Below are 57,671 nucleotides of genomic sequence, written 5' to 3'. Positions count from 1 at the left end.
TTGTAAATATTGACGGTAAATAAAGTAACAGAGGAGTTCAGGCCACCACTGAATGTAGAGAATACCGCCCCAACAACTACCGCAGCAAAAAAGCCAACCAGAATTTTAGGCAAAACTAATTGTACTAATGCGGGGTAGGCATTATCCGGGTTATCTATTTGTCCATTGAAAATATGGAATGCAATAACACCCGGTAAAATAATGATAGAAGGAATAAGCAGTTTTAATACAGCGCATAACATTACCCCTTTTTGCCCTTCCGCCAGATTCTTTGCACCCAATGATTTTTGTACAATGGATTGGTTGGTGCACCAGAAGAACATGTTGGAAATGATCAATCCGGTAAATAGAGTTGAAAATGGAACAAGTGAATCTTCACTGCCAATGGAGTTAAATTTATCAGGGTGGGCCTGATAAACATCGGTCAGGCCTTGCCAGGCATTGCCATCCCCGACATACAGTAAGGCAAAAATCGTAACAATGCCTCCACCGATAATTAACCCGATACCGTTGATAGTGTCAGCCACTGCAATCGCTTTAATGCCACCAAAAATAGCGTAAATTGCGCCCAGACCGCCGACACCCCAAACCATAATCCATAATGCAGTGGTTTTATCGACATTGAATACCTGAGAAACCTGAAATAAACTTTCCAGCGCAATAGCTCCGGTATATAACACGATAGGCAATAACGAAATAACATACATGGCCAGAAATAAAACAGAGGTAATTAGTAAAGTATTTTTGTCAAATCTCCGTTCTAAATATTCTGGAATTGTTGATATTCCCAATTTTAAATATTTGGGCAGGAAGTAAATGGCAAACAGTACAATAGTTAAGGCTGCTATAACTTCCCATGCCATAACAATAAATCCCGTTCTGAATGCTAGCCCATTTAAACCAACTAGATGTTCTGTAGACAAATTCATTAATAGCATGGAGCTGCCGATATAAACTCCAGTCAGAGAGCGCCCACCAAGAAAATAACCTTCAGTGGAATCAATTAAATGTTTATTCCTTGTTTTATAATAAGCAATCCCTGCCACCAGCAGGGTAAAACCAATAAAAGAAAGAAAAGCTGACATGTAATGTTCCCCTGTTTTTCTGTGGTCTATACACTTCGTCTTTCAAGTTGTCTCTTTGTTGGCTGTGCTCGCTCACCCCGGTCACCGTTTTTATAAACATACGGTTATCTATGCTCTAGGGGATGAGCTCCCTTGCCGCCGCGATGTAGCTTGAAATTCATTGTGTATATAATTTGATTTCTTTACCGGACAAAAGGGATTCAAGCGCCTTATCAGCAAGATATAATGCCTGTTCGCCATCAAAACCGGTTGTTTCTGGAATGGCTCTGCCAGCCATAACATCGACAAAATGATCCCATTCCGCGATATATGCCTCACGATAACGTTGCAGGAAAAAATGTTCTGGTTTAGCGGAAAGACACCCGTTGTCTCCCCATAACTCCACACTGTTTTCCTTAATATTACCGGCTGTCAGTAAGCCTTTTTGACCATGCAGTTCAAGGCGCTGGTCATAGCCATACCCCGAACGGCGGCTGTTAGCGATGCTCACCATAGCACCTGAAGGAAATTTCATCACAATAAACGCAGTATCAATATCACCGGCTGAGCCAATGGCAGGATCAACCAGATTACTACCTTGTGCATAAATAGCACACGGCTCTTCTCCTATAATAAAACGGGCCATGTCAAAATCATGAATTGTCATATCCCGAAACATACCACCGGAAACCCGGATATATTCAGCGGGTGGCGGGGCAGGATCACGGGATGTGATCATCAGGGATTCTGCCTTACCGATTTTTCCTGCATGAAACAGATTTTTCATCTGACGAAACTGAGGGTCATAGCGACGATTAAAGCCGACAAACAGAGGAACCTGGCACGCTTTTACCACAGCAAGGCATTGCCGCACCCGTTCAAGCTCAAGGTGAACCGGCTTCTCACAGAAAATCATTTTCTTATTGCGGGCAGCCTGTTCGATTAAATCAGCATGCGTATCTGTTGCTGAAGCAATCAGTACACCATGAACCTCCGGATCAGACATGGCTTCTTCGGTTGTTTGTATTTTAACCTGATATTTCTGTGCCAGTGTTTCAGCATTTACCTGATAAGGATCAACGACAGAGTAGAGACAGGTTTCTTTATGGCTGGCAATGCTAACCGCATGCACCAGACCAATTCTGCCAGCACCAAATAATGCAATATTAAACATGAATGCTCCTTGATACCTCTGTATCCCCGTCGTCTTTCAGATTGCTGCGTTAGGAGCCACCTTCTGAAATCCATCGGGTATATCTGCTTTGGGTTTGAATAAAAATATATCAACCAAAATATTTATTTCAATTTAACAAACATTGGAAATTTTATTTTTTAGAGGCGGTTAGCATTTTGAGATGAAAATGATGTAATTAGTGTTATACCTATCACGAAAAACAAGCTATCAGATCTGAATAAATCAATAAAAACACATTAAAATCATACGGTAATAGTAATAAAGCACTCAACTACAGAAAAGTTGAACGCATTGAAATTACAATTGTGGCGAAGAGATAAAGAAGGTGTTTGGAATGAAATAAACATTCCATTCCTTATATAAAAAGAGCTATTTCACGGCCAGATGAAAGGCATGAAGCAATATATAAGAATACTAGTACTGCCGAGTATATTTCTCCACATACCGCCTGATATTTTCAGCCGCAGTGGTAACCGCCGGGTTATCTGCAACCTGCGCTGTTCCTGTTCTCCACCATGATTCATAATCGTGGGTCATGGTTTTCGGCAACACTTTAATATCAATCAGAGTGGTACATAGTTGTTTACGGGCGTCCTGCAAAGCAGTAATCAATTGTTGTTCGTTATGCACCCGATAACTTTTGCAGCCGTAACTTTCTGCATTTTTGGCAAAATCCACCGGAACCAGTGCGCCATCCAGCCGACCACTTTGTTGATTACGATAACGATTTTCTGTCACAAAGCTGCCCATGCCCTGACTCATCTGTAAGTTATTGATGCAGCCAAACCCCGCATTATCAAATAACAGCACAGTAATTTTGATGTTTTCTTGAATCGCCGTTTGTAGCTCACTGTGTAACATCATATAAGACCCATCCCCTACCATTGCGTAAACTGGCTGGTTAGGGCAGGCAATTTTTGCCCCCAGTGCTGCGGCAATTTCATATCCCATACAGGAATAGCCATATTCAAGGTGATAGGTATCCGGCTCTTTGGGTTGCCATAGGCGTTGCAAATCCCCCGGCAAAGAACCGGCTGCACCAACAATAATGGCGTTATCTTCCAGATACTGATCCATCAGCCCAAGTACGCGCGTCTGTGCCAGAGTAGTCTGCAATGTGTCACTGTATTCATGTAATTTCTCATCCAGATGATCTGCAATTTCTGGCCTGTCTCCGGCCTGATACTGGATAGAAAACAGCCGTGACAGTTCCTCCTGCCAGACTGATTTAGCCTGAGCAACCTCCTGTTGCCAACCGGAACGCCATCCCGTTTTTGCTAATTCCTGAGTCATCGCAGATAACCCTTCTCTTGCATCAGAAATCACTGCGACAGCATCCAGTTTGTAGGCATCAAACTCTGCCACATTAATGGTAAGAAATTCAGCTTGCGGATTTTGGAACAGAGATTTAGATGCTGTCGTAAAATCAGTAAAACGTGTGCCGACACCAATGATTAAGTCCGCATCCTTAGCCAGCAAATTAGCCGCCAGACAGCCCGTTGTACCGATTCCACCGCAATTCAACGGGTTTGCTGCAACAATGGCACTTTTTCCTGCCTGTGTTTCTGCAAATGGGATATTAAAAGTTTCTGCAAACTGGCGGAAAGCTTCATGTGCGCCGGAGTAACGTACTCCTCCTCCGCAAATCAGTAATGGCTTTTTCTTACGTTTTATCAGCTCTACGGCATCCTGAATACGGGATAAGGAGGCAGGCCGGCGTTCAAGATGATGTACCCGTTTCTGGAAGAAGTAATCAGGGTAATCCCAAACTTCTCCCTGTACATCCTGTGGCAAGCAGACAGTCACTGCACCGGTATCCGCCGGATCAGTCAATACCCGCATGGCCTGAATCATCGCTGCCATTAATTGTTCAGGTCTGGATATGCGATCCCAGTAGCGAGAAACAGGCCGGAAACAATCGTTGGTACTGATAGTGCCATCCCAATACTGTTCAACCTGCTGTAAAACAGGATCCGGCTGGCGACATGCAAAGGTATCTCCCGGTAATAACAGTAGTGGGATACGGTTAGCCGTCGCTGTAGCTGCGGCTGTAACCATATTGGCAGCACCCGGCCCGACAGAGGAAGTGACAGCAAAAATCTGTTGCCGTTTTTTCTGCCGGGAAAAGCCGGTGGCTATGTGTGCCATTCCCTGTTCATTGCACCCCTGATAGATTCGAAGATGCCCCGGATCCTGTTCCAGAGCTTGCCCCAACCCCACAACATTACCGTGACCAAATATGGTGAAAACACCACAGACAAAGGGTAATTCCTCTCCATCAACGTTGATATACTGCTGATTGAGAAACCTGACCAAAGCCTGAGCCATAGTCATTTTTTGAGTGTGTCTTGTCTGGGAAGATGTTGCCGATGCTTTTATGGAGCTGATATTTACAGAGCCAGTATTTATGGGCTTGGTATTCATAGGATTACTCCATCGTTGGCATGACAAAACTGCTGCTATGGTGTTCCAGACGAACGCTGGCAGGCCAACGGCTAGTGACTGTTTTCATGCGGGTATAAAAACGTACACCATCATTGCCATGTACATTCAGCGGACCGAAAATAGAACGTTTCCAGCCCCCAAAACTATGGAATGCCATAGGAACAGGGATAGGAATATTGATGCCAACCATACCAGTCTGTACATCTTCACTGAACTGACGGGCAGTTTCACCATCACGGGTAAAAATAGCAGCACCATTACCGTACTCATGATGGTTAATCAATTTCAGTGCGGTGTGATAATCAGGTACACGCACAATGGATAGTACAGGCCCAAAGATCTCTTCTTTATAAATTTTCATCTCTGGGGTGACATAATCAAACAAAGTTGGCCCCACGAAATAACCATTCTCATGACCCGTAACCTGATACCCCCGCCCATCCACCAGTAGCTTTGCTCCCTGCTCCACACCACTGTTAATGTAATCACAGATTTTTGACCGGTGTTGTTCAGAAATGACCGGCCCCATATCGTTTTCCCGCCCCTCGCTGATCCCTGCACCAACAACCATTCTGTCAATTTGCTGCCGAAGTTTTGTTACCAGCTCATCCGCTATTTCATCCCCTACGGCCAGAACAACAGACAGTGCCATACAGCGTTCTCCTGCGGCACCAAAGGCGGCCCCTATAATGGCATTTGCCGCCATTTCCAAATCAGCATCCGGCATAAGAATACTGTGGTTCTTCGCGCCACCCAGCGCCTGACAACGCTTACCATATGCTGATGCCGTTGCATAAACATACTCGGCAACCGGTGTTGAGCCCACAAAACTTACAGCCTGAACATGCGGATCAGTCAGCAAGACATCAACGGCTTCCTTATCCCCTTGTACGACGTTGAATACACCATCCGGCAACCCCGCCTGTTGTAACAATTTAGCCAGTTCAATAGAGAGAGAAGGATCTTTTTCGGAGGGTTTGAGAACAAACGTGTTTCCTGTTGCTAACGCTATCGGGAACATCCACATTGCAACCATAGCAGGAAAATTAAATGGGGTGATCCCTGCGCATACGCCCAGTGGCTGCATCAGGGAGTGGCTATCCACTCCTGCCCCTACATTGGCAGAGTGCTCGCCTTTTTGTAAGTGAGGAATACCACAGGCGAACTCAACCACTTCAAGGCCACGTGTCAGTTCCCCCACGGCATCAGAATAAATTTTCCCATGTTCTTCGGAAATCAGACGAGCCAGATGCGACTGATTTTCCTCAAGGAGGGACTTAAATTTGAACAAGATTCTGGCTCTTTTCAATGGCGAGGTTTTAGACCATTCCTGAAAAGCCTGATGGGCAGATTCGATAGCGAATTTTGTTTCATGAGCTGTGCTCAATGCAACCTGCCGAATGGATTGCCCCGTCGCAGGGTTAAAAACAGGTAAGGTTCGAACACTTTGACTACTGATAAGTTTCCCGCCAATAAAATTTTTAATCTGTTCCATTTTGAGCCTCTCTCAATACAATTATATGCACTTCGTCTTTCAAGTTGCCTCTTTGTTAGCTGCGCTCATTCACCCCGGTCACCGTTTTTATAAACATACGGCTATCTATGCTCCCGGGGATGAACTCCCTTGCCGCCGTGATGCAGCTTGAAATCCATTGTGTATAGGCCTAACCACATACAGGCTGAACCACGTAAGATGAGTTGAATCATTATGAATTGAATCACGATGCTAAAGATATATGAAATATACATTTCATTTTCAATGGGAATTGAAATACTATTTTATTAATGTGATCAACACGCTATTTTTTGTGCAATTACAATTTATTAGGGATACATTATGTCTGCTGCATCAAATCTGCCCGAACTACAAGAACAAATTCGCTCGCGTTATGACGAGTTAAGTAAGCGGTTACAGCAAGTTGCAAGGTATGTTCTGGATAATACCAATAGCGTGGCATTTGATACGGTTGCGGTTATTGCAAAAGAAGCCGATGTTCCACCTTCTACTCTTATCCGATTTGCCAATGCCTTTGACTTCAACGGATTCAATGAGATGAAACAGTTATTTCGCATAAATCTGGTAGAGGAAACCGCCAGTTATACCGACCGTGCCCGTCTGTTCAGAGCACTGGACGGTGATAACCAGCAAGTGGAAGACCCACTACATATTTTGCAGGAGTTTGCCCATTCCAATGCGCAGGCTATGCAGCAACTTGCCGCCCGAACCCCGGCAGAAGACTTAAATAAGGCAGTAGATTTACTGGCAACCGCTCAAAATATCTACATTATCGGGCTTCGCCGTTCGTTCAGTGTCGCATCATACTTAGCCTATGCCCTGAGCCATCTGGAATGTCGCCCGTTATTGGTAGATGGTCTGGGAGGTATGTTCCGCGAACAAATGAATATGATTGGGGCAAATGATGTAGTTGTTTCCATCAGCTTTACCCCCTATGCCGAAGAAACCGTGATGGTCAGTGAAAGAGCGGCACAGGCTGGAGCAAAACAGATTGTGATTACTGACAGCCAAATCAGCCCATTAGCAAGTTTCAACGATGTCTGTTTTGTGGTGAAGGAAGCAAAAGTTGATGCATTCCGCTCCCAGTCTGCCACGTTGTGTCTGGTGCAATCACTGGCTGTCGCTTTGGCTTACCGGCAGGAAAATGCCGGATAATTATCCTATATCCTATGGATTTCGAGTTGCATCGCGGCGGCAAGGGAGTTCATCCCCGGGAGCATAGATAGCCGTATGTTTATAAAAACGGTGACCGGGGTGAATGAGCGCAGCCAACAAAGAGGCAACTTGAAAGACGACGGGGATATTAATTTCAGGTTGTTGGCTGACGGGTTGCAACCTGAAATATATTGCTTAATGAAACAGAAAATAATCCCTCATCAAAAATTAATTATTTCCATCAAATTATAAACTGTGATTATTTTTTCATTCCAATAATCACCAATCACGTTCTATTCATTCTTTAAGTCAATAATCAATATTTATTATGAGTTATTTCATACAGAGGTGTTTTAACATAAACATATTTTATGAAAATACGGCATCATAAATAAAATCTATAATACGATCAGGCTGCAAAATTTTTCTTAAATCAAAGAAAACACCGCAATAAACTGTTCAAAAAAATAACAGCCAGTTTATTCCGGTGCTCTTTCTCTTATTATGGAGAGATTTGATTAATTAATATATTAATACAAATATGTGTTTACTATTCTTCGTTTTCATCTATATCGGTTTGGGATTGGTTGCCGATAGAAATAAGATCATCCAACAATTCTAACAACTGAGTTAATTTTTCTGGGGAAAAAGCAGCTTCAATTGCTTTATAGCCTTCATCGACTTCTCCTTTTGCCTGTTCATACAGCTCCTGACCTGCCGGAGTCAGAGAAACGTACAGCTTCCGCTGGTCATTCATTGGTTTTAAGCGAAAGATAAGACCGTCACGTTCCATGCGGGTCAGAATGCCCGTCAAACTTGGGCGTAAGATACAGGTAAGGTTAGCCAAATCATGAAAATCAATCGAGCGGCTGCTTGCGAGTACGCGAACAATACGCCATTGCTGTTCAGTCAAATTATAACTCTTCAATATCGGGCGGAAAAAACCCATCGAGGTTTCCCGAGCTTGAAGCAATGCTAATGTCAGGGATTCATGCATAAGTAAAGGTGACTCTTAAGTTAACCACGGGCAATTCTCTATAAGTTGAACGCATGCGCTACCGATTATAGACAACATTAAAGTCGAAAAGACTAACATGCTCATAACTATCCACAAAGGAAAAAGAATTCAATATTAACAAATAAATAAAATTATTTTGCCATAAAAAGTTAACAGAAAGTTAAACACAATACCAAATGACCCTGTTAGATAATATAACGGTTTGATCTTTATGTACTAAAAATAATCACGAACAGAATGTTGTTACAGAGATCACAATTAAAATTAACAATTAACTTAACATATTGAACATCATCGCTTCTTGATTTATTAATATATTAATAATTTATCTTGCGATACATCGCTCAGCTTGCAAGGAGTTGTTAATGAAAGGCACCGTCTTTGCCGTCGCTCTCAACCACAACAGTCAGCTCGATTTTTGGCGTAAGGCATTTCACGAAGCGCCATATAACGCGCCTCCTCAAACTCCAGTTTGGTTTATCAAACCCCGTAATACAGTGATTACGTCCGGTGATGTTATTCCCCACCCTATTGGGGAAACTGTGCAAAGCGGCGCGACGCTGGCACTGTTTATCAGCACAAATAAAGTCGGCAAAGCTGCCCGCAAAGTTTCTGCCAAAGATGCCGAACAATACATAGCCGGTTATGCACTGGCGAACGAAGTCAGCTTACCGGAAACTTCATTTTATCGCCCTGCCATAAAAGCAAAATGCCGCGATGGTTTTTGCCCAATTGGTCAAATGTCGGATGTAAAGACTATAAACTCACTGGATATCATCACCGAGATAAATGGGCAGGAAGTTGATCGCTGGTCAACTCATGATCTGGTGCGTTCCGCATCAGAGCTTTTATCCGCATTAAGCGATTTTACCACCCTGAATGAAGGGGATGTGATTCTGCTGGGAACGCCTCACCAGCGTGCCATTCTGCACCCCAATGATACTGTTACAATCAGGGCTGATGGTTTTCCCATTTTACAAAACACCGTTGTATTGGCCGGAGGTCAGGCATGAAACACGCCAGAATTCACTATCAGGGGCAGGATCTACATGTCACTGTTGATGAACAGGAGAATGTACTACTGCCTGATGGCAGCCGGATCAGCGGGCTTGATGTCGTATGGCTTCCGCCAGCCACCGGAACACTGTTCGCATTAGGTCTGAATTATGCCGACCATGCCACCGAACTGGAATTTAAGCCACCGGAGGAGCCTCTGGTATTTATCAAGGCAGCCAACAGCTTCACTGGCCACCGTCAGGTTTCCGTCCGTCCTGACCATGTGGAATATATGCATTATGAAGCAGAATTAGTTGTTGTCATTGGTAAGCCAGCCCACAAAGTTTCCAGAGCTAATGCCATGGATTACGTTGCAGGCTATACCCTCTGTAACGATTACGCCATTCGTGATTATCTGGAGAATTATTATCGCCCTAATCTGCGTGTAAAAAGCCGTGACACGTTAACGCCTATCGGGCCGTGGATTGTTGATAAGCAGGAGGTTACTGATCCGCATAATCTGATCTTGAGTACTTGGGTTAATGGTGAATTACGCCAGCGTGGCACCACCGCAGATTTGATTTTTGATATCCCCTTCCTGATTACCTATCTGAGCGATTTCATGACATTACAGCCAGGAGACATGATCGCCACGGGCACACCCAAAGGTTTATCCGATGTAGTTCCCGGAGATGAAGTGATTGTGGAAATCGAAGGTATCGGACGTCTGGTAAATCATATTGTCAGCCAGCAAGCATATGAGGAAAGCCTGTCATGACCACAATTAATCATTGGATCAACGGTAAAAACGTTGGCAGCAGTACCTATTTTGAAACAGTCAATCCCGCAACCGGTGAGGTATTGGCAGAAGTCGCTTCTGGCGGAAAAAAAGAAATTGATCAGGCGGTGGCTGCCGCAAAAGACGCTTTTCCTGAATGGGCAAATACCCCGATGAAAGAACGGGCGCGTCTGATGCGGCGTTTAGGCGAATTAATCGACCAGAATGTACCTGAAATTGCTGCGATGGAAACCAGTGATACGGGTTTGCCAATCCATCAGACAAAAAATGTCCTTATCCCACGTGCTTCCCACAATTTCGATTTTTTTGCGGAAACTTGTCAGCAGATGAACGGGCGCACTTATCCCGTCGATGACAAAATGCTGAATTATACCCTTATCCAGCCTGTAGGCGTCTGCGCACTGATTTCCCCGTGGAATGTGCCGTTCATGACTGCCACATGGAAAGTTGCCCCCTGCCTGGCTCTGGGAAACACCGCTGTTCTGAAAATGTCCGAGCTTTCCCCCCTGACCGCTAACCGTCTGGGAGAACTGGCTCTGGAAGCCGGTATCCCCGCAGGAGTACTGAATGTGGTACAGGGATATGGCAATACTGCCGGTGATGCGCTGGTAAAACATCATGATGTCCGTGCCGTTTCTTTCACCGGTGGGACAGCTACCGGTCGCCTGATTATGCAGAACTCAGGGCTGAAAAAATACTCCATGGAACTGGGCGGCAAATCGCCGGTACTGATTTTTGAAGATGCCGATATTGAACGTGCGTTAGATGCTGCCCTGTTCACCATTTTTTCCCTTAATGGCGAACGCTGCACAGCGGGCTCCCGTATTTTCATTCAGGAAAGCATCTATCCTGAATTTGTGAAGCGTTTCGCAGAACGCGCCAGCCGCCTGCGCGTCGGTGATCCGCAGGATCTGAATACCCAGGTCGGCAGCCTGATCAGCCACCAGCATTGGGAAAAAGTTTCCGGTTATATCCGATTGGGTATTGAAGAAGGCGCAACGCTGTTAACCGGAGGCCCGGACAAACCGGCAGACCTGCCTGATCATCTGAAAAATGGTCACTTCCTGCGGCCAACCGTCCTAGCCGATGTTGATAACCGGATGCGCGTGGCACAAGAAGAAATTTTCGGCCCGGTCGCTTGTCTGTTGCCATTCAAAAGTGAAGAAGACGGTCTTCGCATGGCTAACGATGTGGAATATGGGCTGGCATCTTATATCTGGACACAGGATGTGAGCAAAGTCCTGCGTCTGGCACAAGGAATTGAAGCCGGCATGGTCTTCGTCAATTCCCAGAACGTACGCGATCTGCGCCAGCCATTCGGTGGTATCAAAGCCTCTGGTGTCGGACGGGAAGGCGGAGAATATAGCTTTGAAGTTTTTGCTGAAGTGAAAAATGTTTGTATTTCAATGGGAAATCATCCCATTCCTCGCTGGGGACTTTGATCTTAAGAAAAGAGATATATCCGGAGGATTTCAGACTATAGCCTGAAAAAGTACGGGTATACCTCTTCCAGCGTTAACCGCTTTTCATCATCCTGATACTGAGTGAGGATTTATGGGCAAGTTAGCGTTAGCAGCAAAAATTACACATGTACCTTCTATGTATCTGTCCGAATTACCGGGTAAACACTACGGTTGTCGGCAAAGTGCAATTGACGGGCATAAGGAAATCAGCCGTCGCTGCCGGGAGTTGGGTGTCGATACCATTATCGTGTTTGATACTCACTGGCTGGTCAATAGTGCCTATCATATTAACTGTGCGGAACATTTCTCCGGTATTTATACCAGTAATGAATTACCGCATTTTATCCGCGATATGAGTTATGAGTATGACGGAAACCCCGAGCTGGGGCACATGATCGCAGAAGAAGCGCGCCAGATGGGGGTTCGTGCAAAATCACATGAGATTGCCAGCCTGACGCTGGAATATGGCACATTAGTGCCAATGCGCTATATGAATAGTGACCGTCATTTTAAAGTTATTTCGATTTCTGCCTTTTGTACTGTTCATGCTTTCGAAGATAGCCGTAAGTTGGGAGAAGCCATTTTACGGGCTATTGAGAAATATGATGGCACCGTTGCCGTGCTGGCCAGCGGTTCACTCTCCCACAGCTTTATCGATGATCAACGTGCCGAAGAAGGCATGAACAGCTATACCCGCGAGTTTGATGAGCAGATGGATAACCGGGTTGTCAAACTTTGGAAAGAAGGTCGCTTCAGGGAATTTTGCGACATGCTGCCTGAATATGCCCTCTACTGTCGGGGGGAAGGCAATATGCACGATACCGTCATGTTACTCGGGTTGCTTGGCTGGGATAAATATGACGGCAAAGTCGAGTTTCTCACGGAATTATTTGCCAGTTCAGGGACTGGACAGGTGAATGCTGTGTTCCCATTACCACATTCTGTTAACCAGACAACTTCCGTCTGACAGGAGTTAGCTATGCCACATTTTTATGCTGAATGTACCGAAAACATCCGCAAAGAAGCCAATTTACCGGAACTGTTTGCGAAAGTGAATCAGGCGCTTGCTGATACCGGCATTTTCCCTCAGGGCGGGATCCGCAGTCGAGCTATTTGGCTGGATACGTGGCAAATGGCAGATGGAAAACAAGATTACGCTTTTGTCCATATGACGCTGAAAATCGGTGCAGGACGCAGCACTGAAGATTGCCAGAAAGTCGGGGAAATGCTGTTTTCGCTCATCAAAGCTCATTTTGCCGATTTAATGGCACAGCGTTACCTTGGTCTCTCTTTTACAATGGAAGAACTTGATCCAATACTGAATTATAAATCCAATAATGTTCATAAGCTGTTTAAATCAAAAAATAAGACATTATGAGTGCCATAATTCAATATGACTGAAATTCAAAGTGACTGAAATTCAAAGTCATTGAAGTACAAAAACGTTAAGTTCACCTTTTTGTTAAATGAAGAGAAAACCATGACAAACCATCTTGATGCTGTATTACACGATTCCTTGTTATTACGTCAGCAGGGTTACATTGACGGAAAATGGCTTGATGCTGACAATAAAGCCACCTTTGCTGTGACAAATCCTGCCACTGGTGACATCATCGCCAATGTCAGTGATATGGGGGCAGCAGAAACTCATCGTGCGATTAAAGCTGCCGAAAAAGCGCTTCCTGCATGGCGTGCCCTGACAGCCAAAAAGCGTAGCCAGATACTCAGGCAGTGGTTCAATTTGGTCATCGATAACCAGAAAACATTGGCAGAACTGCTGAGTATTGAGCAAGGGAAGTCCCATGCTGAGGCGATGGGGGAAATTGCTTATGGTGCCAGTTTTATCGAATGGTTTGCAGAAGAAGGCAAACGCGTTTACGGCGAAACTATCCCTTCCCACATACCCAGTTGCCGTACATCCACCATCAAGCAACCCATCGGCGTGGTTGCAGCCATTACTCCGTGGAATTTTCCTAATGCCATGATTACCCGCAAAGTCAGCCCGGCACTGGCCGCAGGTTGTACTGTCGTCCTGAAACCTGCCGCAGAAACCCCGCTTTCAGCACTGGCTTTGGTTGTTCTGGCTGAGCAGGCAGGAGTCCCGGCAGGGGTCTTTAATATTGTCACCGGAATGGACGCCAAAGCGATTGGGGAAGCCCTGACTTCAAGCCCTATCGTACGCAAACTCTCTTTTACCGGATCGACGCGTGTTGGGAAATTGCTCATGGCACAAAGCGCCGATACGGTGAAAAAACTCTCTCTTGAGTTAGGTGGCAATGCACCTTTTATTGTTTTTGATGATGCCGACTTAGATGCCGCAGTTAAAGGTGCAATGGCAGCGAAATTCCGTAACAGCGGTCAGACTTGTGTCTGCGCAAACCGGATCCTGGTTCAGGAAAACATTTACGAGGAATTTGCTGAACGTCTGGCTCAGGCGGCCAAGCAATTGCATGTCGGGCCAGCCAGTGATAGCTCATCACAGCAGGGCCCTCTGATTAATCAGGCTGCGATAGATAAAGTTCAGGCGCATGTCAGTGATGCCGTTTCCCGTGGTGCAAGGCTTCTGGTCGGAGGAAAATCCCACAAACTGGGTGGCCTGTTCTTTGAGCCAACCGTACTGGCTGATATTGATGAAACAATGCAAGTTGCCCATGAAGAAACATTCGGCCCTCTGGCTGCCCTGTTCAAATTCCGGGATGAAGAAGAGGCCATTCGCATTGCTAACAGCACAGAGTACGGGCTGGCCGCTTATTTTTATTCCCGCGATATCGGCAGAATTTACCGTGTAGCAGAAGCTCTGGAAAGCGGCATGGTCGGCATTAACGAAGGGCTGATTTCCAACGAAGCTGTTCCGTTCGGGGGCATAAAACAGTCTGGTCTGGGGCGTGAGGGTTCGCGCTACGGCATAGAAGATTATCTGGAAGTGAAATACCTCTGTTTCGGAGGATTATAAACCAAAGGAGTTTGACACATATGCTACAGCAAGAAGTCGTATCACAGGTTGCTCATCGTTTATATCTGGCAGAGAAAGACCGTAAACAGATCCGTCAAATCTCACTGGATTATCCGGAAATAACCATTGAGGATGCATACGCCATTCAGCGTGAATGGGTCAGTATGAAAATGGCGGAAGGCCGGGTATTGAAAGGGCATAAAATTGGCCTGACATCCAGAGCCATGCAGCTCAGTTCACAAATTGAAGAACCGGATTATGGCGCACTGCTGGATGATATGTTTTTTCAGAGCGGTAGCCATATCCCCTGCGAACGTTTTATTGTTCCGCGCATTGAGGTGGAATTGGCATTCGTACTGGCAAAACCGCTGCAAGGCCCGAACTGTACACTGTTTGATGTTTACAATGCGACAGATTACGTTATTCCGGCGCTGGAACTGATCGATGCCCGCTGTCATAACATCGATCCGGAAACCCAGCGCCCGCGTAAAGTCGTAGATACGATTTCTGATAATGCAGCAAATGGGGGCGTCATTATGGGAGGACGCCCCATCAAACCCCATGAGCTGGACTTAAGATGGGTCAGCGCTCTGCTCTATCGCAATGGTGTCGTTGAGGAATCCGGCGTAGCCGCAGCAGTGCTTGACCATCCCGCCAGTGGTGTTGCATGGCTTGCTAATAAACTGGCCCCACACGGTGTCCAGCTTGAAGCGGGCCAGATCATACTGAGTGGCTCTTTCACCCGGCCGGTTGCAGCCCGCAAAGGTGATACATTCCATGTGGATTACGGCGCATTAGGTTCAGTGAGTTGTTATTTTTCTTAAAAATCAGTCTGGTATAAAACATGAATTAAACATTTAATTAAAAATCAGGAGCATAAGGTGCACTCATGGATCAACTGACAAATAGATTCAAACAGGCCCTGCACTCGGGGCAGCCACAAATCGGTTTATGGCTTGGGCTTTGTAGTTCATATAGTGCTGAAATTCTGGCGGGAACCGGTTTTGACTGGTTATTAATTGATGGCGAACATGCCCCTAATGATATTACTTCTGTCCTGAATCAGTTACAGGCTATTGCTGCTTACCCAAGCCAGCCGGTTGTGCGTCCGCCGTGGAACGATCCGGTAATTATCAAGCAACTGCTGGATATCGGTGCTCAGACACTGCTCATCCCGATGATTCAGAATGCTGAGCAGGCGCGTGAAGCTGTACGGGCTACCCGTTATCCACCGGAAGGCATTCGGGGTGTAGGCAGTGCGCTGGCAAGAGCTTCGCGCTGGAATCGTATCCCTAATTATCTGGCGCGTGCCAATGAAGAAATGTGTGTGCTGATTCAGGTGGAAACCCGTGAGGCTCTGAATAATTTGTCAGAGATGCTGACAGTTGAGGGTGTTGATGGTGTATTTATCGGCCCGGCAGATCTCAGTGCTGATATGGGGCACCACGGCAACCCCCAACATCCTGAGGTTAAGGCGGCGATCGAACAAGCTATCAGACAAATCAACACAGCAGGCAAAGCTGCCGGAATATTGATGACCAATACTGAAGCGGCAGAGCACTATCTGGATCTCGGTGTGAAGTTTATTGCTGTTGGTGTTGATACCACACTGCTCACCAACGCAGCCAATTCATTGGCGGCACATTTCGGTAAGGGACAGGAAAACACCGTATCGTCTGTATCCAACGCTGCATATTAATCAATAAAAAGGTCACAACCATGAGCAGCTCACCTGAAGCCATACAGAAGCATGATGCACCAGACTATTCACATAAAAACCTCACGGCACAGCAGCAAAGTGTTATCAAAAAATTATTTCGCCGCCTGATCCTGTTTCTGTTTGTCCTGTTCATCTTTTCTTTTCTGGATCGTATCAATATTGGTTTTGCCGGTTTAACGATGGGAAAAGATCTAGGTCTTACATCGACCATGTTCGGGTTAGCTGCAACACTGTTTTATGTGACTTATGTGGCTTTTGGTATTCCCAGTAATATCATGTTGGGTATTGTGGGAGCCAGACGCTGGATTGCCACGATTATGGTGCTGTGGGGGATTGCTTCCACCGCGACAATGTTTGCGACCGGCCCCACCAGCCTGTATATCCTGCGTATGCTGGTCGGAATTGCAGAAGCTGGCTTCCTGCCCGGTATTCTGGTCTATCTGACATATTGGTTTCCGGCTTATTACCGTGCCCGTGCTAATGCCCTGTTTATGATCGCTATGCCTGTCACGATGGCATTTGGCTCGCTCGCATCCGGTTATATTCTGGAAATGGACGGCATCTGGGATCTGCGTGGCTGGCAGTGGCTGTTTTTTCTGGAAGGATTCCCTTCTGTTCTGCTGGGTATTGTCGTCTGGTTTTATCTGGATGATTCACCAGAGAAAGCAAAGTGGCTGACAAAGGAAGATAAAAAATGCCTACAGGAAATGATAGAGAACGATAAAGTTTCTTTAACGCCCCCTGAACCTTCACACGCCAAAACCAGCCTGTGGCGTGAAATTTTTACCCCGATTGTCCTGATGTACACCTTCGCTTATTTCTGCCTGACCAATACGCTGAGTGCCATTAATATCTGGACGCCACAAATTATGCAGAGTTTCAATCAGGGAAGCAGTCACACTGTTATTGGCCTGCTAACAGCCATACCTCAGTTCTGTACCATTTTGGGGATGATCTACTGGAGCCGTCGGTCAGACCGTCTGCAAGAACGAAAAATGCACACAGCGCTGCCTTTCCTGTTTGCTGCTGTAGGCTGGATCCTGACATCACTGACAGACAACAGCATGATACAGCTTTTAGGCATCATCATGGCATCAACCGGCTCGTTTACTGCAATGGCAGTATTCTGGACCACACCCGATCAATCCATCAGCCTGCGGGCACGGGCTATTGGGATCGCGGTGATCAATGCCACGGGGAATGTGGGTTCGGCTGTCAGCCCTTTATTGATCGGATGGCTGAAAGATCAGACCGGCAGTTTTAACTCTGGTCTCTATTTTGTCGCCGGGCTGCTGGTGATCGGGGCACTGATAGTTCTGCTGATCCCGATGAAACACGCTAGATCATAAAAATCGGCCAAGTTCCGACGTCTCAACAAAATATCCTGATTACCGGCTTAAAAGAGAATAAATTGATGTCAGACAGCCAGATAAACAACGAAGTTATTAGCAATATTGATATCAGTAAAGATTATGATGAAACTCAGGGATCAGATGATGTCCATTATCAGACTTTTGGCCGAATGGCCGCGTTTTTTGGTCGTGATATGCAGGCCCATCGCCATGATGGTTTTTTCCAGCTGCACTATCTGGTCACCGGTCGGATTGAATTACAATTGGACGATCTCCGTTACTCGGTACAGGCTCCGCTGTTTATCCTGACCCCTCCCTCCGTACCTCATGCATTTTTTACGCAGGAAGGCACAGATGGTTATGTACTGACTGTGCGTCAGGAGTTAATTACCCCGCTACTTAACTCGCTCTATCCTGCACATCGGGAACTGATTGATATTCCGGCTTTCTGCCTTTCCATTGCCGATAAACCAGACGAATTGGAAACATTCAGCCACTATTGGGCATTAATTAGACGTGAATCAGCCAATCAATTTGCCGGTCGCGAACAGTCACTGGCTTTCTTGGCACAATCCCTGTTTACTTTTCTTTTACGCAGTATTCCCCTTGAAGATCATCGTGCTGGTGGTGTCAGAGGAGAACTGAAACTCTTCCAGCGCTTTAACCAACTGGTCGATCAGCATTACAGCCAACATCTTACTGTACCGGAGTATGCTCAGATTCTGGGAATTACAGAATCACGTCTGAAAGATATGTGTCGCCGGTTTGCAAATCGTCCACCTAAGAGATTGATCTTTGACCGTCAATTAAGGGAAGCAAAACGGTTACTGTTGTTCAGTGATAGCCCGGTATTTGAAGTGGCATACCAGTTAGGATTCAAAGATCCGGCTTATTTCGCCCGGTTTTTTAATCGTCTGGAAGGGTGTTCACCGAGTATCTGGCGAGAAAATAACGTCAAATAACCATAAAATACCATTATCATAAAATACAATCACATTCAGATATAACTTCTGATCGGGCACGCTTATATCAAAACACAAAGCTGATCACATTTACGTAACAAATTACCCATTTTACCGAAAAGTACCTGCGGTTCTTCTGAAAGTCTCTTCAGATATTCTCCCTCAGTCGCTTCAATTAAATATATAAATCAACATTTATTTAACACTCAACCTCCCATTAAGATAACAAATCAGAATGGAAGGCTTCGGATGATGAGGTAGCTATGAAACCAGAAGATTTTCGTGCCGATAAAACACGTCCGTTAACCAGTAAAGAATATATGCAGTCACTACAGGATGGGCGGGAAATTTATATCTATGGTAAACGGGTCAAGGATGTGACGACGCATCCCGCTTTTCGCAATGCTGCTGCCTCTATCAGCCAATTATATGACGCTCTGCATGATCCAAAGACTCATGACATTCTCTGTTGGAATACTGATACCGGTAGCGGCGGATATACTCACAAATTCTTTCGTTTCGCAACCAGCCCAGATGACATCCGCCAGCAACGTGATGCCATTGCTGAATGGTCACGCCAGAGCTATGGCTGGATGGGTCGTACACCGGATTATAAAGCGGCATTTTGCTGTGCTTTAGGGGCTTATCCGGAGTTTTATGGGCAATTTTCCGATAATGCCCGCAGTTGGTATAAACGCATTCAGGAAAATGCGCTTTATTTTAACCATGCCATCGTCAACCCCCCGATTGATCGTCATAAACCCGCCGATCAGGTTAAAGATGTTTTTATCCAGATAGAAAAAGAAACGGATGCAGGAATTATTGTCAGCGGTGCCAAAGTCGTGGCAACCAATTCCGCCTTAACTCATTATAATTTTATCGGTTTCGGCTCAGCGCAGGTTATGGGTGATAACCCTGATTTTGCCCTGATGTTTGTCGCCCCAATGGATTCTGACGGCGTCAAATTAATCTCCCGAGCCTCCTATGAACTGACAGCAGGTGCGACCGGATCACCTTTTGATTACCCACTTTCCAGCCGGTTTGATGAAAATGATGCCATTCTGGTGATGGATAAAGTGTTAATTCCGTGGGAAAACGTGTTAATTTATCGTGACTTTGATCGCGCACGTAATTGGGCGGTTCAAAGTGGTTTTGCCCGTCTGTTTCCTATGCAGGCCTGTGTGCGTCTGGCCGTTAAACTGGACTTTATCACCGGATTACTGCAAAAGAGCCTGGAATGTACTGGCGTGGTGGATTTTAGGGGCGTTCAGGCTGATTTGGGTGAAGTCGTGGCGTGGCGCAATCTGTTCTGGTCGCTGACAGATGCAATGTGGGCAGAAGCAAAACCGTGGGAAGGTGGAGCCTACCTGCCAGACACTCAGGCAATACAGACTTATCGGGTCATGGCACCAATGGCTTATACAAAAATTAAAAATATCATTGAACGTAATGTCACCAGTGGATTAATTTATTTGCCATCCAGTGTACGAGATATGAATAACCCTGAAATCAGTCAGTACCTTGAAAAATATGTCAGGGGTTCAAATGGCATTGATCATGTTGAACGCATTAAAATTCTGAAACTAATGTGGGATGCCATTGGCAGTGAATTTGGTGGACGCCATGAATTGTATGAAATCAACTATGCTGGTAGTCAGGATGAAATTCGCCTGCAATGCCTGCGCCATGCGTATGGTTCTGGCAATATGAAAAAAATGACTGAGCTGGTGGATCAGTGTCTCTCTGATTATGATGTAAATGGCTGGGTAAGCCCCCACTTACACAACAACAATGATATTAATTTATTAGATACGCTACTGAAATAAATGAGTAGCAGGAGACTTATAATGTCTTTAGAAAATGAACATCGCTTGCTATTCAGAGATGCGATGGCAAGCCTTTCCGCGGCGGTGAATATTATCACAACCGATGGCCCGGCCGGGCGCTGCGGTATGACAGCGACGGCAGTATGCTCCGTAACGGATACTCCGCCGACTTTGATGGTGTGCATAAACCGTAACAGTGCAATGAATCAGGTATTTCAGGGTAATGGCCAGCTATGTGTCAATATCCTGAATCATGAGCAGGAATTGCTGGCCCGCCATTTTGCGGGTATGACTGAAGCCAGTATGGAAGAGCGCTTCAGCTGGGATATCTGGCACACAGGCTCATTAGGGCAACCCATGCTGAAAGGAACACTTGCCAGTCTGGAAGGAAGCATCGAACAGGTGCAGGAAATCGGCACACACAATGTTTACCTGGTCGAAATCAAACAGCTTCATGTTCTGGAAGAAGGCCACGGGCTGATCTACTTTAAGCGTGCTTTTCATCAGGTGATGAACAAAACTCTGGCTACCGCAGTTTGAAGTGAAGCTAAAAATTAAAATTAGGTATAAGGGCAAGGACGTAAAGCCCTTTACTTTCTCAACTGGCTCAACTGGCTTTTATCCGTTGTCTTTCAGGCAGTATCTTTGTTAGCTGGGCAAATGAATTCCCCGCTAATTTATCACTCTCATACCACCATGATTCAACTCAAAATTTATTAGGTATATAATCAAGGGGTCTCAACGTCATAGACATTCCGACAAGAGTCATTAATATACAGGTGGAATTTTGAATATTTCAGGCTTCATTCTTACGATATTACCTATCGCCTTATCCCCCGGAGCAAGTTTTACCCTCGGCATGACAAATGCTATTAACAGTGGAATAAAAGGCTTGCTTTCCATCATAACCGGGACAGCTTTAGGAATTTACACGCATGCATTACTGGTTGGTCTAGGTATTACCGGTATAGTGACAAAATATCCCCTTATTATGCATGCCATAAAAATCATCGGAACAATTTATCTAATCTATCTCTCTTGTATATTAATAAAAAACGGAATTTATTCCGGTAAAAAAATAACAGAAAAAGGGACGAAGGTTGCAACAATAAAAGACGCCTATATCGCCAACATTCTGAATATAAAAGCGATCCTACTCTACCTTACTGTAGTGCCTGGTTTTTTAACATCTGACTATATTAGTGTATTAAATTTTATTATTCTTGCTTCTATCCATATTATTATTACAACAATCTGGTTATTATCATTTGGTTATATTGTCATATTTGCTGCAAGAAAAATAAACTTCAGCATCGTAAGCCGGTTTGTTAATACCGTAGGTGGAGTTTGTTTATTATATTTTACTCTTGCTCCGTATATTCTATAGTGTCACTTCCGTGTTATATCACTATTGCCGTTAAAATGACCTCTTTGTTGGCAGCTCAATTCCCTTCCCTTCGCTAGAAAAACCGTTCCCGGTTTAGCAATTTCCTTCGATGATGCAACTCAAAATCCATTGGGCATAGCTGGTTTTCTGACTGAACCAACAATGATAAACCATCCCACGAACTGATTTATTATTTAATAAATATGATAAATTATATAAAACGTGTAGTTTTATGTAGCTCTATTTAATACAGAAACAAACAAAAAAACTAAATACATAACATAAACTTAATATATTGATATTAGTGTTCAAAACTTTCCGCGTACACCTTTTGAGTAGTCACTTTAACCATCAGAATGGAGAACAAAGAGCAAACAAACATCAAATCGCTTTATTTACGAACACTTAAACCATTAATAAGTGATTTCTCCTATTAATTTAGTGAATATTCTGTCAAATCTGGTATTAATTTTTGCATTAGTGTGATCAACCACTGAGAAGATATTATGCCAGTATATTAACCTCCCGCGCTTTCGATCACTCTGAATAATTAAACAAAAACACAACCCGTGCAATACATTATGTTACTTTTATGTTAACAACAGTATAAACTCTGGATGTATTGTCCATTGGTATGACAACTAACAGAGGCAATTACTATGAATAAAACCGCTCCAGTCGGTTTATGGGATCAACCGAAGCCCTTTTTCATGATTTTTTTTGTAGAATTATGGGAAAGATTTGGCTACTACGGCGTTCAAGGCATTCTCGCTGTTTACTTCGTTAAACAGCTTGGTTTTTCAGAAACACAGGCATTTATTACCTTTGGTGCATTTACTGCGCTGGTTTATGGTTTGATTTCCATCGGTGGTTATGTAGGAGACCACTTGCTGGGAACAAAACGAACCATCATTCTGGGTGCTATTATACTGGCAATAGGCTACTTTCTGATTGGCCTTTCCATTATGGAACCAGAACTGATTTTTTATGCTTTGGGAACTGTCGCGGTTGGTAATGGTCTGTTCAAAGCTAACCCCGCAAGCCTGCTGGCTAAGTGCTACCAGCCACAAGATCCACGTTTAGATGGTGCTTTTACACTATTCTATATGTCCATCAATCTTGGTTCTCTGGTTTCTCTTTCTCTCGCTCCCGTTATTGCTGAAAAATATGGCTATGCTGTTACCTATAATATCTGTGGTATCGGCCTGATTATCGCTCTGTTGGTTTACATCGCCTGTCGCCGTATGGTACATGACATCGGTTCTGAGCCAGACCATGCTCCTCTTAACTACATAACCCTATTTTTAGTTTTACTCGGCTCAGCAGGGATGGTAGGGGTCTGTGCGTGGCTATTGCACAATATTGATATTGCTAATCTCGTTCTTATGGCAATTTCAGCTATCGTTGTGGTGATTTTCTTCTGGCAGGCATTCAAACAGGATAAAGTCGGCCGCAATAAAATGTTTGTGGCATTTATCCTGATGATTCAGGCTATTGTGTTCTTTATGCTGTACAACCAAATGCCAACCTCCCTCAACTTCTTTGCCATCAACAATGTTAATACCCAAATCTTCGGTTTTAATATTAACCCCATCAGCTTTCAGGCTCTGAACCCATTCTGGATCATCGTCGCCAGCCCGATTCTGGCTGTGCTTTACACCCGTCTGGGAGCAAAAGGCAAAGATTTTTCTATGCCAACGAAGTTTACCGTCGGTATGTTCCTGTGCTCTCTTGGCTTTCTGACGGCAGCCGCTGCCGGCCTGTTCGCCGATGAACATGGCATGACTTCACCGTGGTTTATCGTACTGGTTTACCTGTTCCAGAGTATCGGGGAGTTGATGATCAGTGCATTAGGGCTGGCAATGGTTGCTGCGTTTGTTCCCAGCTATCTGACAGGGTTTATTCTGGGTATGTGGTTCTTATCTCAGGCTGCTGCATCAGTACTGGGAAGCTATATAGCAACATTCACTGCCGCACCAGAAGGTGTTACTGACCCTCTGCAAACGCTGCCGATATATACGGGCGTATTCGGTAAAATAGGTATTGCCACTCTCATTGTTGCCGTGGTTATGGCTTTCATGGTGCCGTGGCTGAACCGTATTATGAAAGATGGCGCAAGAGCCTAACTGATTTGATCCGGTTTCATTAAAAAAAATTCCCGCCCGTTAATCATGAAAATAACGGGCGGGAACTAAGAAACGTTAATCGACTAAAGCGACTTTAATCCATGCCAATCAGTATGGAAATTACAGCACATCAACCGCATTCAGTTCTTTGAAAGCCTGTTCCAGACGAACTTCCATTGAAACCTGACCAGCACGCAACCACACACGTGGATCATAGAATTTCTTATTAGGTTTATCCGCGCCTTCCGGGTTACCCAATTGACCTTGCAGATAACCTTCATTCTTCTTGTAGTAGTTCAGAATACCTTCCCAAGTAGCCCATTGGGTATCAGTGTCAATATTCATTTTAACTACGCCGTAGCTGACAGCTTCCTGAATCTCTTCTGCGGTAGAACCAGAACCACCGTGGAAAACAAAATCCAGACTATTGTGTGGCAGGTTGAATTTCTCTGAAACATAGTCCTGAGAATTACGCAGAATTTTTGGCGTCAGTTTAACGTTACCCGGTTTGTATACACCGTGAACGTTACCGAAAGAGGCCGCAATGGTAAAACGTGGGCTAATCGCGTTCAGTTTTTCATACGCATAAGCTACATCTTCTGGCTGAGTGTACAAAGAGGAGCTATCCAGATGGCTGTTATCAACACCATCTTCTTCACCACCCGTACAACCCAATTCGATTTCCAGCGTCATGTCAATTTTCGCCATACGCGCCAGATACTGGCTGCAAATCTCGATATTTTCTTCCAGAGATTCTTCTGACAGATCAATCATATGGGAAGAGAACAGAGGCTTGCCTGTCTGAGCATAGTGTTTCTCACCCGCGTCTAACAGACCATCAATCCACGGCAGCAATTTGCGTGCACAGTGGTCAGTATGCAGGATCACCGGCACACCATAATGCTCTGCCATCTGATGCACATGATAAGCACCAGAAATTGCACCCAGAATTGCTGCCTGCTGACCTTCCACTTTCAGGCCTTTACCTGCTACAAATGCTGCACCGCCATTGGAAAACTGGATGATTACCGGAGCACGTACTTTTGCCGCTGTTTCTAACACAGCATTGATAGAATCAGTACCGACACAGTTAACTGCCGGTAAGGCAAAATTATGTTCTTTTGCGATGGCAAAGACTTTTTGAACATCATCACCAGTGATGACACCCGGTTTTACGAAATCAAAAATTTTAGACATGTTACGTGGTCCTGTATTGACATTGAGCAGGCAGTATTTACTGCCTGCTATCACAACGAGTTACTTAACTTAGTTACTGTTAGCACGTTCTTCCAGCATCACAACGGCGGGGAGTTTTTTGCCTTCAACAAACTCAAGGAAAGCACCACCACCTGTAGAGATGTAAGAGATTTTGTCAGCAATCTCAAAAAGATCGATTGCCGCTAAAGTATCACCGCCACCTGCAATTGAGAAAGCATCGCTCTCTGCAATCGCACGGGCAATAATTTCGGTTCCTTTGCGGAAATTCGGGAATTCAAATACACCAACCGGGCCATTCCAGAGAATGGTTTTTGCACCTTGCAGGATTTCAGCCAGACGTTCAGCAGAAGCATCACCCAAATCGAGGATCTGCTCTTCATCTTTAATTTCACTGGTTGATTTCAACGTGGCTTCAGCTGTTTCAGAGAACTCTGTCGCAACACGAACATCCGTAGGTACCGGAATATCACAGCATTCCAGCAGTTTTTTCGCTTCCGGGATCAAATCATCTTCGTACAGGGAACGACCAACATTGTGGCCTTCAGCAGCAACAAAAGTATTGGCAATTCCACCACCAACGATAAGCTGATCAGCAATTTTGGACAGTGAATCAAGAACAGTCAGTTTAGTAGAAACTTTAGAGCCACCCACAATCGCGACCATTGGGCGAGCAGGGTTATGTAATGCTTTCCCCAAAGCTTCCAGTTCACCGGATAACAATGGACCTGCACAGGCAATTGGCGCAAATTTAGCAACGCCGTGAGTTGAAGCCTGAGCACGATGGGCTGTACCAAAAGCATCCATGACATAAACATCACACAATGCGGCATACTGTTTTGATAATGTTTCGTCGTCTTTTTTCTCACCTTTGTTAAAGCGAACGTTCTCCAGAACAACTAATTCGCCTTCCGCCACTTCAACGCCATTCAGATAATTTTTTTCCAGGCGGACAGGAGAAGAAAGTGCTGCTTTCAGGTAATCAACGACAGGTTGTAGTGAAAACTCTTCGTTGTACTCTCCCTCAGTCGGGCGTCCCAGGTGAGAAGTAACCATGACTTTGGCTCCCTGACTCAGCGCAGCCTCGATCGTCGGCAAAGACGCACGAATACGTGCATCTGAGGTAACTTTGCCATCTTTTACAGGCACATTCAGATCAGCCCGGATCAGAACTCGTTTACCCGCCAGATCTAAATCAGTCATCTTAATTACAGACATGGTGAATCCTCTCATTGATTCTCTATAAAATTACTCAATCCCCTGCTGTATGCCATTTGTTCAATCATATTTAATTTAATAACATCTGATCTCACAAAATCCGACACAATATTATCGATACAACAGACGATTTATTTGAAACCCGTTTATTTGAAACCTTTAGAAGCCATTGCCAGCGTTGTGTCAAGCATACGATTGGCAAAGCCCCACTCATTATCACACCAAACAAGTGTTTTAATCAGGTGGTTTCCGCTCACTCTTGTTTGTGTGCCATCCACGATGGCGCTGTGAGGGTCGTGGTTAAAATCCGTTGAGACCAACGGCAAATCGGTGAAATCCACTATACCACGAAACGAACTCACTGCTGATTTTTGCAGTAGTTGGTTTACCTCACTGACATTAACGGCAGCACTGACTGTAACACTCAAATCAATCGCAGTGACGTTGATGGTAGGAACCCGTACAGAAATAGCTTCAAACCGGTTACTGAATTTGGGAAAGATACGAGTGATCCCCGCGGCCAGTTTGGTATCGACAGGTATAATCGACTGGCTGGCTGCCCGGGTTCGACGCAGGTCACTGTGATAGGCATCAATCACTGGTTGATCATTCATGGATGCGTGGATTGTTGTCACCGTTCCTGATTCAATATTGAACGCATCATCCAACACCTTAATAATCGGGATAATGCAATTTGTCGTACAGGATGCATTCGAAACTATGCAATCTTCCGCAGACAACAGTTCATGATTCACACCGTATACCACAGTCGCATCCAGATCGTTTCCTCCCGGATGGGCAAACAGTACTTTTTTAGCACCACTAGCGAGATGGGCTTCCCCATCGGCGCGTTCACCATACTGACCGGTACAATCGAGTACAATATCAATACCCAGTTCTTTCCACGGTAAAGCCGAAATATCGGGTTGATGAAACAGCCGGATACTGTCATCCCCCACATGCAAGACTGTATTATTCAAACCTATCTTGTTCAGGCACACATCCCATGCAAAACGCCCATGGCTGGAATCATATTTCAATAAGTGAGCGATACCTTCTGCATCAGCCAACTCATTGATGGCGATAACTTCAATTTCAGCCCGACGCCCGGATTCGTAGAGCGCACGCAGGACACTGCGGCCTATTCTCCCAAACCCGTTAATCGCTACCCTGATTGTCATGTTACTCCCTGAATTTCTCTGTTGTCACGCAACGGCTTAGGATAACTGAGCAGGTGCAAATTGTACGGATGATTCATCATAAAATTAATCAGATTGTGACAGACAAGACATTTTGCATGCGATAACTGAAACGGTTCAGCTAATTATAAGGGAAGACTACGAGAAAAAAGGGCTAATAGCAAGGATCGTTAATAGCATAACAAAAGCATTTTGAACAAAAAAAGAGCGCATCGGATCAAAGTTTGATGCAGATGCGCTTAATTCCCTTCATCTTTCAAGTTGCCTCTTTGTAGGCTTCGCCTAGAAGCAACCCGAAATCCATTGAAGGTATACTGTTATTTCAGCAGTGCTGCCGCTTTCGCGACGACATTTTCAACCGTAAAACCAAACTCTTTGAACAGTGCGTCAGCCGGTGCTGATTCACCAAAGCTGTTCATACCAACGATAGCACCATTGATACCAACATATTTGAACCAGTAATCAGCAATGCCTGCTTCAACCGCAACACGCGCGGAAACGGCGGCAGGAAGTACGGCTTCACGATATGCTGCATCTTGTTTGTCGAATGCATCAGTAGATGGCATGGAAACAACGCGGATTTTACGGCCTTCTGCACTCAGTTGATCAGCGGCTTTCACTGCCAGTTCAACTTCAGAGCCAGTTGCGATCAGGATCAATTCAGGCTGACCTGCGCAATCTTTCAGAATGTAAGCACCTTTCTCAATGTTGGCCAGCTGTTCAGCCGTGCGCTCCTGCTGTGCCAGATTCTGGCGGGAGAAGATCAGAGAAGTCGGGCCATCCTTACGCTCAATCGCATATTTCCATGCAACCGCAGATTCCACCTGATCACATGGACGCCATGTGCTCATATTTGGTGTGACACGCAAGCTGGCAATCTGCTCAACAGGCTGATGGGTCGGGCCATCTTCACCCAGGCCGATAGAGTCATGGGTATATACAAAGATGCTACGGATTTTCATCAGCGCAGCCATACGCACTGCATTACGGGCATACTCAACAAACATCAGGAATGTCGCACCATAAGGCACAAAACCACCATGCAGAGCGATACCGTTCATGATGGCAGACATACCGAATTCACGAACACCGTAATGAATGTAGTTACCGTCCTGAACTTCGTTCAGAGGCTTGGAGCCAGACCACATAGTCAGGTTACTTGGTGCCAGGTCAGCAGAACCACCCATGAATTCAGGCAGAACCTTACCAAATGCTTCCAGAGCATTTTGTGACGCTTTACGGCTGGCAATAGAAGCTGGATTCTGTTGCAGGTTTTCAATAAATGCCTTGGATTCTGCTTCCCAGTTTTCTGGCAGTTCACCGCTGGTACGACGGCTGAATTCTGCTGCCAGTTCAGGATGTGCTTCAGCATAAGCGGCAAATTTTGCATCCCATGCACTTTCTTTTGCTTTACCGGCTTCTTTCGCATCCCAGCCAGCGTAAATATCCTGAGGAATTTCAAAAGCAGGGTGTTCCCAGCCCAGTGCTTTGCGGGTTGCTTCGATTTCAGCATCTCCCAATGGCGCACCGTGACACTCTTCTTTACCTGCTTTGTTTGGCGAACCAAAACCAATGACAGTTTTGCACATTAACAGAGATGGTTTGCCTGTTTCTTTACGTGCTTCTTCGATTGCTGCTGTAATTGCGTCAGAATCATGGCCATCTACACCACGAATAACATGCCAGCCATATGCTTCAAAGCGGGCAGCAGTATCATCAGTGAACCAGCCTTCAACTTCACCATCAATAGAGATGCCATTGTCATCATAGAAAGCAATCAGCTTGCCCAGCTTCAGTGTACCCGCCAAAGAGCAAACTTCATGGGAAATGCCTTCCATCATACAACCGTCGCCCATGAATACATAAGTATGGTGATCGACGATATCGTGGCCCGGACGGTTAAACTGTGCTGCCAGTGTGCGTTCTGCGATTGCGAAACCAACTGCATTAGCAATACCCTGCCCCAGTGGGCCGGTTGTTGTTTCTACACCCGCTGTATAGCCATATTCAGGGTGACCCGGGGTTTTGGAATGCAGTTGACGGAAATTTTTCAGATCGTCGATGGAAACATCGTAACCAGTCAGGTGCAACAAGCTGTAAATCAGCATAGAACCGTGGCCATTGGACAATACAAAACGGTCACGATCGGCCCAGTGAGGATTGACAGGGTTATGGTTCAGATAGTCGCGCCACAGAACTTCAGCAATGTCAGCCATTCCCATCGGTGCACCAGGATGCCCTGATTTTGCTTTCTGCACAGCATCCATGCTCAAGAAGCGGATAGCATTAGCAAGGGTTTTACGAGTGGTCATTCTTTACTCCAAGTCGGATAAAAGCGTTAGTGAACTAGAACTAATTTTCGCAGCGCAGCATACAAACCGCAATCATTAATGCCATATAAACGAAAACTATCTTAATTTCCGTTTAGCATCAATTCTTTGATTTATCCCGCCGTTTTGACGTATTTTCAAGTGAATACACCTATACACTTCGTCTTTCAAGTTGCCTCTTTGTTGGCTACGCTCGTTCACCCCAGTCACATAGTTATCTATGCTCCCGGGGATTTACTCCCTTGCCGCCGCGACGCATCTTGAAATCCATTGTGTATAACCGGAGGTTAGTTTGCGCAAATTCAGAGTGATTTCACCTCGTGATTTGCGCAATAAGAAACCATGTATTAGACACGATAATTAATGAACGAATCAAGATCGGAAAAGCCTGTTTTTCTGCTGATTTGGAGCATGATAGCAAGCCAGCTATGATAATTTCCTCTGACTAAAAATACTTTGTGATCCAAATAACAATTTGATGCAGGTAACTGTCTAATTTAAAGAACGATAGATGTCATAATTTTCATCATCGAAACAAATGAGGTTCACCTGTAATATATTTTGATTATCAAACAGACGGGAGTGAATCACTTCCAAAGCAATTTCTGCTGCCAGTTTTTTTGGAAAACGGTAAATGCCTGTGCTGATATTGGGGAAAGAAACTGTCTCAATATTGTATTGCTCAATAAGATCAAAACAGCTTACATAGGCCTTTTTCAATAATTCAGGTTCATTATCGGTTCCCCCGTTCCAGCAAGGGCCGACTGTATGGATCACATACTTTGCCGGTAAATTCCCTGCTCCGGTGATAACCGCATCCCCAATATCACAACCCCCCTGCTTTGCCCTAATTTGCATGCACTCTTCCAGAATGGCCTTTCCACCAGCCCGATGAATAGCACCATCAACGCCTCCCCCCCCCAACAAAGAGCTATTCGCCGCGTTAACAATCGCTTCAACAGCAATTTTGGTGATATCGCCATGTATTATTTTAATTCTGTTTTTCATTTCGTTATTCCTTCTTACATTTTCTTATGTGCAGAATAGATTTACTTATATAGTGTTTAATCGTTACTCATTCTGGACTTAACAATAAATGTTAAAAAACAACCCTCCGTTGAATTCAATGTCAGTTACGAATATCACGCTATTAAACTCCATCAATACTAAATGCCATGAACTAATCAAATTACTGAATAACTGTGTCGAAAATGGTGCATCTATCGGCTTTATTTCACCATTGGAAGTCAATGAAGCAGAGCAATACTGGCAAGATGTCGAAACAGATGTTGTATCTGGTCATCGCTTGCTATTAGTGGCAATGGAAGGTGACAAAATCGCGGGTTCGGTACAACTTAGCCTTTGCAGAAAAAAGAATGGGAAACATCGAGCTGATGTAGAAAAACTAATGGTACACACAGCCTATCGCCGGCGTGGAATTGGCAATATGTTAATGGAAGAACTGGAATGTGTGGCAAAGCAGCATCAACGTAGTTTGCTGGTACTGGATACCCGCACAAATGATCCCGCCTCTGCCCTTTATCAGAAATGTGGCTTTGTTGAAGCCGGGCAAATACCAAATTATTCCATTAATTCGAATGGCGAACTTTCAGGAACAACCTATTTCTATAAAATGATTTGAGATTTTTGACGATCAGAAAAACGAAAAAGCCCCGAGTTTAAAACTCAGGGCTTATAAATTCTGGCGGTGCGGACGGGACTCGAACCCGCGACCCCCGGCGTGACAGGCCGGTATTCTAACCAACTGAACTACCGCACCGCTATGGTGTTCTGGTTTAGAACGGGGTGGATAATACGAACTCCGGCACAATACGTCAATCGATTTTTATAATAAAATAGCGTGCTTGGATAATTTTTCACCTTAATGGTAAATTTATTGTCATCTAGTACCGTTCCCATCAGTGTAATTGTTCAGGTTTTGTCCTCCACAGGCAACTACCCCCTTTCTTCTCTACTAAATCTAAACGGGATTCATGCTGAAGCAATTCCTCATCAGAGGCGTAAATTATTTTCAGCCCAGCCTGTGGGCGGGTAATTTTTTGAATTTCCGCAACCTGTGCATTGTTGGATGTTTCCCCTTCCATCGAAAAAGCCAGCGATGTCTGACCACCAGTCATTGCCAGATAGACATCAGCCAAAATCTCGGCATCGAGTAATGCCCCATGGAGAGTTCGTTTGGCGTTATCAATATGGTAACGATCACACAGCGCATCAAGGTTATTACGCTTACCGGGGAAAAGCTTCCTTGCCATCGTCAGGCTATCGGTAATGGTACAAAATTCAGCAGTTGGCGGGATGCCTCGATTAAGTTTGCTGAATTCATAATCCATAAAACCGATATCAAACGTTGCGTTATGAATGATCAACTCAGCGCCACGGATAAATTCAATAAATTCATCGGCTATATCAGCAAATACGGGTTTACCCTGTAAAAATTCATCGCTAATACCATGTACTTCAAATGCTTCCGGATCAACCAGACGATCCGGCTTAATATAAATGTGAAAATGACGCCCTGTCAGACGACGGTTAATCACTTCCACCGCGCCGACTTCAATGATGTTATGCCCCTCGTAGTGAACTCCCAGTTTATTCATACCGGTTGTTTCAGTATCAAGGACGATTTGACGGGTAATTGCAGTGCTCATAGTGTTTTTTTGTGTCAGACTTAGAGTTTTGAATAAAGATGATATAGGAAGAGTCTACCAAATATGAATAAACAGGTAGAAATTTTCACCGATGGTTCCTGCCTCGGTAATCCGGGTCCCGGCGGATATGGTGTTTTACTTCGTTATAAACAAAAGGAAAAAACCTTAAATGAAGGTTATTTCCGTACAACCAACAACCGGATGGAGCTGATGGCCGCTATTGCCGCGCTGGAAGCACTTAAAGAGCCATGCTCAATCATTCTTACCACTGACAGCCAATATGTTCGTCAGGGAATTACCCAGTGGATACATAACTGGAAAAAACGGGGCTGGAAAAAAGCAGATAAATCCCCGGTGATCAATGTTGATCTGTGGCAACGGCTGGATAAAGCCATTTCTCCCCACGAAATCGAATGGCATTGGGTCAAGGGGCATACCGGTCATCGTGAAAACGAATTGTGTGATGAACTCGCTCGTACAGCGGCTAACGCCCCGACCCAAACCGACAGTGGCTATATTGAATAAAGCCACGCACTTCGTCTTTCAAAAGCTAATCGCGCTGATGAGAATTTTTCACTACTCCCAGTGCATTACTGAATTTCGGTTTCAACAATCTTGCCCGCATGGGATTGAGAGTCAGTGGTATTGTCCGCTTGCGGGCAATAATCACATTCAGGCAACCAAATATTGATGACGAAGGTTCATGCGCATTATTGGCACTCTTCCACGGTAAAACATGGAAGTTAGCATGATGAAGCACTTCATAGTTCAGCAAGCGAAGCCAATCCAGCTGACGCAGTCTGGAAAACATTTGGGTTCGATAAAGCCGCTTGCGGCATACAACTGAAATAGGTTTTCTCAAACCCAACAGGCTGATCGGATTAAATCCAGAGATAATGAGCCAGCCATCATCAATCATGATCCTATCCACTTCTCTAAGCAGCCAGTGAGGATCAACACTATACGTCAGCATATGTGCCAGTAAACAGGCATCAACCGACTTAGCCTCAAAAGGGAGGTAATGAGGATCGGCAATCACATTCATGCTTTCGCCTTTCAGTCCCACATTAACCTGATGGCTGATTAAGCACGAGCGGCTGTCAATTTCTACACTTAAATTACCGACTTTCACTAAATGAAAACCAAAAATTTTCGGCCACCACGGTTCCAATTGATGTTCCAAAGCGACACGGTAATACTCACCCCATGGTAATTCAGCCCAGGAAGCAGGCAGGGTTATTTGTTTGATTGCACGTGCTGATTGCATGTCATCTTCCTTCCAACCTACTATACTCTCCGTCTTTCAAGTTGCCTCTTTGTTGATGGCGCTCACTTGCCTCCACGACGCATCTTGAAACCCATTAAGAATAAAATCGATTGCTAAACGAGGCATATCATGAAGCTTATCAGGCTCCCGGCCCTTTCAGATAACTACATTTGGTTACTTTGTGACGAGAACAAGCATTGTGTCATTATCGATCCCGCTGAATCACAACCTGTTATGGATACTTTAGCAGCTAACCAACTTATTCCCATCGCTATCCTGTTGACACACCATCACCACGATCACGTTGGCGGTGTTGCTGGACTACTTAAGCAATATCCAACATTACCTGTGTATGGCCCGGAAGAGACCCAAAGTAAAGGGGCAACTCACATTGTTCATGAAAATGATCTTATTGTGACAGGTAATTTTTCTTTTCAGGTTCTTGCTCTACCGGGTCATACCCTTGGACATATTGCTTTCTATCAGGCCCCTTATCTATTTTGTGGAGATACCTTGTTTTCAGCAGGTTGTGGCAGACTCTTCGAAGGTACCGCTGAACAGATGTTTTCTTCCCTTGAGAAAATTGCCTTGCTGCCTGATGAAACGTTGATCTGCTGCGCCCATGAGTATACTGCCGCGAATATGAAATTTGCGCTGGCTGTATTACCTGAAAATCAGGCTATTAGCGATTATTATAAGAAAATTATCGAGTTACGTGGAAAAGATCAGGCAACAGTTCCTACCACATTGAAAATAGAGAAGAAAATTAACGTTTTTCTAAATTGTCACGATATTGATTTACAAAAAAATATCGGTATTAAACCTAATTCAATACCACTTTCTTCTGTTTTTCAGCAATTAAGGGCCTATAAAGATCGATTTTGACTTTTTCGGGTTGTCTTCTGTGTAATAGGTCAGTATGATTGCTCACCTTTTAGGCAAACATCAAAGCAGAATATGAAGACAAAAGCGATCCTATTCGCATCTGTCTTGCTTGCCGGGTGTCAGTCGGGGCTACAACCAAAGTCTCCTTCCCAGCAGCATACACAGAAGATGTCTTCGACGAATCAGAAAACAATCGGTATTGCAGAACCCGAGGAGACTGCAAACTGGAAGGAGAGTCCGACAGCTCAACAAGATTTGTGGGGACATATCCGTGATGAGTTGAAGATGGAAATTCCTGATAATAACAGGGTGCGTGAACAGCAGAATTATTACCTGAAACACAAGAGTTATCTCCAAAATGTGGCGTTACGCTCGGAACCATATATGTATTGGATCGTTGAGCAGATTGATCAGCGAAATATGCCTATGGAAGTGGCCTTGCTTCCCATAGTGGAGAGTGCTTTTAATCCTCATGCGACATCTTACGCCAACGCGGTTGGCTTATGGCAGATTATTCCCAGCACAGGCCGGCATTATGGTCTGACGCAGGATAAATGGTACGATGCACGTCGTGATGTTGCGGCATCTACAACTGCTGCCCTGAATATGCTTGAGCGTTTGAATGTACGTTTTAACGGGGATTGGTTACTCACTATAGCCGCTTATAACAGTGGTGAAGGCCGCGTTGCACGGGCAATCAGAGAAAATCAGTCTAAGGGGAAACCAACAGATTTTTGGTCATTGGAATTGCCACGTGAAACGATGCATTACGTTCCTAAGATACTGGCACTCAGTAATGTCATTCGTCAAAACGAAAAATATAGCTTTACACTACCGAAACCCAATATTCAGCAGGCACTTGCCAAAGTTGAGGTAGGGCAGCAAATCACGCTATCACAGGCTGCTGAGTTGTCCGGGCTTTCCCTGACCTCCATGAAAGCTTATAACCCCGGCTATAAGCAGGGCATGACCTCTCCTCATGGGCCGCATTACATTATGTTGCCAAAGGAGAATGCTGGTCAGCTTAAACACTCACTGGCAGATAAAAGTGTTTTGAAAGAGATTAGGCTGGCCGTTGCGAAAAATCTTCGTCAGTTACATCAACAAAGCCATTACACCGTTCGTTCAGGTGATACCTTATCTGCGATTGCAAAACGCTTTAAGACATCTCACCATCAACTACAGAAATTGAACGGTCTGAAGACCGCTGACAGGCTCAAAATCGGGCAGGTTCTGAAGGTGAATATCAGTGAACCGATTAAATATCAGGTTCGCAAAGGGGATTCTTTTACCAGCATTGCTAAGCGGCATGGTGTGAATCTTAATGATCTGATGAACTGGAATAAGGGCATCAAGCTCAAAGATATGAAACCGGGTCTGGCGCTGACGCTGTATCTGAACTGATTTCATTTCCAATATATATCGGATAAATATCGCTCTCTGATCGAAAGGCAGGGAGCGATTCTTTTTTGAGATATATACACTTCGTCTTTCAAGTTGCCTCTTTGTTGGCTGCGCTCGCTCACCCCAGTCACCGTTTTTATAAACAGACGGTTATCTATGCTCCCGGGGATTTACTCCCTTGCCGCCGCGACGCATCTTGAAATTCATTGTGTATACTCAGCCAACCTCAAAACCAATAAAGGAATACTATCTTGTCATCATCTGATTTCGATAAAAATAACGTCCCAGATAGCTTTCAGGAAATATACAACCAATTATTGCTCCCTGCTGGTTTCCACCTGAATGCCCCGCCCAGCAAAGAAAATGAAAGCCGTGATTATGAAGCAATGCGATTCATTCTGAATGGAAAATTAATCCTTTTTCGTCAGGCTAAAATCACGCCACGTAAAATAGGTCAATTTGTTACATTATGGAAAAGGCCTTCTCCTAACGCAGAAATAATGCCATTAGACGCTAAAGATAATATTGATTTTTGCCTGATAGCTACTTTTACAGAGGATAAAAAAGGTATTTTTCTGTTTTATTCAGATATTCTGATGAGGAAAGGTGTATTTTCTTCCTCCACGAAAGAGGGGAAAAGAGCTATTCGAGTATACCCTTCCTGGGATTTTCCCAATTCTAAACAGGCAATTCAAACCCAAAAATGGCAGTCATCTTATTTTATCAACTTAGATAATCCATTAGCTGCAATTGAGAAATTAAAGAATATATTATCCAACTAAAAAAGTAACATAGGTATATTATTGAAATGTGAAAATCATTTGAAATAACAATTAAACTTAGGTATACCAGTATTCTTCCCCAAATAAGGATGTCATACATGTATAAAAATGGTTATTTTGTTACAGCAGAAATTAGAGCTAAAGAAAATACAGATCTTAATGTCGTTATCAGAGAATTAAAAGTCTTACAAGAAAAAACACTATTAGAACCGGGGTGTGAAATATTTTTCATTCACCAATCAAACGAAAACCCAAACACATTTATCATGTGGGAGAAATTCACCAGCCCGGATGCGTTAAAAAAACATTTTGAATATGACCATACTAAGTATTATTTATCACTCGACTTAACAGAAGTTATTCAGGTTTTTACTACCGATACGATTTAACCACATTCAAATACTCTACACTGCTAATCTTATATAAGGAGTCTCTCATGGTTACTCGAATAAATTATTCCAGCCTCCCACAAGTGAAAGGCCCTTATGTACATGCGGTAAAACATCAAGGCTTGCTGTATATTTCAGGGCTGACCGCACTGGGTACAGAGTCACAACAGCATGGTGTTGAATCACAGACTCTGACTATTCTCCGGCAAATAACATCCGTTCTTGAACAAGAAAAATGTCACAAATCTGATCTCATTAAATTTACGATCTTCGTCAAGGATATCAAGCAGCTCCCTCTTATCCGTCCTTTATTATTTAACTTCTGTGAAGGAAATTTACCCGCGTGTTCTCTGGTAGAAATATCAAATCTTATTCATCAGGATTTGCAAATAGAAATTGAATCAATCGTTGCTGTCAGGGACTGATTCATGTTAAGCAGGCGGTAAGTAGGTAATCGGTTTGTATTAATTCTGCTGCCCTGCTGTGCAATACAGTAAGGCAGCATATTTGTGCTGTCTCGTTTAAGTTCTCAGCCCTCTGCCGGATTCAATTAAATACCAAGCCAGTAGGTAAAATCCAAGTATAAATGCGCCCAGCATACCCAATGTCATAGCCAGAGAGACATCCGCAATACCGAGGAAACCATAACGGAACCCACTGATCATATATACGATTGGGTTTAGCTTCGATACCATCTGCCAAAATTCCGGCAACAGCGTCAGAGAATAAAAGACACCGCCCAAATAGGTCAGCGGAGTCAGAACAAACGTTGGGATAATACTAATATCATCAAATGTTTTCGCAAAAATGGCATTCAGTAATCCAGCCAATGCAAATAAGATTGATGTTGCTAACAGAGTTATTACCACCATTCCCCATGAGTGAATCTCTAATGGCACGAAAAACAGGGAAACCAGCGTCACCAAAATACCGACACACACACCACGGGCTACACCACCACCGACAAATCCGGCAATAATCACATGAGTCGGTACAGGAGCAACCAAAACTTCCTCAATACTGCGCTGAAATTTAGCACCAAAGAAAGAAGAGGAAACATTTGCATATGAGTTAGTGATCACCGACATCATAATCAGCCCGGGAACAATAAACTGCATATATGTGAATCCTCCCATTTCACCAATACGGGAACCGACTAAGTTACCGAAAATAACAAAATAGAGAGACATGGTAATCACAGGAGGCAGCAGGGTTTGCACCCAAATTCGTCCAAAGCGGGTAATTTCCTTAATCCAGATGGTTTTCAATGCCACCCAATAAAGTTGGATCATGAGCGAGCTCCTTGGCTATTATTTGTCAACCCAACAAACAGCTCTTCCAAACGATTCGCCTTGTTGCGCATACTGTTAATCTGAATACCCTGCGTACTTAATTGGGAGAAAACATCATTTAGTCCCTGCCCTCGTTTCACATCTACTTCTAGCGTAACTGTGTCAACCAAGCGATAGCTATAGCCCTCAAGCGTAGGCATGTTTCCTTCAGGCGCTAAATCGAGTAAAAATGTTTCTACCTCAAGTTGGCTGAGTAGATCTTTCATGCTGGTATTTTCCACCAGCTCACCATGCTGGATAATGCCAATATTGCGACAAAGCATTTCTGCTTCTTCCAGATAGTGAGTCGTCAGAATAATCGTGGTTCCCTGCTCATTAAGAGACTTCAGAAAGTCCCACATAGAGCGGCGTAGTTCGATGTCAACACCCGCAGTCGGTTCATCCAGAATTAATAACTTTGGCTGATGCATCAAAGCGCGGGCGATCATCAGGCGGCGTTTCATTCCCCCTGACAGACGATTTGCCCGTTCATTACGTTTACCCCAGAGATCGAGTTGTGACAGATAGGTTTCCGCCCTGCTTTGTGCCACATTACGTGGTACGCCGTAGTATCCCGCCTGATTCAGCACAATCTGAATCACGGTTTCAAATGGGTTAAAATTAAATTCCTGCGGGACTAACCCCAGTTGCCGTTTAGCATTGACTAAATCCGTATCAATATCGTAACCGAATACATTAACCTTACCGCTGCTTTTATTGACCAGAGAACTAATAATGCCGATAGTCGTTGATTTCCCGGCACCATTCGGCCCCAACAGCGCGTAAAAATCGCCGGTTTCCACTCGCAGATCAATCCCACGCAGCGCTTTTACTCCACCGTTATAGGTCTTCGTAAGCTGCGTCAATTCCAATGCATAAGCCATAAGTAAACAACACCTTTATTTTTCTGCTATTTTTGAGTGCAAGGGACAGATTATGCCATTCTTTTCCCTGCACTTCTTTTCAATGATAGGGATCAACTCAAAAACATTACTCAATTAAATATTAAATTCTCAATTAATGTTGTATATGATTCTATCTCAAAAATGTTGCCAGGCTATTAGTCATGATGAGAAAAATTGAAGAGCTGTTTGCCCGGAACAAGCAGTGGTCAGAGTCTGTAAATGAAGAAAATCCTCATTTCTTCAAGGAATTATCAAAAGCACAAAAGCCACACTTTCTATGGATAGGCTGTTCTGATAGCCGTGTGCCTGCTGAAAAACTGATTGATGCTGCACCGGGTGATCTTTTCGTTCACCGGAATGTTGCAAATCTAGTGATACACACCGATTTAAATTGTTTATCTGTTGTACAGTATGCTGTCGATGTTTTACAGGTTGAACATATAATCATTTGTGGTCATTACGGATGCGGTGGTATTGAAGCAGCAGTAAACGGAACTGAATTAGGTTTAATCAATAACTGGCTGCTCCACATTCGTGATTTGTGGTACAAACACAGCTCAATGCTTGGTGAATTGCCACCTAATGATCGACTGAATCGCCTGTGTGAGCTGAATGTGATTGAACAGGTTTATAACCTTGGTCATTCAACCATTATGCAATCCGCGTGGAAACGTGGACAAAAGGTCATGATCCATGGCTGGGTATATGGCTTGAAAGATGGCGAACTGCATGATTTGGATATTACCGCAGACAGCCGTGAAAAACTGGAGCTTAATTACCGTCAGGCTATCTCTAAGCTGGCTCGTAAAAAGTAACAAGTTCCCGTAAAAATAAATGGCAGCCTTTGCTGCCATTTATTTACTACACCGGTACCTGTTTGCATTATTGCAAAGATTTACTCTTCCAGCAGAGTAACATGGCCGATATAAGGCAGATGGCGATAGCGCTGAGCATAATCAATGCCATAACCCACCACGAATTTGTCTTCAATCGAGTAACCGATCCACTCAACCGGAACATCAACTTCACGACGGGATGGTTTGTTCAGTAACGTACAAATTGCCAGAGAATTTGGTTCACGAAGAGACAGAATCTCACGGATTTTATTCAGTGTATTCCCGGAGTCGATAATATCTTCAACGATTAACACATCTTTACCACGAATATCTTCATCCAGATCCTTCAGGATCTTCACATCGCGGGTAGAATCCATTCCATTGCCGTAGCTGGATGCAGTCATAAAATCCACTTCATGAGAAACCTGAATTTCACGGCACAAATCTGCCATGAAAATAAACGATCCTCTCAGCAGGCCAACCAATACCAGTTCACGATCGCTATTGCGATAATGTTCTGTAATCTGTTGCCCTAATTCAGCAATACGTTGTTTAACCTCTTGCTCGGAGATCATCACTTCTACAATATGTTTCAATTTCACATACCTATTTGTTTTAAAACAATAAACCCATCTTTAATTATGTGATAAATCACCAATATTGATACACCAAATGATATACAGTTAGTCGCACGAAGACGGACACATAAGAAAACATGAGAACAAAATATTTGCGGAGTATACCAGAAGGAATCGATTGCGGTAAAAGAAGAAGCCAGACTTAGTACTCCAGCCGCAACCCGCATTGTGTCATGATGGCCCTTCCCTTCTTTCTAACACTAAGGGAGGTGTCACATCAATTACGTAGACTCAACGCATCGAAATACCAACGAACACATTGGGAATGATAACGGCGGAGCAGTGGAAACTGATTTGCTTGAACGTTCTGTTCTCACTCAAAAATAGGCCGCATAATGAGCGGCCTATCTTACTAATGTGTCCTCATCCCGGCACTGTACATTAATAATTTAAACAGTGTTGCAACGATCCCCAGGCTTAACACACTTGCTGACCAGATAGTTATCATCCACCCCAGTTTCTTATACCAACGGGAGTCATTCCGATTTTCTATCTGAGGTAAATGAAGATTAGTGATAGTTTTCACCTGATTTAACTTTTCCTCGGAAAACATAATAACTCCAACTTGTGTAACCTAAGACAACGGGAATAATTAATAACCCACCCACTAACATAAACCCTTGGCTTTGTGGTGGAGAAGCGGCATCCCAAATAGAAACAGATGGTGGAATAATATTAGGCCACAGGCTGATACCTAAACCGGAGAAGCCTAAAAATATCAATAACAAGGTCAGGAAAAATGGCGCGTAGTTACCATAGTTATAGGCACTACGAACAAGGCACCATGTGCTAGCTAAAACTAATAGCGGGACCGGTAGCAAGAAGTAGAGATTAGGTAAACTGAACCAGCGCAAAGCAATATCTGCATGTGCCAAAGGTGTCCAGATACTAATGACAGCAATGACTGCCAATAAAGCGAGGGCTAAGTAAACGGTCAACGAGCACATCTTACGATGCAACCGGTACTCCGTTTTCATGATTAACCATGAGCTGCCTAATAAAGCATAAGCAATAATCAACCCAAAACCACAAAATAGCGGAAAAGGTGCAAGCCATGAGAGTGCAGAGCCACTAAAATGGCGGCCTGTTATCTCAAAGCCATTAATCACCGCACCAACAGTAATCCCCTGACAAAATGTCGTTAATAGTGAACCACCAATAAAAGCACGATCCCAGAAAGCGCGATGTTCTGGCAGTGCTTTAAAGCGGAATTCAAAAGCAACTCCACGGAAAATAAGCCCGACTAGCATCAGTGTCAGCGGAATAGTTAACGCATCAATAATAACGGAGTAAGCCAGTGGAAAAGCGCCATATAGCGCAGCACCACCTAATACCAGCCACGTTTCATTTCCATCCCATACAGGGGCGACAGTATTAACCATCACATCCCGTTCGGTAGGATCTTTGGTAAAAGGCAATATGATACCGATACCCAAATCAAAGCCATCAGCAACAATGTACATCAGCGTGGCGAAGATAATGATGACAAACCAGATAATAGAAAGATCAATACCCATTCTGTTTTTCTCCACTAATCGGTTGCTGCATTTCAGAATGACTTGGAGATGCTATTTCTTCGGGCCCCTGTTTCACCAGACGCATCATATAAAAGTACCCAATACCGAAAACAGAAAAATAGACCAAAATAAAGAGCAATAAACTTAAGCTCATTTGCATATCGCCGTGCGCTGAAACAGCATCTTTTGTACGCTGTAACCCATAGACCACCCACGGTTGTCGGCCAATTTCAGTCGTAAACCAACCAGCGAGAATAGCGATTAAACCAGAAGGCCCCATGCAAAGAGCAAAACGTAAAAATGCACGAGAACGGTATATTTTCTGTTTTTTCCGCAGTAAAACACCGGCTATCCCTAATAAAATCATCAGCATACCGAGACCTGCCATGATTCGGAATGACCAGAAAATAATGGTCGCGTTAGGCCTGTTTTCGGGAGGGAAAGACTTAAGAGCGGGAATTTGTTTTTCCAGGCTATGGGTCAGGATAAGGCTACCCAGATAAGGGACTTCCAGCGCATATTTTGTTTTCTCTTCATTCATGTCTGGAATACCAAATAAGATCAGTGGCGTTGCTTCACTCGATGTATTACTCCAATGCCCTTCAATAGCAGCAATTTTTGCTGGCTGATGTTCAAGGGTATTCAGTCCATGTGCATCACCAATAACCGCCTGAATGGGAGCAATAATTAAAATTAGCCATAACGCCATAGAAAGCATTTTACGTACAGGCGCTGTGTCCTTGCCACGCAGCAATAACCAAGCCGCACAGGCTGCGATAAACAGGGCGCTGGCAAGGAATGCACCGACAGACATGTGTAATAGGCGGTAAGGAAATGAAGGATTAAATATTATCTGTAGCCAGTTATCAGGAATAACAATACCATTTTCGATGTGATATCCCTGAGGTGTTTGCATCCAGCTGTTTGAAGAGAGGATCCAGAAAGTAGAAATAATGGTTCCTACTGCCACCATGCAAGTGGCAAAAAAGTGCAGTTTTCTACCGACCTTATTCCAACCAAATAACATAATGCCGAGGAAACCAGCTTCAAGAAAGAAGGCGGTAAGCACCTCATAAGTCAATAACGGGCCTGTAATGCTGCCGGCAAATTGTGAGAAACCACTCCAGTTTGTGCCGAACTGATAGGCCATTACCAAACCGGAAACAACCCCCATCCCAAAGTTAACGGCAAAAATTTTTATCCAGAAGTGGTATAGACTCAGATAACTTTCCTCTTTTGTTTTTAGCCATAAACCTTCTAGGATTGCAAGAAAACTGGCCAGGCCAATGGTTAAAGCCGGAAAGATAATATGAAATGATACAGTGAAAGCGAATTGGATTCTGGCAAGATGAAAAGCGTCTAGTCCGAACATAACGCCTCCATCAGCATTAATATATGTGCGATGATATTTTTCATTATTTATTTTACCTTATTGTTAGTTTGTTTTTAATAAAAACAAACCTCAATATTGAGATTTTATAATGTCTACCAATAGATATTATAAAATTAACTTTTTAATGAGCAGGTGACTTCCATTAATACATTAACCCAAGTTCTCCTTTTGTTATTTATCATTTTCAATATTCATTGAACCCAATAACACCAATATATATTAAGTCATATAACGTCATGCATTTTTTTACATTAATCTTTATGTACTCCATTAATTTACACGTGTTTTTTAATCCTTTTGTTTTATTTTTATAGTGATACGTATTTTTAACTCATTGTATCTCAGAGTCAAATAAATTAAGTTTATCGAATGATAGATGGTATCTATGATAAAGATAAGTCAAAATCATTTTGGTTGACTTCACAAATATCTTGTTCTAATGTTTCTAAGGAACAGAAAAGAGTGTTTATATTTAAAACCTTCTCAAAAGTAAATTTAATATTTTTTATTCATTTTTTGTAAAGCAAAGTTAATATTTACTTATCTTTTTATATATGACTTATCTTTTTTATTTTGTAATATCTATTCGTTGATATACCTATCTCGATTCAAATATTCACCTGCATATTTTTATAAAAAAGATTATTAATAAATGTTAGGAATGTAGATATGAGTAAAAATAAATCAACCGTGCCGGGTGTACATCCTTACCATGGCCCCGCGGGCGGATGGGGAGCATTAAAAGCAACGGCGACTGCTGTTCGTACTCAGATGGATGCTTTTGTTGCGCCAAAGACCTTGCTAAATACTAACCAACCCGACGGTTTTGATTGCCCCGGATGTGCCTGGCCTGATAAAGAACACAACTCTACATTCCAGTTTTGTGAGAATGGCGCAAAAGCTGTGACGTGGGAAGCCACCAAAAAACGTGTCACGCCTGAGTTTCTGGCTGAAAATACCGTGAGCACTTTACTGGAAAAATCAGATTATGAATTGGAAGGATATGGGCGTTTAACTCATCCACTGGCTTATGATACTGCCACTGATAAACTGGTTCCTGTTTCGTGGGAAGCTGCCTGCCGTCGTATCGGTGAAATTTTAAGAGAAATACCATCACCTTCTGAGGTCGAATTTTACACATCAGGACGAGCTTCGAATGAAGCTGCCTATTTATTTCAGCTCTTCGCCAGAGAATACGGCACAAATAATTTCCCGGATTGCTCCAATATGTGCCATGAACCCACCAGTGTGGGTCTGCCTCAATCCATTGGCATTGGTAAAGGCACTGTTTCATTAGATGACTTTGATAAAACTCAGCTGATTATTTCTATCGGTCATAATCCCGGGACTAACCACCCACGAATGATGGGAACATTGCATGAGGCTGCTCGCCGTGGTGTGCCTATAGTGGTGTTTAATCCACTACGTGAACGCGCATTAGAACGTTTCACCGATCCGCAAAATATGATTGAAATGGCGACCTATAGCTCAACGAATATCGCCTCTTCTTACTATCAGGTAAAAGCGGGAGGTGATGCAGCAGCACTGAAAGGCATCATGAAAGTCTTATTAGAATGGGATGAAAAACGCGGGAATATTCTCGATCATGAGTTTATTGCAACACATACCTTGGGATTTGATGCAGTCAAAGAAGAACTGCGCTGTACTTCCTGGAAAGATATTGAGAATGAAAGTGGTATTTCTCAAGCCGATATTGAAAATGTCGCGCTGTTGTACGCTAATTCAGATGCGACCATCGTCACTTATGGTATGGGAATAACTCAGCATAATAAAGGAACCGCGAATGTCCGGTTAATTGCCGATTTGCTACTCATGAAAGGCAATATCGGCAAATCCGGGGCTGGAATATGCCCACTTCGTGGTCACTCTAATGTTCAGGGTAACCGTACCGTTGGTATTACAGAAAAACCATCGCCGGAATTCTTACAAAAACTGGAAGAAGTTTTCGGGTTTAAGCCCCCTTATGAACACGGGCACGATGCGGTTAAAGCGATGCAGGCGATGGTGGACGGGCGCGTGAAGGCGCTGCTTTGTCTTGGCGGAAACTTTGCAGTGGCATTACCTGATCCTGAACTATCATTTTCAGCAATGAAAAAACTCGATTTGAGTGTGCATATCGGAACTAAGCTTAATCGTTCTCATTTACTCGTGGCGAAAGAAACCTTTATTTTACCTTGTTTAGGCAGAACTGAATTAGATATCAGGGAATTAGGGCGTCAATCCATTACGGTCGAAGATTCCATGTCAATGGTTCATGCATCATCGGGAAAATTAACGCCAGCATCACCACTGTTAAAATCTGAGCCTGTTATTGTGGCTGAAATGGCGGCAGCCACTTTACTGAAGAGTAAAACACCATGGTTACGCTATACCGAAAGCTACGATCTTATCCGTGATTTGATTGAGAAAACTATTCCTGGCTTTGATAACTACAATCAACGCATCCGGACTCCGGGCGGATTTCGTATGCCATTGCCACCAACAGAGCGAATTTGGCCAACCCCAACGGGCAAGGCAATGTTTTCTGTGTTTAAAGGGGTGAAAGAAAACGCAGATGTGCTGGGTGAAGATGTATTGCGTCTAATGACTATTCGTAGTCATGACCAATATAATACAACCATTTATGCATTAGATGATCGTTATCGTGGAGTATTTGGACGACGTGATGTGCTGTTTATGAATGATGTTGATCTGGAAGCTCGTGGTTTAAAGCATGGTGATAAAATCATTATTGAAACAGTGAGCCAAAACCGAAAGTTATTCCTCAAAGATATAACTGTCATTTCATTCAGTATTGCTCCGGGCACTGTTGCTGCTTATTATCCAGAAGCAAATGTTTTAATTCCATTAGATTATATTGATAAAGAAAGTGGTACACCGTCTTATAAATCAGTGCCGGTAAGAGTTTTTTCACAACAGGAAAAATCAGCTTAATTACCGAAAGTCTTTTTCAATGAAAATAGTCGCACGTATTATTGTGCGACTATTATTCTCGTGAGCTTAACTATTTATTATCTGCTAAGGTAAAATATATCTACATTCCTAAATATTGATCTTTTCTACATAGTCGCACATATTAGCAAAGCAGGTTTCAATTAATACCGAACGAGGCTCTTCTCGGCGGATCAATATACCAAGTGAAGCATTAATAACAGCATCCTCTATTGGAATAATATCGATATTATCACTTAGTTTTTCCATTTTTTTAGTAATAGGAATGATAGAGGCACAAAAGCCAGAATTGACTGACTGAATAAGATGCAGTGTAGAATCACTTTCAAGAATTATTTTAGGTTGAAGATTATAACGCTGAAAAGCAAGATCGATCGATTGGCGAAAATAATTCGCCTGACTGATAAGTGCCAGTGGTAATGTTGCTACCATTTCCCACGTGACTGTTGGTGTGGCAGGAGTAAATTGTGTTCGGTTAAATAAAAGCCCGAGCTTTGTTTTCTTCAGGGAATAAATATCATGTTGATGAGTATCCGCCTTTTCCAGATAACAAATACCAATATCTAAACGGTTACTATTAAGATCATCAATAATTTTTTCACTGTGGCCCGAACTTACTTGAAAGCGTATTTCAGTAAATGTTTCAGAAAGATGTTGTAACATTAGCATTGGCTCAATATTAGTCAGAGGAACAATGCCAATACGAAGCTGGCCTAACAATTGCTGGCGAAAATTAGCAGCTTCTGCCTGTAGCCCTTCATAGGCTGACTGCATAGTTTTAGCCCACTTTAATATTTTTTCACCTTCTTCTGTAAATCCTTCAAAGCGCGAGCTTCGTTTTATCAAAATAACATCAAGCTCTTTTTCAAGATTCCTTAGTCGCATAGAGAGCGTTGGCTGAGTGACATGACACATTTCTGCCGCTTGTCCAAAGTGCTGAGTTTTATCTAATGCGATTAAATAAAATAACTGTTTAATATCGATGGGATTTTCCTCGGCGATGAGCAGGTAAGCGGCTGTAAGTAAAAGATTTACTAATTATATGGTGCTTCACCTGCTTCAAAAAATTATCAATATCATTGATGTAATACTATCTGCTCTTTTATCTACAAGCTGTAGAACTATGGTTGATCCTGTGGTGCCTAAAATCAAGCAATTAAAACTGCTCACATCTGACTCATCATCACTGGAAAAATGATCGACATAGATGATATATCAGAGTAAATTTTGGGACCGGTAACGGATAATAATACACATGATTTTGCTTCCGGAATTGCCTTAGTATAAATTGGGGCCTATCGCATTAGCAGAGAAATTTCGCTCGAAAATATCTTGATTGATTTTTCCTGTTACCGACAAACACCCATTATTCATCAACTTCGCATATGATTTGAATTTCATCTCCACGAGATTTTCCCCAATTCAGGGAAATAAAGTTTGGCTAATGAATATATTAATATGTTAACTTAGGCAAAACAGTAGAAAATCAATATAATAGGAACTATGAGAAAATTTGCATTATTGGCTTACGCCCTGGTTCTATTTGGTTTCACACAACCTGTGAAAGCTTTGTCCGAAAGTGAAGCGGAAGATCTTGCTGATCTCACAGCAGTTTACATCTACCTAAAATATGATTGTGGCTATAGCCAGATCCCAGATAGAGAAATCAGACGTACGGTTGTCTATTTTGCCCAGCGTAATAAATGGGATCTCGGGAATTATGATGGTCAGTTAATGGAGGAACTGAATCAACAGGGCTACAACGATCTGAAGGGAATCGACCTGCCTCATGAGGTAAAATGCCGCTCTCTTGCACGCCGCTCCCTCAGCCTGCTTGCTTATGTAAAATAATTTTATTGTCACTCTCTGGCAAATATCACAGTGCAACTAATTCTGTTGTTGGCTATTATGTGCGCCTCATAATTATGGGGGCCACAATGGGGGAATACCAATAGATGTCACAGAAAAACACTTGGTATGAAACATTACATACCAATTTTGGTCAGTATTTCACGGTTGAAAATGTGCTCTATCACAATAAAACCGAGCATCAGGATCTCATTATTTTTGAAAATGCGGAACTGGGTCGCATTATGGCTCTTGATGGCGTAGTACAAACGACTGAACGCGATGAGTTTATTTATCACGAAATGATGGCCCATGTACCACTATTTGCTCATGGAAATGCCAAACGCGTTTTGATTATCGGTGGTGGAGATGGTGGCATGTTGCGTGAAGTTTGCCGCCATCAATATCTCGAAAACATCACTATGGTAGAAATTGATGCCGGAGTTATCGAATTCTGCCGCCAATACTTACCAAACCATAATGCAGGGGCGTACGATGATCCCCGTTTCAAACTTGTTATTGATGATGGCGTCAACTTTGTCAATACAACTTCTGATAAGTTTGATGTCATCATCTCCGATTGTACCGATCCAGAAGGGCCCGGCGAAAGTTTATTCACATCTGAATTTTATGAAGGCTGTGCTCGCTGCCTGAATGAAGGAGGCGTTTTTGTCGCCCAGAATGGTGTTTGTTTCCTGCAACAAGACGAAGCCATTACCAGCCACAAAAAACTGAACCACTATTTTGCTGACAGCAGTTTTTATCAGGCCGCTATTCCTACTTATTACGGCGGGATCATGACGTTTGCATGGGCAACACAAAACCCAGCCCTGCGTCAGACGCCCCTGAAACTCCTGCAACAGCGTTTCGATAATGCGGAGATAACCTGTCGTTACTATACCCCAGCCATACATGCAGGTAGCTTTGCCCTGCCACAGTATTTGCTGGATTCTCTATCTGGAAACCAATAGTCACCCATGCCGGGAGGTGAAGTAAATTGCGTAAACTGAAATTGCACGGCTTTAACAATCTCACAAAAAGCTTAAGTTTCTGTATTTACGATATTTGTTATGCAAAAACGAAAGCCGATCGCGACAGTTATATCGCGTACATTGATGAACAGTACAATGCAAACCGCTTAACTGAAATCCTCAGTGAAACCTGTTCAATCATTGGTGCAAACATTCTTAATATTGCCCGTCAAGACTATGACCCTCAAGGGGCAAGCGTAACCATTCTGATTAGTGAAGAACCCGTAGATCCCAAACTGGTGGATAATACAGAAAACCCGGGGCCTCTTCCTGATTCTGTCGTCGCCCATCTGGATAAGAGCCATATCTGTGTACATACCTATCCGGAAAGCCATCCTGATGGCGGCATATGCACATTCAGGGCAGATATTGAAGTCTCTACTTGTGGTGTAATTTCACCCCTTAAGGCACTTAATTATCTGATCCATGAATTGGAATCTGACATTGTAACAATGGATTACCGTGTTCGCGGTTTTACCCGGGATATTAACGGAGTAAAACTGTATATCGATCATGAGATTAGCTCCATTCAAAATTACGTGACTGAAGAGATCCAGTCTCAATACCATATGATGGATGTGAATATTTTTCAGGAAAACCTTTTTCATACCAAAATGATGCTGAAAGAATTTGATCTGAATGAATATTTATTCAATACCACAGCTGAAGAGTTAAACGAAACAGAAAAGCAGGAAATTATCCACCTGCTTAAAAAAGAGATACAGGAAATCTACTACGGTCGTAATTTACCAGAGATTTAAATATTATCCTTTCGTTTCAGTAAATTTACTGGCAGATAAAATATCTGCCAGTCATATTATTCGTTTCATGCCCATTGTATTTCCAGTTATCCAGCCAATAAAATCTCAATCTGAAATATGAAAAGTTAATCCAAATATAAAGGGTTTAATTCATCAAATAGTTATCACGAATATACACCAAGCTCTGTACTTGTTGTAATTTCAACACCATAAATTGATTTAAGATAATTAAGTGCTTCATTCTGATCTGCTTGCAGAAAAACACAAACAGCATCAGATAATACTTTAATACCATAGCCACGAACAAATGCGCCATAAGCTGTGTGCCGAACGCAACAATCGGTATGCTGGCCAGTCAATACCACTTCTGTCACACCATATTGTTCGAAAATAGCGCCAAGATTTGTACCATCAAAAGCACCATAAAACCGTTTAGGGGAGACGATTTCACGCTTTGCTCCGATGGGAGCCAGAGCATCAATAACATCAGCACCAGATGTCCCCCTCATGGCATGCCTACCCCAAATAGCTATCTCCCGGTCATCTTCCCAATGTGAATCATTGGCATACACAACTAACCAATCAGGATTAGTTCTGGCATGATTAAGCATTTTCTGTATTACAGGAATAATGGGAATTACATTCGCTTCATTTGCGAGAGCGCCAGTTACAAAATCATTCAACATGTCAATTACGATAAGTGCTTTCATTTAGCCAACCTTGTTTTTACATGAAGAAATATTAGTATGAAATGAAACTACTGTTTATAATTCACTATATATAAGAAAATAGCCACTATAAGATCGCGTTATTTAAATAACATATAAAATTCCTTTTATATCAACAAATAACAAATAACAAATAACAAATAACAAATAACAAATTTATTTTTATTATTAGATAAAGAAAACACCTCTATTCGTAGTATATTCAGCCTTCCCGGATTGTGGAATAAATAATCTAATAAAAACCCATTCTTATTTTATATATTCAGGTTAATTTAATGACAGATAACATCAAAAAAATCCATGAATTAAAACATAAATAATAATACAAATGAATTATCATGTATGTTATTAACTCAAATAACAGTCTAATTTGTTATCTTCATTGCAAATTTGATTCTTTTAGTTGCACTGATGCTTTTTCACGAACATTATGATTCATAAGATAAATTCATAATAAAAATACCATAAATAAACATGAAGATAAAAGTTGCACTTATTGATGATCACGTTGTGGTTCGTTCAGGGTTTGCCCAATTACTAACACTAGAAGATGATATTACAATTGTCGGGCAGTACAGTAACAGTAAAGAAGCATGGCCAGATCTGCTGGTAAAAAATATAGACATAGCTATTATGGATATCGCCATGCCACATGAAAATGGTTTACAACTCCTTGCGCGCCTACGTCCAAAACACCTAAATTTTTATACGATCATGCTCAGCATTTATGATACTGCGGCGCTTGTACAAACTGCGCTTGATTCAGGAGCTCGTGGCTATCTGACAAAATGTTGTGGAGCAGAAGAACTGGTGCAAGCAGTACGTACAGTCCACAATGGAGACATTTACCTTTGTGCCGACGCCATGAAAGCTCTACGCCAAAAGCCACAAGAATTAGATGTACTACAAGTGCTCACTCCACGGGAACGAGAAATTTTTAATCTTTTAATCCATGGAGTAAATGCGAAAAGTATTGCGGAGCAACTTAAATTAAGTCCAAAGACTGTACATGTCCACCGTGCTAATATCCTTAGTAAATTACAGTGTGACTCCACTATTGAACTCGTGCATTACGCATTAAAAAATCAGATTATTGCGGGTTAGTGAATGAATTGTAAAATACGCTTTAGCTTGCAAGCTCTGTTTCTACTGATTTTTTACTCATTTACCTGGATCTCTCTATGGATAATCAGTTTTTATCTGAGTAAAAATGGGCAACAGGCGGCACTATTTTTACCTCAGGGACTGAGGCTGGTATTAATGATTTTATTATGGCGACGTTATATCGCTATTCTTATTATAAGTGAAATCAGCATATTAATGTGGTTCTATCATGAGCAACTTATTACGAACATAAGTATATTACTCTCTCCATTTATCAGCTTGGCTACAATCATCATTGTAAAAAAGATATGGAAAAACCATTCTCTTTATTGGCAACAAATATCTATATTATTATCTGGCGTAATAGCCAATAGCCTTTTACAGACCCTTTTCTTAATTTTTTTATTACCCAGTAAGGCTAACCTCATTTTTCTCACATCGCTAACAGGTGGGGTTCTTCTATCTCCTTTTATTTATCTTATATATATCTATTTATACGAGCAAAACCTTAAAAGGAAAAATATTACTGATAACTCCTCTTATCCACAATTACATACATCATTACTGATGTGGTGTTTCCTATTCAGCTTACTTGGTGTAAGTGGTCAATTCTTTTTATCACCTAAAATTGAAGGAATTCTGTCAATTTTAGTCTTCATTCCTAATGTATTTATGGCCTATCGTTACGGCTGGCAAGGAGGAGTTTTCTCCGCTTTATTAGGCAGCCTGATAGTAACATCTGCTCGCCACTTCAGTGGCTCTTTTAGTGAATTACAGGAACTGGAAATTTTCTTAACAACACAAGCTCTATTGGGTATAGGACTTGGTATTGCCATCAGCCGTCAACAGCAATTAGCCGGCAATCTTATCCATCAACAGCGATTAACAGAAAATCTCAATCGTTATCGCACACAACTGGAACAGGAATTAGCTGCACGACAAATTCTAATGCAAAAGATAGTCCATATCGAAGAAAACATTCGTAAAAATATTGCCAGAGAATTACATGATGAAATTGGACAAAATATTACTGCAATTCAAATTCAATCTACCTTAGTGAAACGAACAGCAAATTCTCCGTTAACAATAAAAGCCGCTGATCAGATTAAATCCATTGCTCAGCAAATACACCACTCTACCCGCCAACTTCTTCGCGAATTACGTCCTCCTGTCTTGGATGAAATGTCATTTGAACAGGCAATTCGCCATCTGGTAAATGAGTTTGCTTTCGAAGAGAGGAATATTTCCTGTCAGTTCAATTATCAATTATCACAGGAGCCTCATGATAGTACTATCATTTTGACTCTATATAGATTCATTCAAGAGCTTCTAAATAATATAAATAAGCATTCGGGTGCTGATATAATAATTATTACATTAAAACAAAAAGGGAAGTTTATTAAACTTCGTATAAGTGACAATGGAGTCGGAATCACTGAAGGAAAGAAAAATGCAGGTTTTGGATTAAAAGGTATTGAAGAGCGAGTTCAGATACTTGGTGGAAACTGGTTATTAAAATCACAAAAAGGAACACATATTGTGATTAACTTGCCCATAAATTATCATGAGCACATTAAACCATCAGATTGATTTTTTACATGTAATAACATGTAAAAAATCAAATTTAAAAATGAGATGAGTCATTTATCAATAAAAAATTACTTTCATGGAGAAATATTATTATGCTAGCCGATGGCAATAGCTGGGTCTCACAGGAATATCGTTATTGGCGAGTTCATTTATTGTTATCAATATTGATTGGTTATGCTACATTTCAGCTTACACGCAGAAGTTTAAATGTTGTTATGCCAGCAATGCAAATAGAGCTAGTATTAGATAAAAATGATATTGGCTGGATCGCCAGCCTCTTTTATCTTTCTTATGGTGTTTCAAAGTTTGTATCCGGTATTTTCCATGACTATACAGGCTATCGCTGGTTTATGGGTGTTGGACTATTAATGACCGGAATACTTAATATTATCCTTACATTTTGCTCTTCATTACCAGCTATATTGATCATCTGGACACTGAATGGTTTTTTTCAGGGCTGGGGCTGGCCTCCATGTGCACGTCTACTAACTTATTGGTATTCTCGTAGCGAACGAGGGTTCTGGTGGGGATGTTGGAATATTTCAATTAACCTCAGTGGAATCCTTCTAACTCTATTATCTACATTGCTGGCAACAATATATAGTTGGAAAGTAGCACTACTATTTCCTGGAATAGTTAGTATTTTACTTGGAATTTGGTTATGTCAACAATTACGTGGTATTCCGCAAGAAAATGGATTACCCAGCATTGGGAGTTGGCGACAAGATCATCTGGAACTGAGGCAAGAGCAACTATCCCCACCAATGCCAATGATAAAAATTTTAAAAGAAACAATTGTGTTTAATCGCATTATCTGGTTGCTTGGTATTTCCTATATTCTGATCTATTTCATCAGAACAGCAATACATGACTGGGGAAGTCTTTGGTTAACAGAAAAACATGGTTCTGATTTACTCAACACAAATACGATTCTCTCATTATTTGAATTAGGAGGATTATTAGGAGCACTCTGCTCAGGATGGGGGTCAGACTTACTTTTTCGTAGCCAGCGAGCCCCTATGATTTTATTATTTTCTCTGGGATTATTCTTTTCAGTTACAGCACTTTGGCTAGTCCCCATACAAAATAGTGCCTTACTAGCTACCTGTATTTTTAGTATTGGCTTTTTTGTTTTCGGTCCACAAATGTTAATTGGGTTGGCTGCGACAGAATATTGTCATAAGAATGCTGCGGGTACTGTTACAGGCTACCTCGGATTATATTCCTATCTGAGTGCAGCTATCGCAGGCTGGCCATTGAGTCAAGTGATTAATCATTATGACTGGTCTGGTATGTTTGCTCTAATTACGTTAGCGTCTGCATTAATGGGGTTATTACTGATGCCACTATTAATATCTAATTCGAGTAAATTCAATAGTCCATCTTAAAAAAATTTGTTCCATTTTTTATTTCAATAGAAACCTTAAATATTATTTATATAAATACAAAATAGAATGGCTTTCTGAATAAATCACTTATCCATTTGGGCTTCCATCTAAAAAATGAAACGATAACATAGTTAAATATAAATACTATGTTATCGTTTCATTATCAATACAAAAAACACTCTATACTTATATCGAAAAATTAAAAATATCAGTCTAAAAACACCGGCGACCTTTCATAAACCCAACGGCATAAATGCTATATAGAACACATTTCTGAAATTTATTATCATTCTTATTTACGGCTATTTTCCTTCATGGAAATAACATCTATCATCATCAATGCATTGATACAAAAAGAAAATAAAACAACAACAAAATAAAACACTACCTGATACCCCATCCTACACTCGAATATTTACTATATAGCAAAAAATCAAAACATTATGTAACTTCCGTTGCTCTGTATTAGAAGGAGAAACTATGTTAACTAAAAAACAAAACGGAAGTCGCTTTCTACGAACAGTGGAGTGGCTAGGAAATGCTTTACCTCATCCTGTTATTCTTTTTATTATCCTGATTGCTATTTTGTTAGTCTCTTCAGCAATCGGGCAATATTTTGACATCACAGTTCTTGATCCACGCCCTGAAGGGGCAAAAGGCCGGGCGGCAGATGGAGTGATCCATATTGTCAGCTTACTTGACGCAGATGGAATTCGTAAAATTCTCTCTAATTTGGTAACAAACTTTACTGGCTTTGCTCCCTTGGGAACAGTGTTAGTTGCCATGCTTGGTGTCGGTATTGCAGAACGCTCAGGATTGCTGTCTGCTCTGATGAGGTTGGTCGTGGTAAAAGCGCCACCCAAATTAACCACTTTAGCCATTGTGTTTGCTGGTATTATGTCAAATACTGCCTCCGAACTGGGTTATGTGGTACTGATTCCACTAGCCGCTATCATCTTCCACTCCCTTGGGCGCCACCCACTTGCGGGTCTGGCAGCAGCATTTGCCGGCGTATCCGGCGGTTATTCTGCCAACCTATTACTGGGAACGGTTGATCCTCTGCTTTCGGGAATTACACAGCAAGCGGCACAGATCATCGATCCGTCTTATACTGTTGGGGCTGAAGCTAACTGGTATTTCATGTTTGCCAGCACCTTCCTGATTTCTATTCTGGGTTATTTGGTGACTGAAAAAATTGTTGAACCACAATTAGGCCCATATACAAATACCCTGAATGAAGATGAAAGTACGTTTAAAAGTTCCGCTGAAATCACTCCCCAGGAAAAGAAAGCGCTTATAGCCGCTTCACTAACGTTTGCTGCTCTCAGTGTCATTTTGGCACTGAACGTTATACCGGAAAACAGTATATTACGTAATCAGGAAACTGGGTTAATCGGCAATTCACCCTTCCTGAAATCTATTGTTGTCTTTATTTTTATCTTCTTTGCTGTGCCTGGCATTGTCTACGGCTATGTCGCAAAAACCATCAAATCCAATAAAGATGTAGTCGATGGCATGGCACAATCCATGAGTAATCTGGGTTTATATCTGGTTATTATTTTCTTCGCCTCCCAATTTGTTGCCTTCTTTGGCTGGACAAATATCGGTCAAATTATTGCAGTAAAAGGAGCAAACTTCCTTAATGAAATTAACCTACACGGTGGCCTATTATTTATCTGCTTCATCCTGATTTGTGCTTTTATTAATCTGATGATTGGTTCAGCATCTGCACAATGGGCCGTAACCGCCCCCATATTTGTACCTATGCTGATGCTGGCAGGTTATGCTCCAGAAACTATTCAGGCTGCTTACCGTATTGGTGATTCTGTCACCAATATCATCACCCCGATGATGAGTTACTTTGGGCTGATTATGGCAATTACCGTAAGATATAAAAAAGATGCCGGTATCGGGACAATGGTCACCATGATGCTACCTTATTCCGTGGTATTTATGGTGGGTTGGTCACTATTCTTCTATCTCTGGGTCTTTGTTCTTGGTTTGCCTGTCGGCCCAGGTTCGCCCATTTACTATACGCCCGCTGGTTAATACCTTTAGATTCATTATTGCCCTGAGTATTTACAGGGCAATAATTTCTATATTTTTCATTATCAAATAAGCACTAAACTATTTTTCATAATTCAATTAAAACAAAATATTAAATGCTCCCTCAAAATTTTTATCACAAATTGACTAGGGTCTGTTGACGTTTTGTGTTCATCATTTATTCTGACCACATGGGTAGCCAGACGATGATAAAGGCCAGTGCCACCATACTGGCATAATTCCGTGC

General features: G+C 42.8%; 51 protein-coding genes and 1 tRNA gene (1 of these 52 running past the window's edge). 31 read left to right on the top strand and 21 right to left on the bottom strand.

Features of this window, described 5'->3' with window-relative positions:
• From Xsto_RS12530 to Xsto_RS12515, 4 genes are all read right to left on the bottom strand, one after another.
• Positions 1-1,085 carry the 5' portion of a solute:sodium symporter family transporter gene (locus tag Xsto_RS12530; protein ID WP_099125266.1) on the bottom strand. The gene continues 604 nt to the left of window position 1, outside the view, so 1,085 of the gene's 1,689 nt are visible here — the first part of the coding sequence; its start codon is at positions 1,083-1,085; the stop codon falls past the left edge of the window.
• A 157-nt stretch (positions 1,086-1,242) separates the two neighbouring features.
• On the bottom strand, positions 1,243-2,238 hold the full coding sequence (gene iolG / locus Xsto_RS12525) for an inositol 2-dehydrogenase (protein WP_099125265.1): 996 nt from the start codon (positions 2,236-2,238) through the stop codon (positions 1,243-1,245).
• 435 nt (positions 2,239-2,673) lie between these two features.
• The gene (iolD, locus tag Xsto_RS12520) at positions 2,674-4,593 is read right to left on the bottom strand and encodes a 3D-(3,5/4)-trihydroxycyclohexane-1,2-dione acylhydrolase (decyclizing) (protein WP_211284317.1); all 1,920 of its coding nucleotides are present in this window, start codon (positions 4,591-4,593) and stop codon (positions 2,674-2,676) included.
• 94 nt (positions 4,594-4,687) lie between these two features.
• Entirely contained in the window at positions 4,688-6,199 is a 1,512-nt protein-coding gene (locus tag Xsto_RS12515) for a CoA-acylating methylmalonate-semialdehyde dehydrogenase (RefSeq protein ID WP_099125263.1), read from the bottom strand.
• A 342-nt stretch (positions 6,200-6,541) separates the two neighbouring features.
• Here Xsto_RS12515 and Xsto_RS12510 point away from each other — a divergent pair, with 342 nt between their 5' ends.
• Positions 6,542-7,375: a MurR/RpiR family transcriptional regulator gene (locus tag Xsto_RS12510; protein WP_099125262.1), complete on the top strand. Its 834-nt coding sequence runs from the start codon at positions 6,542-6,544 to the stop codon at positions 7,373-7,375.
• Between the two features lie 550 nt (positions 7,376-7,925).
• Here Xsto_RS12510 and hpaR read toward each other — a convergent pair.
• Positions 7,926-8,372: a homoprotocatechuate degradation operon regulator HpaR gene (hpaR, locus tag Xsto_RS12505; RefSeq protein ID WP_099110494.1), complete on the bottom strand. Its 447-nt coding sequence runs from the start codon at positions 8,370-8,372 to the stop codon at positions 7,926-7,928.
• A 386-nt stretch (positions 8,373-8,758) separates the two neighbouring features.
• Here hpaR and Xsto_RS12500 point away from each other — a divergent pair, with 386 nt between their 5' ends.
• The 14 genes from Xsto_RS12500 to dtpB all read left to right on the top strand — a co-directional run bounded on the left by Xsto_RS12500 (position 8,759) and on the right by dtpB (position 23,977).
• A complete protein-coding gene (locus tag Xsto_RS12500) occupies positions 8,759-9,406 on the top strand; it encodes a fumarylacetoacetate hydrolase family protein (protein ID WP_099110493.1) in 648 nt (215 codons plus the stop codon).
• Positions 9,403-10,167, top strand: a complete 765-nt coding sequence (locus Xsto_RS12495) for a fumarylacetoacetate hydrolase family protein (RefSeq protein WP_099125261.1) — start codon at positions 9,403-9,405, stop codon at positions 10,165-10,167. The genes Xsto_RS12500 and Xsto_RS12495 overlap by 4 nt, the downstream gene beginning before the upstream one ends.
• Positions 10,164-11,630 carry a 5-carboxymethyl-2-hydroxymuconate semialdehyde dehydrogenase gene (gene hpaE / locus Xsto_RS12490; protein ID WP_099125260.1) on the top strand — a complete coding sequence of 489 codons (1,467 nt, stop codon included), beginning with the start codon at positions 10,164-10,166 and terminating at the stop codon, positions 11,628-11,630. The genes Xsto_RS12495 and hpaE overlap by 4 nt, the downstream gene beginning before the upstream one ends.
• A 112-nt stretch (positions 11,631-11,742) precedes the next feature.
• Positions 11,743-12,618 carry a 3,4-dihydroxyphenylacetate 2,3-dioxygenase gene (gene hpaD / locus Xsto_RS12485; protein ID WP_099110489.1) on the top strand — a complete coding sequence of 292 codons (876 nt, stop codon included), beginning with the start codon at positions 11,743-11,745 and terminating at the stop codon, positions 12,616-12,618.
• Positions 12,619-12,630: 12 nt separating this feature from the next.
• Positions 12,631-13,029, top strand: coding sequence for a 5-carboxymethyl-2-hydroxymuconate Delta-isomerase (locus Xsto_RS12480; protein ID WP_099110488.1), 399 nt, complete (start codon positions 12,631-12,633; stop codon positions 13,027-13,029).
• 102 nt (positions 13,030-13,131) lie between these two features.
• Positions 13,132-14,604, top strand: a complete 1,473-nt coding sequence (locus Xsto_RS12475) for an NAD-dependent succinate-semialdehyde dehydrogenase (RefSeq protein WP_099125259.1) — start codon at positions 13,132-13,134, stop codon at positions 14,602-14,604.
• 20 nt (positions 14,605-14,624) lie between these two features.
• Positions 14,625-15,428 (top strand): 2-oxo-hept-4-ene-1,7-dioate hydratase, encoded by an 804-nt coding sequence (gene hpaH, locus Xsto_RS12470; protein WP_099110485.1) that lies wholly within the window; start codon positions 14,625-14,627, stop codon positions 15,426-15,428.
• A gap of 65 nt (positions 15,429-15,493) precedes the next feature.
• Positions 15,494-16,303, top strand: a complete 810-nt coding sequence (gene hpaI, locus Xsto_RS12465) for a 4-hydroxy-2-oxoheptanedioate aldolase (RefSeq protein WP_099125258.1) — start codon at positions 15,494-15,496, stop codon at positions 16,301-16,303.
• A gap of 20 nt (positions 16,304-16,323) precedes the next feature.
• On the top strand, positions 16,324-17,673 hold the full coding sequence (hpaX, locus tag Xsto_RS12460; RefSeq protein WP_099125257.1) for a 4-hydroxyphenylacetate permease: 1,350 nt from the start codon (positions 16,324-16,326) through the stop codon (positions 17,671-17,673).
• Positions 17,674-17,738: 65 nt separating this feature from the next.
• Positions 17,739-18,638: a 4-hydroxyphenylacetate catabolism regulatory protein HpaA gene (gene hpaA, locus Xsto_RS12455; RefSeq protein WP_099125256.1), complete on the top strand. Its 900-nt coding sequence runs from the start codon at positions 17,739-17,741 to the stop codon at positions 18,636-18,638.
• Positions 18,639-18,901: 263 nt separating this feature from the next.
• On the top strand, positions 18,902-20,464 hold the full coding sequence (gene hpaB, locus Xsto_RS12450) for a 4-hydroxyphenylacetate 3-monooxygenase, oxygenase component (RefSeq protein ID WP_099125255.1): 1,563 nt from the start codon (positions 18,902-18,904) through the stop codon (positions 20,462-20,464).
• A gap of 21 nt (positions 20,465-20,485) precedes the next feature.
• On the top strand, positions 20,486-21,004 hold the full coding sequence (gene hpaC, locus Xsto_RS12445) for a 4-hydroxyphenylacetate 3-monooxygenase, reductase component (protein WP_099110478.1): 519 nt from the start codon (positions 20,486-20,488) through the stop codon (positions 21,002-21,004).
• Between the two features lie 247 nt (positions 21,005-21,251).
• On the top strand, positions 21,252-21,851 hold the full coding sequence (locus tag Xsto_RS12440; protein WP_099125254.1) for a LysE family translocator: 600 nt from the start codon (positions 21,252-21,254) through the stop codon (positions 21,849-21,851).
• 659 nt (positions 21,852-22,510) lie between these two features.
• Positions 22,511-23,977 (top strand): dipeptide/tripeptide permease DtpB, encoded by a 1,467-nt coding sequence (gene dtpB, locus Xsto_RS12435; protein ID WP_099110476.1) that lies wholly within the window; start codon positions 22,511-22,513, stop codon positions 23,975-23,977.
• 120 nt (positions 23,978-24,097) lie between these two features.
• Here dtpB and fbaA read toward each other — a convergent pair whose 3' ends face one another.
• The 5 genes from fbaA to Xsto_RS12410 form a co-directional block, all read right to left on the bottom strand.
• A complete protein-coding gene (gene fbaA / locus Xsto_RS12430; protein WP_099110475.1) occupies positions 24,098-25,174 on the bottom strand; it encodes a class II fructose-bisphosphate aldolase in 1,077 nt (358 codons plus the stop codon).
• Between the two features lie 69 nt (positions 25,175-25,243).
• Entirely contained in the window at positions 25,244-26,410 is a 1,167-nt protein-coding gene (gene pgk / locus Xsto_RS12425; RefSeq protein WP_099121438.1) for a phosphoglycerate kinase, read from the bottom strand.
• Positions 26,411-26,556: 146 nt separating this feature from the next.
• Complete coding sequence (gene epd, locus Xsto_RS12420) at positions 26,557-27,591, bottom strand: erythrose-4-phosphate dehydrogenase (RefSeq protein WP_099110472.1); 1,035 nt, start codon at positions 27,589-27,591, stop codon at positions 26,557-26,559.
• 335 nt (positions 27,592-27,926) lie between these two features.
• Positions 27,927-29,921, bottom strand: coding sequence for a transketolase (gene tkt / locus Xsto_RS12415; protein WP_099110471.1), 1,995 nt, complete (start codon positions 29,919-29,921; stop codon positions 27,927-27,929).
• Positions 29,922-30,431: 510 nt separating this feature from the next.
• Positions 30,432-30,947, bottom strand: a complete 516-nt coding sequence (locus Xsto_RS12410; protein ID WP_099125253.1) for an O-acetyl-ADP-ribose deacetylase — start codon at positions 30,945-30,947, stop codon at positions 30,432-30,434.
• A gap of 118 nt (positions 30,948-31,065) precedes the next feature.
• On the opposite strand from Xsto_RS12410, the gene Xsto_RS12405 reads away from it, so the two are divergent.
• Positions 31,066-31,581, top strand: coding sequence for a GNAT family N-acetyltransferase (locus Xsto_RS12405; RefSeq protein ID WP_099110515.1), 516 nt, complete (start codon positions 31,066-31,068; stop codon positions 31,579-31,581).
• A gap of 61 nt (positions 31,582-31,642) precedes the next feature.
• On the opposite strand, the gene Xsto_RS12400 is transcribed toward Xsto_RS12405, so the two are convergent.
• Together Xsto_RS12400 and dnaQ are read right to left on the bottom strand one after the other, a co-directional pair.
• A tRNA-Asp gene (locus tag Xsto_RS12400) sits at positions 31,643-31,719 on the bottom strand.
• Positions 31,720-31,858: 139 nt separating this feature from the next.
• Positions 31,859-32,608, bottom strand: a complete 750-nt coding sequence (gene dnaQ / locus Xsto_RS12395; protein ID WP_099125252.1) for a DNA polymerase III subunit epsilon — start codon at positions 32,606-32,608, stop codon at positions 31,859-31,861.
• 63 nt (positions 32,609-32,671) lie between these two features.
• Here dnaQ and rnhA point away from each other — a divergent pair, with 63 nt between their 5' ends.
• Entirely contained in the window at positions 32,672-33,133 is a 462-nt protein-coding gene (gene rnhA, locus Xsto_RS12390) for a ribonuclease HI (RefSeq protein WP_099110468.1), read from the top strand.
• Positions 33,134-33,158: 25 nt separating this feature from the next.
• Here the strand turns inward: rnhA and Xsto_RS12385 are convergent, their stop codons facing one another.
• On the bottom strand, positions 33,159-33,875 hold the full coding sequence (locus Xsto_RS12385) for a methyltransferase domain-containing protein (protein WP_099110467.1): 717 nt from the start codon (positions 33,873-33,875) through the stop codon (positions 33,159-33,161).
• Between the two features lie 129 nt (positions 33,876-34,004).
• Between Xsto_RS12385 and gloB the strand changes: the two genes are divergently transcribed.
• The 5 genes from gloB (at position 34,005) to Xsto_RS12360 (ending at position 37,760) form a co-directional block, all read left to right on the top strand.
• Positions 34,005-34,760 (top strand): hydroxyacylglutathione hydrolase, encoded by a 756-nt coding sequence (gene gloB / locus Xsto_RS12380; protein WP_099125251.1) that lies wholly within the window; start codon positions 34,005-34,007, stop codon positions 34,758-34,760.
• 72 nt (positions 34,761-34,832) lie between these two features.
• Positions 34,833-36,164: a murein transglycosylase D gene (gene mltD / locus Xsto_RS12375; RefSeq protein WP_099125250.1), complete on the top strand. Its 1,332-nt coding sequence runs from the start codon at positions 34,833-34,835 to the stop codon at positions 36,162-36,164.
• 251 nt (positions 36,165-36,415) lie between these two features.
• Complete coding sequence (locus tag Xsto_RS12370) at positions 36,416-36,946, top strand: MepB family protein (RefSeq protein WP_099125249.1); 531 nt, start codon at positions 36,416-36,418, stop codon at positions 36,944-36,946.
• A 98-nt stretch (positions 36,947-37,044) separates the two neighbouring features.
• Positions 37,045-37,335, top strand: coding sequence for a putative quinol monooxygenase (locus tag Xsto_RS12365; protein WP_169926642.1), 291 nt, complete (start codon positions 37,045-37,047; stop codon positions 37,333-37,335).
• A gap of 47 nt (positions 37,336-37,382) precedes the next feature.
• Positions 37,383-37,760, top strand: a complete 378-nt coding sequence (locus Xsto_RS12360) for a RidA family protein (protein ID WP_099125247.1) — start codon at positions 37,383-37,385, stop codon at positions 37,758-37,760.
• A gap of 96 nt (positions 37,761-37,856) precedes the next feature.
• Here the strand turns inward: Xsto_RS12360 and Xsto_RS12355 are convergent, their stop codons facing one another.
• The gene (locus Xsto_RS12355) at positions 37,857-38,627 is read right to left on the bottom strand and encodes an ABC transporter permease (protein ID WP_099125246.1); all 771 of its coding nucleotides are present in this window, start codon (positions 38,625-38,627) and stop codon (positions 37,857-37,859) included.
• Positions 38,624-39,550 carry an ABC transporter ATP-binding protein gene (locus Xsto_RS12350; RefSeq protein WP_099110460.1) on the bottom strand — a complete coding sequence of 309 codons (927 nt, stop codon included), beginning with the start codon at positions 39,548-39,550 and terminating at the stop codon, positions 38,624-38,626. The genes Xsto_RS12355 and Xsto_RS12350 overlap by 4 nt, the downstream gene beginning before the upstream one ends.
• A 182-nt stretch (positions 39,551-39,732) precedes the next feature.
• Here Xsto_RS12350 and can point away from each other — a divergent pair, with 182 nt between their 5' ends.
• Positions 39,733-40,386, top strand: a complete 654-nt coding sequence (gene can, locus Xsto_RS12345) for a carbonate dehydratase (RefSeq protein ID WP_099110459.1) — start codon at positions 39,733-39,735, stop codon at positions 40,384-40,386.
• Positions 40,387-40,466: 80 nt separating this feature from the next.
• Here the strand turns inward: can and hpt are convergent, their stop codons facing one another.
• The 4 genes from hpt to Xsto_RS12325 all read right to left on the bottom strand — a co-directional run bounded on the left by hpt (position 40,467) and on the right by Xsto_RS12325 (position 43,934).
• Positions 40,467-41,003 (bottom strand): hypoxanthine phosphoribosyltransferase, encoded by a 537-nt coding sequence (gene hpt, locus Xsto_RS12340; protein WP_099110457.1) that lies wholly within the window; start codon positions 41,001-41,003, stop codon positions 40,467-40,469.
• A 394-nt stretch (positions 41,004-41,397) separates the two neighbouring features.
• Positions 41,398-41,598, bottom strand: coding sequence for a DUF2474 domain-containing protein (locus Xsto_RS12335; RefSeq protein WP_099110513.1), 201 nt, complete (start codon positions 41,596-41,598; stop codon positions 41,398-41,400).
• Positions 41,555-42,562: a cytochrome d ubiquinol oxidase subunit II gene (cydB, locus tag Xsto_RS12330; RefSeq protein WP_099125245.1), complete on the bottom strand. Its 1,008-nt coding sequence runs from the start codon at positions 42,560-42,562 to the stop codon at positions 41,555-41,557. The genes Xsto_RS12335 and cydB overlap by 44 nt, the downstream gene beginning before the upstream one ends.
• Positions 42,552-43,934, bottom strand: coding sequence for a cytochrome ubiquinol oxidase subunit I (locus Xsto_RS12325; protein ID WP_099125244.1), 1,383 nt, complete (start codon positions 43,932-43,934; stop codon positions 42,552-42,554). The genes cydB and Xsto_RS12325 overlap by 11 nt, the downstream gene beginning before the upstream one ends.
• Before the next feature lie 690 nt (positions 43,935-44,624).
• Here Xsto_RS12325 and Xsto_RS12320 point away from each other — a divergent pair.
• Entirely contained in the window at positions 44,625-46,910 is a 2,286-nt protein-coding gene (locus Xsto_RS12320; RefSeq protein WP_099125243.1) for an FdhF/YdeP family oxidoreductase, read from the top strand.
• Positions 46,911-47,018: 108 nt separating this feature from the next.
• Here Xsto_RS12320 and Xsto_RS12315 read toward each other — a convergent pair whose 3' ends face one another.
• On the bottom strand, positions 47,019-47,906 hold the full coding sequence (locus tag Xsto_RS12315; protein ID WP_255398517.1) for a LysR family transcriptional regulator: 888 nt from the start codon (positions 47,904-47,906) through the stop codon (positions 47,019-47,021).
• Between the two features lie 525 nt (positions 47,907-48,431).
• Between Xsto_RS12315 and Xsto_RS12310 the strand changes: the two genes are divergently transcribed.
• The 3 genes from Xsto_RS12310 to speD all read left to right on the top strand — a co-directional run bounded on the left by Xsto_RS12310 (position 48,432) and on the right by speD (position 50,568).
• Positions 48,432-48,779 (top strand): YacC family pilotin-like protein, encoded by a 348-nt coding sequence (locus tag Xsto_RS12310; protein ID WP_099125242.1) that lies wholly within the window; start codon positions 48,432-48,434, stop codon positions 48,777-48,779.
• Positions 48,780-48,883: 104 nt separating this feature from the next.
• Positions 48,884-49,747 (top strand): polyamine aminopropyltransferase, encoded by an 864-nt coding sequence (gene speE / locus Xsto_RS12305; protein ID WP_099125241.1) that lies wholly within the window; start codon positions 48,884-48,886, stop codon positions 49,745-49,747.
• A 26-nt stretch (positions 49,748-49,773) separates the two neighbouring features.
• A complete protein-coding gene (speD, locus tag Xsto_RS12300; protein WP_099121460.1) occupies positions 49,774-50,568 on the top strand; it encodes an adenosylmethionine decarboxylase in 795 nt (264 codons plus the stop codon).
• 164 nt (positions 50,569-50,732) lie between these two features.
• Here the strand turns inward: speD and Xsto_RS12295 are convergent, their stop codons facing one another.
• Entirely contained in the window at positions 50,733-51,278 is a 546-nt protein-coding gene (locus tag Xsto_RS12295) for a cysteine hydrolase family protein (RefSeq protein WP_099125240.1), read from the bottom strand.
• Positions 51,279-51,770: 492 nt separating this feature from the next.
• Here Xsto_RS12295 and Xsto_RS12290 point away from each other — a divergent pair, with 492 nt between their 5' ends.
• From Xsto_RS12290 to Xsto_RS12275, 4 genes are all read left to right on the top strand, one after another.
• Positions 51,771-52,400: a response regulator transcription factor gene (locus Xsto_RS12290; protein ID WP_099125239.1), complete on the top strand. Its 630-nt coding sequence runs from the start codon at positions 51,771-51,773 to the stop codon at positions 52,398-52,400.
• A 3-nt stretch (positions 52,401-52,403) separates the two neighbouring features.
• A complete protein-coding gene (locus tag Xsto_RS12285; protein ID WP_099125238.1) occupies positions 52,404-53,990 on the top strand; it encodes an MASE1 domain-containing sensor histidine kinase in 1,587 nt (528 codons plus the stop codon).
• A 92-nt stretch (positions 53,991-54,082) separates the two neighbouring features.
• Entirely contained in the window at positions 54,083-55,378 is a 1,296-nt protein-coding gene (gene uhpC / locus Xsto_RS12280; RefSeq protein ID WP_099125237.1) for an MFS transporter family glucose-6-phosphate receptor UhpC, read from the top strand.
• 480 nt (positions 55,379-55,858) lie between these two features.
• Complete coding sequence (locus Xsto_RS12275) at positions 55,859-57,427, top strand: AbgT family transporter (RefSeq protein WP_099125236.1); 1,569 nt, start codon at positions 55,859-55,861, stop codon at positions 57,425-57,427.
• The last annotated feature ends 244 nt before the right edge of the window (positions 57,428-57,671 follow it).

This window comes from Xenorhabdus stockiae, assembly GCF_002632825.1.
Lineage (GTDB): Bacteria > Pseudomonadota > Gammaproteobacteria > Enterobacterales > Enterobacteriaceae > Xenorhabdus > Xenorhabdus stockiae.
The sequence above is the reverse complement of the archived record's forward strand: the minus strand, read 5'-3'. Positions and strand labels throughout refer to the sequence as shown.

Coding starts and splice junctions, on each gene's coding strand:
- dnaQ (WP_099125252.1), bottom strand. CDS start 32,608: ATGAGCACTGCAATTACCCGTCAAATCGTCCTTGATACTGAAACAACC.
- epd (WP_099110472.1), bottom strand. CDS start 27,591: ATGACAATCAGGGTAGCGATTAACGGGTTTGGGAGAATAGGCCGCAGT.
- Xsto_RS12475 (WP_099125259.1), top strand. CDS start 13,132: ATGACAAACCATCTTGATGCTGTATTACACGATTCCTTGTTATTACGT.
- uhpC (WP_099125237.1), top strand. CDS start 54,083: ATGCTAGCCGATGGCAATAGCTGGGTCTCACAGGAATATCGTTATTGG.
- Xsto_RS12495 (WP_099125261.1), top strand. CDS start 9,403: ATGAAACACGCCAGAATTCACTATCAGGGGCAGGATCTACATGTCACT.
- Xsto_RS12295 (WP_099125240.1), bottom strand. CDS start 51,278: ATGAAAGCACTTATCGTAATTGACATGTTGAATGATTTTGTAACTGGC.
- pgk (WP_099121438.1), bottom strand. CDS start 26,410: ATGTCTGTAATTAAGATGACTGATTTAGATCTGGCGGGTAAACGAGTT.
- hpaH (WP_099110485.1), top strand. CDS start 14,625: ATGCTACAGCAAGAAGTCGTATCACAGGTTGCTCATCGTTTATATCTG.
- Xsto_RS12365 (WP_169926642.1), top strand. CDS start 37,045: ATGTATAAAAATGGTTATTTTGTTACAGCAGAAATTAGAGCTAAAGAA.
- Xsto_RS12350 (WP_099110460.1), bottom strand. CDS start 39,550: ATGGCTTATGCATTGGAATTGACGCAGCTTACGAAGACCTATAACGGT.
- Xsto_RS12510 (WP_099125262.1), top strand. CDS start 6,542: ATGTCTGCTGCATCAAATCTGCCCGAACTACAAGAACAAATTCGCTCG.
- Xsto_RS12500 (WP_099110493.1), top strand. CDS start 8,759: ATGAAAGGCACCGTCTTTGCCGTCGCTCTCAACCACAACAGTCAGCTC.
- iolD (WP_211284317.1), bottom strand. CDS start 4,593: ATGACTATGGCTCAGGCTTTGGTCAGGTTTCTCAATCAGCAGTATATC.
- rnhA (WP_099110468.1), top strand. CDS start 32,672: ATGAATAAACAGGTAGAAATTTTCACCGATGGTTCCTGCCTCGGTAAT.
- Xsto_RS12325 (WP_099125244.1), bottom strand. CDS start 43,934: ATGTTCGGACTAGACGCTTTTCATCTTGCCAGAATCCAATTCGCTTTC.
- iolG (WP_099125265.1), bottom strand. CDS start 2,238: ATGTTTAATATTGCATTATTTGGTGCTGGCAGAATTGGTCTGGTGCAT.
- fbaA (WP_099110475.1), bottom strand. CDS start 25,174: ATGTCTAAAATTTTTGATTTCGTAAAACCGGGTGTCATCACTGGTGAT.
- dtpB (WP_099110476.1), top strand. CDS start 22,511: ATGAATAAAACCGCTCCAGTCGGTTTATGGGATCAACCGAAGCCCTTT.
- hpaD (WP_099110489.1), top strand. CDS start 11,743: ATGGGCAAGTTAGCGTTAGCAGCAAAAATTACACATGTACCTTCTATG.
- gloB (WP_099125251.1), top strand. CDS start 34,005: ATGAAGCTTATCAGGCTCCCGGCCCTTTCAGATAACTACATTTGGTTA.
- Xsto_RS12310 (WP_099125242.1), top strand. CDS start 48,432: ATGAGAAAATTTGCATTATTGGCTTACGCCCTGGTTCTATTTGGTTTC.
- Xsto_RS12290 (WP_099125239.1), top strand. CDS start 51,771: ATGAAGATAAAAGTTGCACTTATTGATGATCACGTTGTGGTTCGTTCA.
- cydB (WP_099125245.1), bottom strand. CDS start 42,562: ATGGGTATTGATCTTTCTATTATCTGGTTTGTCATCATTATCTTCGCC.
- speE (WP_099125241.1), top strand. CDS start 48,884: ATGTCACAGAAAAACACTTGGTATGAAACATTACATACCAATTTTGGT.
- hpaX (WP_099125257.1), top strand. CDS start 16,324: ATGAGCAGCTCACCTGAAGCCATACAGAAGCATGATGCACCAGACTAT.
- tkt (WP_099110471.1), bottom strand. CDS start 29,921: ATGACCACTCGTAAAACCCTTGCTAATGCTATCCGCTTCTTGAGCATG.
- Xsto_RS12405 (WP_099110515.1), top strand. CDS start 31,066: ATGTCAGTTACGAATATCACGCTATTAAACTCCATCAATACTAAATGC.
- can (WP_099110459.1), top strand. CDS start 39,733: ATGATGAGAAAAATTGAAGAGCTGTTTGCCCGGAACAAGCAGTGGTCA.
- hpaC (WP_099110478.1), top strand. CDS start 20,486: ATGTCTTTAGAAAATGAACATCGCTTGCTATTCAGAGATGCGATGGCA.
- Xsto_RS12355 (WP_099125246.1), bottom strand. CDS start 38,627: ATGATCCAACTTTATTGGGTGGCATTGAAAACCATCTGGATTAAGGAA.
- Xsto_RS12285 (WP_099125238.1), top strand. CDS start 52,404: ATGAATTGTAAAATACGCTTTAGCTTGCAAGCTCTGTTTCTACTGATT.
- Xsto_RS12335 (WP_099110513.1), bottom strand. CDS start 41,598: ATGTTTTCCGAGGAAAAGTTAAATCAGGTGAAAACTATCACTAATCTT.
- Xsto_RS12385 (WP_099110467.1), bottom strand. CDS start 33,875: ATGCAATCAGCACGTGCAATCAAACAAATAACCCTGCCTGCTTCCTGG.
- hpaE (WP_099125260.1), top strand. CDS start 10,164: ATGACCACAATTAATCATTGGATCAACGGTAAAAACGTTGGCAGCAGT.
- Xsto_RS12410 (WP_099125253.1), bottom strand. CDS start 30,947: ATGAAAAACAGAATTAAAATAATACATGGCGATATCACCAAAATTGCT.
- Xsto_RS12320 (WP_099125243.1), top strand. CDS start 44,625: ATGAGTAAAAATAAATCAACCGTGCCGGGTGTACATCCTTACCATGGC.
- Xsto_RS12480 (WP_099110488.1), top strand. CDS start 12,631: ATGCCACATTTTTATGCTGAATGTACCGAAAACATCCGCAAAGAAGCC.
- hpaR (WP_099110494.1), bottom strand. CDS start 8,372: ATGCATGAATCCCTGACATTAGCATTGCTTCAAGCTCGGGAAACCTCG.
- mltD (WP_099125250.1), top strand. CDS start 34,833: ATGAAGACAAAAGCGATCCTATTCGCATCTGTCTTGCTTGCCGGGTGT.
- Xsto_RS12360 (WP_099125247.1), top strand. CDS start 37,383: ATGGTTACTCGAATAAATTATTCCAGCCTCCCACAAGTGAAAGGCCCT.
- hpaI (WP_099125258.1), top strand. CDS start 15,494: ATGGATCAACTGACAAATAGATTCAAACAGGCCCTGCACTCGGGGCAG.
- Xsto_RS12515 (WP_099125263.1), bottom strand. CDS start 6,199: ATGGAACAGATTAAAAATTTTATTGGCGGGAAACTTATCAGTAGTCAA.
- Xsto_RS12275 (WP_099125236.1), top strand. CDS start 55,859: ATGTTAACTAAAAAACAAAACGGAAGTCGCTTTCTACGAACAGTGGAG.
- hpaA (WP_099125256.1), top strand. CDS start 17,739: ATGTCAGACAGCCAGATAAACAACGAAGTTATTAGCAATATTGATATC.
- hpaB (WP_099125255.1), top strand. CDS start 18,902: ATGAAACCAGAAGATTTTCGTGCCGATAAAACACGTCCGTTAACCAGT.